The 50533-nt window shown below is 70.2% G+C and carries 46 protein-coding genes and 1 pseudogene; 16 read left to right on the top strand and 31 right to left on the bottom strand.

The window, feature by feature from the left end; translation table 11 throughout:
- Positions 1-47 precede the first annotated feature (47 nt).
- Positions 48-2189, bottom strand: a complete 2142-nt coding sequence (locus ACFOWZ_RS16205; protein WP_382373213.1) for a DEAD/DEAH box helicase — start codon at positions 2187-2189, stop codon at positions 48-50.
- Between the two features lie 48 nt (positions 2190-2237).
- A complete protein-coding gene (locus ACFOWZ_RS16210) occupies positions 2238-2837 on the bottom strand; it encodes a TetR/AcrR family transcriptional regulator (RefSeq protein WP_382373215.1) in 600 nt (199 codons plus the stop codon).
- A gap of 106 nt (positions 2838-2943) precedes the next feature.
- Between ACFOWZ_RS16210 and ACFOWZ_RS16215 the strand changes: the two genes are divergently transcribed.
- The 3 genes from ACFOWZ_RS16215 (at position 2944) to ACFOWZ_RS16225 (ending at position 6424) form a co-directional block, all read left to right on the top strand.
- Positions 2944-3786, top strand: a complete 843-nt coding sequence (locus tag ACFOWZ_RS16215) for an alpha/beta fold hydrolase (RefSeq protein ID WP_382373217.1) — start codon at positions 2944-2946, stop codon at positions 3784-3786.
- Positions 3787-3857: 71 nt separating this feature from the next.
- A complete protein-coding gene (locus ACFOWZ_RS16220) occupies positions 3858-4418 on the top strand; it encodes a TetR/AcrR family transcriptional regulator (RefSeq protein ID WP_382373462.1) in 561 nt (186 codons plus the stop codon).
- Between the two features lie 11 nt (positions 4419-4429).
- Complete coding sequence (locus ACFOWZ_RS16225; RefSeq protein ID WP_382373464.1) at positions 4430-6424, top strand: ABC transporter ATP-binding protein; 1995 nt, start codon at positions 4430-4432, stop codon at positions 6422-6424.
- Here the strand turns inward: ACFOWZ_RS16225 and ACFOWZ_RS16230 are convergent.
- From ACFOWZ_RS16230 to ACFOWZ_RS16260, 7 genes are all read right to left on the bottom strand, one after another.
- Complete coding sequence (locus tag ACFOWZ_RS16230) at positions 6388-7710, bottom strand: alpha/beta hydrolase domain-containing protein (protein WP_382373219.1); 1323 nt, start codon at positions 7708-7710, stop codon at positions 6388-6390. The genes ACFOWZ_RS16225 and ACFOWZ_RS16230 overlap by 37 nt on opposite strands.
- A gap of 23 nt (positions 7711-7733) precedes the next feature.
- A complete protein-coding gene (locus tag ACFOWZ_RS16235; protein ID WP_382373221.1) occupies positions 7734-8510 on the bottom strand; it encodes an ATP-binding cassette domain-containing protein in 777 nt (258 codons plus the stop codon).
- Positions 8507-9367: an ABC transporter ATP-binding protein gene (locus ACFOWZ_RS16240; RefSeq protein ID WP_382373223.1), complete on the bottom strand. Its 861-nt coding sequence runs from the start codon at positions 9365-9367 to the stop codon at positions 8507-8509. Before ACFOWZ_RS16240 ends, ACFOWZ_RS16235 begins: the two co-directional genes overlap by 4 nt.
- 9 nt (positions 9368-9376) lie before the next feature.
- Positions 9377-10318: an ABC transporter permease gene (locus tag ACFOWZ_RS16245; protein ID WP_382373224.1), complete on the bottom strand. Its 942-nt coding sequence runs from the start codon at positions 10316-10318 to the stop codon at positions 9377-9379.
- Positions 10319-10325: 7 nt separating this feature from the next.
- The gene (locus tag ACFOWZ_RS16250) at positions 10326-11156 is read right to left on the bottom strand and encodes an ABC transporter permease (protein ID WP_382373226.1); all 831 of its coding nucleotides are present in this window, start codon (positions 11154-11156) and stop codon (positions 10326-10328) included.
- 24 nt (positions 11157-11180) lie between these two features.
- Positions 11181-12728 (bottom strand): ABC transporter substrate-binding protein, encoded by a 1548-nt coding sequence (locus ACFOWZ_RS16255; protein WP_382373228.1) that lies wholly within the window; start codon positions 12726-12728, stop codon positions 11181-11183.
- Positions 12729-12822: 94 nt separating this feature from the next.
- On the bottom strand, positions 12823-13929 hold the full coding sequence (locus ACFOWZ_RS16260) for an ArsR/SmtB family transcription factor (RefSeq protein WP_382373230.1): 1107 nt from the start codon (positions 13927-13929) through the stop codon (positions 12823-12825).
- Positions 13930-13992: 63 nt separating this feature from the next.
- Here ACFOWZ_RS16260 and ACFOWZ_RS16265 point away from each other — a divergent pair, with 63 nt between their 5' ends.
- Positions 13993-14199, top strand: a complete 207-nt coding sequence (locus ACFOWZ_RS16265) for a hypothetical protein (protein WP_382373232.1) — start codon at positions 13993-13995, stop codon at positions 14197-14199.
- A 37-nt stretch (positions 14200-14236) separates the two neighbouring features.
- Entirely contained in the window at positions 14237-15076 is an 840-nt protein-coding gene (locus ACFOWZ_RS16270) for an SDR family oxidoreductase (protein ID WP_382373234.1), read from the top strand.
- On the opposite strand, the gene ACFOWZ_RS16275 is transcribed toward ACFOWZ_RS16270, so the two are convergent.
- Positions 15027-16379: an alpha/beta hydrolase gene (locus ACFOWZ_RS16275; RefSeq protein WP_382373236.1), complete on the bottom strand. Its 1353-nt coding sequence runs from the start codon at positions 16377-16379 to the stop codon at positions 15027-15029. The genes ACFOWZ_RS16270 and ACFOWZ_RS16275 overlap by 50 nt on opposite strands.
- Before the next feature lie 176 nt (positions 16380-16555).
- Here ACFOWZ_RS16275 and ACFOWZ_RS16280 point away from each other — a divergent pair, with 176 nt between their 5' ends.
- Positions 16556-18820 carry a PQQ-dependent sugar dehydrogenase gene (locus tag ACFOWZ_RS16280; protein WP_382373238.1) on the top strand — a complete coding sequence of 755 codons (2265 nt, stop codon included), beginning with the start codon at positions 16556-16558 and terminating at the stop codon, positions 18818-18820.
- A 4-nt stretch (positions 18821-18824) separates the two neighbouring features.
- Here ACFOWZ_RS16280 and ACFOWZ_RS16285 read toward each other — a convergent pair whose 3' ends face one another.
- The 9 genes and pseudogenes from ACFOWZ_RS16285 to ACFOWZ_RS16325 form a co-directional block, all read right to left on the bottom strand.
- A complete protein-coding gene (locus ACFOWZ_RS16285) occupies positions 18825-19685 on the bottom strand; it encodes an SDR family NAD(P)-dependent oxidoreductase (RefSeq protein WP_382373240.1) in 861 nt (286 codons plus the stop codon).
- 66 nt (positions 19686-19751) lie between these two features.
- On the bottom strand, positions 19752-20192 hold the full coding sequence (locus ACFOWZ_RS16290; RefSeq protein ID WP_382373242.1) for a MarR family winged helix-turn-helix transcriptional regulator: 441 nt from the start codon (positions 20190-20192) through the stop codon (positions 19752-19754).
- 21 nt (positions 20193-20213) lie between these two features.
- Positions 20214-20789, bottom strand: a complete 576-nt coding sequence (locus tag ACFOWZ_RS16295) for a cation:proton antiporter domain-containing protein (protein WP_382373244.1) — start codon at positions 20787-20789, stop codon at positions 20214-20216.
- 86 nt (positions 20790-20875) lie between these two features.
- Positions 20876-21400: pseudogene (locus ACFOWZ_RS16300) on the bottom strand (cation:proton antiporter domain-containing protein); the annotation flags it as partial.
- A gap of 31 nt (positions 21401-21431) precedes the next feature.
- Positions 21432-21662: an anti-sigma factor family protein gene (locus ACFOWZ_RS16305; protein ID WP_382373246.1), complete on the bottom strand. Its 231-nt coding sequence runs from the start codon at positions 21660-21662 to the stop codon at positions 21432-21434.
- Complete coding sequence (locus tag ACFOWZ_RS16310) at positions 21659-22261, bottom strand: RNA polymerase sigma factor (protein ID WP_382373248.1); 603 nt, start codon at positions 22259-22261, stop codon at positions 21659-21661. Before ACFOWZ_RS16310 ends, ACFOWZ_RS16305 begins: the two co-directional genes overlap by 4 nt.
- 10 nt (positions 22262-22271) lie before the next feature.
- A complete protein-coding gene (locus tag ACFOWZ_RS16315) occupies positions 22272-22976 on the bottom strand; it encodes a flavodoxin family protein (protein ID WP_382373250.1) in 705 nt (234 codons plus the stop codon).
- Entirely contained in the window at positions 22973-23401 is a 429-nt protein-coding gene (locus ACFOWZ_RS16320; RefSeq protein ID WP_382373252.1) for an SRPBCC family protein, read from the bottom strand. Before ACFOWZ_RS16320 ends, ACFOWZ_RS16315 begins: the two co-directional genes overlap by 4 nt.
- A 13-nt stretch (positions 23402-23414) precedes the next feature.
- Positions 23415-25337 carry a thiamine pyrophosphate-binding protein gene (locus tag ACFOWZ_RS16325; RefSeq protein WP_382373254.1) on the bottom strand — a complete coding sequence of 641 codons (1923 nt, stop codon included), beginning with the start codon at positions 25335-25337 and terminating at the stop codon, positions 23415-23417.
- 75 nt (positions 25338-25412) lie between these two features.
- On the opposite strand from ACFOWZ_RS16325, the gene ACFOWZ_RS16330 reads away from it, so the two are divergent.
- Positions 25413-26018, top strand: a complete 606-nt coding sequence (locus tag ACFOWZ_RS16330; protein ID WP_382373256.1) for a hypothetical protein — start codon at positions 25413-25415, stop codon at positions 26016-26018.
- Between the two features lie 4 nt (positions 26019-26022).
- Here the strand turns inward: ACFOWZ_RS16330 and ACFOWZ_RS16335 are convergent, their stop codons facing one another.
- From ACFOWZ_RS16335 to pdhA, 3 genes are read right to left on the bottom strand one after another with little or no spacing between them, the layout of a single operon-like run.
- Positions 26023-27297, bottom strand: coding sequence for a dihydrolipoamide acetyltransferase family protein (locus ACFOWZ_RS16335; protein WP_382373258.1), 1275 nt, complete (start codon positions 27295-27297; stop codon positions 26023-26025).
- A complete protein-coding gene (locus tag ACFOWZ_RS16340) occupies positions 27294-28283 on the bottom strand; it encodes an alpha-ketoacid dehydrogenase subunit beta (RefSeq protein ID WP_382373260.1) in 990 nt (329 codons plus the stop codon). The genes ACFOWZ_RS16335 and ACFOWZ_RS16340 overlap by 4 nt, the downstream gene beginning before the upstream one ends.
- On the bottom strand, positions 28283-29359 hold the full coding sequence (pdhA, locus tag ACFOWZ_RS16345; RefSeq protein WP_382373466.1) for a pyruvate dehydrogenase (acetyl-transferring) E1 component subunit alpha: 1077 nt from the start codon (positions 29357-29359) through the stop codon (positions 28283-28285). Before pdhA ends, ACFOWZ_RS16340 begins: the two co-directional genes overlap by 1 nt.
- A 160-nt stretch (positions 29360-29519) precedes the next feature.
- Here pdhA and ACFOWZ_RS16350 point away from each other — a divergent pair, with 160 nt between their 5' ends.
- Entirely contained in the window at positions 29520-29957 is a 438-nt protein-coding gene (locus tag ACFOWZ_RS16350) for an Lrp/AsnC family transcriptional regulator (RefSeq protein WP_382373262.1), read from the top strand.
- A 6-nt stretch (positions 29958-29963) separates the two neighbouring features.
- Here the strand turns inward: ACFOWZ_RS16350 and ACFOWZ_RS16355 are convergent, their stop codons facing one another.
- Both ACFOWZ_RS16355 and ACFOWZ_RS16360 read right to left on the bottom strand, forming a co-directional pair.
- Positions 29964-30578, bottom strand: coding sequence for a TetR/AcrR family transcriptional regulator (locus tag ACFOWZ_RS16355; RefSeq protein ID WP_382373264.1), 615 nt, complete (start codon positions 30576-30578; stop codon positions 29964-29966).
- Positions 30579-30624: 46 nt separating this feature from the next.
- Positions 30625-31446 carry a 3-hydroxyacyl-CoA dehydrogenase family protein gene (locus tag ACFOWZ_RS16360; protein WP_382373266.1) on the bottom strand — a complete coding sequence of 274 codons (822 nt, stop codon included), beginning with the start codon at positions 31444-31446 and terminating at the stop codon, positions 30625-30627.
- 84 nt (positions 31447-31530) lie between these two features.
- On the opposite strand from ACFOWZ_RS16360, the gene paaZ reads away from it, so the two are divergent.
- Positions 31531-33558 (top strand): phenylacetic acid degradation bifunctional protein PaaZ, encoded by a 2028-nt coding sequence (paaZ, locus tag ACFOWZ_RS16365; RefSeq protein ID WP_382373268.1) that lies wholly within the window; start codon positions 31531-31533, stop codon positions 33556-33558.
- A gap of 116 nt (positions 33559-33674) precedes the next feature.
- Here the strand turns inward: paaZ and paaK are convergent, their stop codons facing one another.
- Together paaK and ACFOWZ_RS16375 are read right to left on the bottom strand one after the other, a co-directional pair.
- Positions 33675-34973: a phenylacetate--CoA ligase PaaK gene (gene paaK, locus ACFOWZ_RS16370; protein WP_382373272.1), complete on the bottom strand. Its 1299-nt coding sequence runs from the start codon at positions 34971-34973 to the stop codon at positions 33675-33677.
- A gap of 72 nt (positions 34974-35045) precedes the next feature.
- Positions 35046-35309, bottom strand: coding sequence for a UBP-type zinc finger domain-containing protein (locus ACFOWZ_RS16375; protein ID WP_382373274.1), 264 nt, complete (start codon positions 35307-35309; stop codon positions 35046-35048).
- Positions 35310-35365: 56 nt separating this feature from the next.
- On the opposite strand from ACFOWZ_RS16375, the gene ACFOWZ_RS16380 reads away from it, so the two are divergent.
- Positions 35366-37033, top strand: a complete 1668-nt coding sequence (locus ACFOWZ_RS16380) for an FAD-dependent oxidoreductase (protein WP_382373276.1) — start codon at positions 35366-35368, stop codon at positions 37031-37033.
- On the top strand, positions 37033-38445 hold the full coding sequence (locus ACFOWZ_RS16385; RefSeq protein ID WP_382373278.1) for an ATP-binding protein: 1413 nt from the start codon (positions 37033-37035) through the stop codon (positions 38443-38445). Before ACFOWZ_RS16380 ends, ACFOWZ_RS16385 begins: the two co-directional genes overlap by 1 nt.
- Positions 38446-38781: 336 nt before the next feature.
- On the opposite strand, the gene ACFOWZ_RS16390 is transcribed toward ACFOWZ_RS16385, so the two are convergent.
- The 3 genes from ACFOWZ_RS16390 to ACFOWZ_RS16400 form a co-directional block, all read right to left on the bottom strand.
- The gene (locus tag ACFOWZ_RS16390; RefSeq protein ID WP_382373280.1) at positions 38782-40011 is read right to left on the bottom strand and encodes a cytochrome P450; all 1230 of its coding nucleotides are present in this window, start codon (positions 40009-40011) and stop codon (positions 38782-38784) included.
- A 168-nt stretch (positions 40012-40179) separates the two neighbouring features.
- Positions 40180-41289 (bottom strand): cytochrome P450, encoded by a 1110-nt coding sequence (locus tag ACFOWZ_RS16395; protein ID WP_382373282.1) that lies wholly within the window; start codon positions 41287-41289, stop codon positions 40180-40182.
- A 167-nt stretch (positions 41290-41456) separates the two neighbouring features.
- Positions 41457-42476 (bottom strand): Lrp/AsnC family transcriptional regulator, encoded by a 1020-nt coding sequence (locus ACFOWZ_RS16400; protein ID WP_382373284.1) that lies wholly within the window; start codon positions 42474-42476, stop codon positions 41457-41459.
- 110 nt (positions 42477-42586) lie between these two features.
- Between ACFOWZ_RS16400 and ACFOWZ_RS16405 the strand changes: the two genes are divergently transcribed.
- Together ACFOWZ_RS16405 and ACFOWZ_RS16410 are read left to right on the top strand one after the other, a co-directional pair.
- Positions 42587-44128: an AbgT family transporter gene (locus tag ACFOWZ_RS16405; protein WP_382373286.1), complete on the top strand. Its 1542-nt coding sequence runs from the start codon at positions 42587-42589 to the stop codon at positions 44126-44128.
- Entirely contained in the window at positions 44128-45282 is a 1155-nt protein-coding gene (locus ACFOWZ_RS16410) for a M20 family metallopeptidase (RefSeq protein WP_382373288.1), read from the top strand. Before ACFOWZ_RS16405 ends, ACFOWZ_RS16410 begins: the two co-directional genes overlap by 1 nt.
- On the opposite strand, the gene ACFOWZ_RS16415 is transcribed toward ACFOWZ_RS16410, so the two are convergent.
- Entirely contained in the window at positions 45275-46747 is a 1473-nt protein-coding gene (locus ACFOWZ_RS16415; protein ID WP_382373290.1) for an amidase, read from the bottom strand. The genes ACFOWZ_RS16410 and ACFOWZ_RS16415 overlap by 8 nt on opposite strands.
- Positions 46748-46767: 20 nt before the next feature.
- Positions 46768-47682 (bottom strand): patatin-like phospholipase family protein, encoded by a 915-nt coding sequence (locus ACFOWZ_RS16420; RefSeq protein ID WP_030465254.1) that lies wholly within the window; start codon positions 47680-47682, stop codon positions 46768-46770.
- Between the two features lie 225 nt (positions 47683-47907).
- Here ACFOWZ_RS16420 and ACFOWZ_RS16425 point away from each other — a divergent pair, with 225 nt between their 5' ends.
- From ACFOWZ_RS16425 to ACFOWZ_RS16435, 3 genes are all read left to right on the top strand, one after another.
- Complete coding sequence (locus tag ACFOWZ_RS16425; RefSeq protein ID WP_382373292.1) at positions 47908-49518, top strand: ABC-F family ATP-binding cassette domain-containing protein; 1611 nt, start codon at positions 47908-47910, stop codon at positions 49516-49518.
- Complete coding sequence (locus ACFOWZ_RS16430; RefSeq protein WP_382373294.1) at positions 49511-49678, top strand: hypothetical protein; 168 nt, start codon at positions 49511-49513, stop codon at positions 49676-49678. The genes ACFOWZ_RS16425 and ACFOWZ_RS16430 overlap by 8 nt, the downstream gene beginning before the upstream one ends.
- Before the next feature lie 77 nt (positions 49679-49755).
- A complete protein-coding gene (locus ACFOWZ_RS16435; protein WP_382373296.1) occupies positions 49756-50505 on the top strand; it encodes a DUF899 family protein in 750 nt (249 codons plus the stop codon).
- The last annotated feature ends 28 nt before the right edge of the window (positions 50506-50533 follow it).

A 50533-nucleotide genomic window follows, 5' to 3' on the forward strand; every position in this document is an offset into this window, starting at 1 on the left:
CCCCCGCCAAACAGGAGCAGTGGCGGACAGGACTCTTGGCGGCCCGCTTAGAGACCGAGGCGCTGCTGCTCCGCCTGCACCACTCGCTGCTCCACCGACACCGCCGAATCCAGCGCGCTCGCGTGTGAGTGCTTCGTGTCGCTTTCGCGCGCGTAGTGGTCGAACAGCAGGGTCTTGTGGTCACGGATCTCCTGCACCCGCGCGTCCACGCTGTCCTTGACCAGCAACCGGTGCACGTGGACCTTGCGGACCTGGCCCATCCGGTGGCAGCGGGCGATCGCCTGGTCCTCCGTGCTCGGTTTCCACTGCGGCTCAGCGATGATCACCACGGACGCGGCCTGGATGTTGAGGCCGACGCCGCCCGCCTCGATCTGGGCCACCAGCACCGCGTGGCCCTCGCGCGCCGTGAACGCGTCCACCATTTGCTGACGGCCCTGCGCCGGCGTCGCGCCGGTCAGTGGGCCGAAGACTTCGACGTGGTCCGCGACCGTGTCCAGCACGTCGTGGAAGTAGGAGAACACCACCACTTTCCAGCCGTTGTCCTTCGACTCCTCGATGATCTCCAGCAGGCGCTCGAGCTTCGCGGAGCCGCGGGGCGTGCCCGGTGTGTAGGCGGCGCGGCGCATCGCCATCAGGTTGCCGTCGCGCACCGCGTCGCGGTACGCGCGCCGGTCCTGCCTGCCGAACTCGACCCAGTCCTCCACCTCCAGCAGCTCGGGCAACTCCCCCAGCACGTCCTCCTGGTTGCGCCGCAGGTACACCGGTGCGACGACGCGTCGGAACGCCTTCGCTCCCACCACCGCGTCGATCGCGCCCGTGCGGGCCGCGACGCTCGGCTGGAGGTAGGCGACCAGGTTGCGGAACTCCTCGACGCGGTTCTCCATCGGCGTGCCGGTGAGGAGCACGGCCCGTTCCGCGCGTTGCACGATCGTGTTGACCGCCTGCGAGCGTTGCGTGTCCGGGTTCTTCACGTAGTGCGCCTCGTCGACCACGACCATCGTCGGGCGGAACCTCTTCGGCAGCACCAGTTTCGGCAACGTGCCGAAGGTCGTCACGCCGACGCCGCCCTGCGCCAGCCACTCGCTGACGGCGCCGTCGCGGCCCGTGCCGTGCATCCGGTGCGGCACGAGGTCGCTGTGCCTGGCGATCTCGTTGACCCAGTTGACGACGACGCTCGCCGGGCAGACCACCAGGAACCCGCGCCGGCCCTCTGCGGCGAGGCTCGCCATCACCGCGACGGCCTCGATCGTCTTGCCCAGTCCCATCTCGTCGCCGATGATCACGCGTTTGCGGGCGAGCGCGAACTTGGCCCCGAACACCTGGTAGCCGCGCAGCGACACCTTCAGCATGCTGGTGTCCAGCGGGGTCGCGTCGACCTCGTGCTCGATGTCGGCCGGGACGAACCCCTTGGCGGCACTGCGATCCGGCACCGCGTCCGCGCCGGCGACGTCGGCGAGGAGTGTGTTGTAGGCAGCCGCGTCGAGCTCGTAGTCACGCCACAACGCGCGGTGGTCCAGGTCCGGCACGCGCAGCTGCTTGCCCACCGCGCGCAATGCCGCCACGTCACGGCTGGCCAGCAGAGCGTCGAGCCGCTCGAGCGAGTCGACGGCGGCCTGGCGCTTCTTCCGCGACGAGAAGAACATCCACACCCGGCTCCGGGCACGGGACGCGGCACGCAGGTCGGCGTCGACCCGGCCCAGCACGTCGCCGAGAGGCTCGTGCAGCGGCCCGACGAGCTGGTTCGCCCTGCGCAGCTTGGACATCAGCTGCAGCAGCTCGGTCTGGACGCGGTCGGCGCGGTCGGGGTTCAGCCGGACCGTCGTCTCACGTGCGACGCCCTCGACGACCGCACGGGCGACCCGCACGATCTGCTCGGCCGACTGCCTGCCGACGCCGTGCACGCGGTCGAGCTCTTCCGGGCGCGCCTCGGCGACGTCGGCGACGGTCGTGTACCCGGCAGCCTTCACCTTGCTCAGCCGCAAGTTCGCCTTCGTGTCCCGCAGCTTGTCCACCGGCATGGCCCGGATCTGGTCGGCCACCAGCGAGTCCCGCACCGCCTGGTACTTCGCGGCGGCGAGCGCGAGCAGCCGATCCGGTTCCGCGCGCACCCCTGCCGCTTCGGCGCGGAACGTCTTCGCCGCGGCCAGCACCGCGCGAGCACGCCTACCGACCTTCGACGAGTCGTCCACCCGTGTCCTTTCGTCAGGCGGTCAGAGAGTACCTAAACGAGGTGACCGCTAACCGGGGAACAGGTGCCCGAGCCGGTAGTCGATGATCCGCGTCGCCTGTTCGATGTCGTAGGCGTCGACCAGGATCGCGCTGAGCAGGCCCGCGGTCATGGTCGCGAGCGCGTCGGCCTCCAGCCCGGCGTCGAGGTGCGCGGGAACCCTGCCGCGCTGCTGGCCCCGGCCGAGTTGGTCGGCGAGCAGGCGCACGAGGTGGGGCAGCATGGCCTGCTGGTCCGGAGCCTGGCCGCCACGGGTGACGTCGACGGCGAAGTAGGCGATCTGCACCGCGCACAGCATGCGGCTGCGTTCGTCCGTCGGGAGCACGGCGAACAGGCACGCGCGGATGACGGCGCGTTCGTCGCCGGTCCGCATCGCCTCGGCGATGTCTCGCCCTGCCCGCTCCGCGCCCAGTTCGGCGATGCGTTGCCAGGCGTACTGCAGCATCTGCTCCTTGGTCGGGAAGTAGTACTGCACCTGGAACATCGAGATGCCGGCCTCCGCCGCGACCGCCCGCAGCGTCACCGCCTGGAGGCCCTGCGTCGCCGCGATCCGGAAGAGCGCCTCCGTGATCTCCCGCCTTCTCTCGTCGTGGTCAACGCGTTTCGGCACGCGATCACTGTGCCACACCGGTTCCTGTCGGCCGGGCAGGCCGGCTGCTATAACATTGCATCTGCATTGGAAAAAGACCTTGGGGGTCGAGGTGCTCGGAAGGTTCGTGGATCAGAAGGCGCAGGAGAAGTACTTCGCCACGTACGACGCGATCCTGCGGAAGTGGCCGGTTCCGTCCGAGGAGCTGGACGTCGAGACGCGGTTCGGGCCGACCAGGGTCCGGCGCAGCGGAACCGGGCGGGGCACACCGGTCGTGCTGCTGCACGGTGTCATGGGCACGTCGTTGTCCTGGTACCCCTTTGTCGCCGAGCTGGCCGAGCGGCACACGGTGTACGCGGTGGACACGATCGGCGAACCGGGCCGCTCGGTCCAGACGCGTCCCGTGCAGAGCGGCCAGGACCAGGCGGACTGGCTCGCCGACGTGCTCGCGGGCCTGAGTCACGAGAAGTTCCACCTGGTCGGGATCTCCCGCGGCGCCTGGCTGGCGCTGGACCTCGCCACGCGTTCCGGCGACCGGATCTCGAGCGTGATCGCCATCGAACCCGGGGGCTTCGGGACCATCGGGCTGCGGTTCGTCCTCTGGAGCTTCGGCCAGATGTTCCGCTGGCTGCTACCGGCACCGATCCTGCGCCGGATCTTCTCCGGAGATCCCTACGCGCGCCGCACCCTGGCCCCGCTGGTGATCCGCGGGCTCAAGTACAAACCGCACTTCCCGCCGCAGTACGTGTTCACCGACGACGAACTGCGCGCGATCGACGTGCCCGTCCACTTCGTGCTCGCCGAACGCAACGGCGTCTTCGACGCGCGCGAGCTCGCTGCCCGCGTCGAGGCACTCAATCCCCGCCTCCGCGCGGAGATCGTGCCGAAGACCACCCACGCGCTGCCCCTGGAGGAACCGGAGCTGACGATCTCCCGGATCCTCACCCTCGTCGCGGACGATACTCGTTGACGGAGTGAGCGCTCACTCCGCAAGATGGGTGCATGACACCAGCAGCCGAGACCCGGCGAAGAGCGCCGAGCATGAGCGCGGAGGACCGGCGCGCCATGATCGTGCACGCCGTGCTGCCGCTCCTGATCGAGCACGGCGCGAACGTGACGAGCAGCCAGATCGCCCGCGCCGCCGGCATCGGCGAGGGCACCATCTTCCGCGCGTTCAAGGACAAGGACGAGCTGTTCGACGCCTGCACGGCCGAGGCCCTCAAGCCTGACCACGTGCTCGACGCGATCGCCGAGATCCCCCTGGACCAACCTCTGGAAGACCGGCTCGTCGAAGCCGCCGAAGCGCTCGGCGCGCATCTTGAACGGATGGGCGCGCTGATGGGAGCGCTGCACGCGTCCGGCCGGATCAAGCGCCGCGACCCCGAACGCAAGGGCGGCCGCCGCGAGTCGATGGCCGCCATCCGAGCGGCGGTGGTCGAGCTGTTCACGCCGGAGCAGGATCGGCTGCGGCTGCCGCCCGAGCAGCTCGCCGGTCTCTTCCTGACCCTGCTGTTCGGCGGCCGCCGAATGGCGTCGGACGACGCGCCCACGACGCGCCAGGTGGTCGACTTCTTCCTCCACGGCGCCGTGGAGGCCGGATGAACCCGGACGGCGTGGAGTTCGTGCTGGGCCGGCGCGGCCGACGGCGGCGCGCGGTCACGGTGCCGGACAGCGGGCTCACCGGACCGGTCGACATTCCCGAGGCGAAGCCGGAGGACGGACCGCGGGACCTGCGTTCCCGGCTGAAGCGCGCGAGGACGTCCGTGGCGGGGACCGTCCGCGGCCTGCCGAAGGTCGCGAAGCTGACGTGGCAGGCCAGCCCGGCCCTGACCGTCGTCCTGACGCTGATCACGCTCCTGTCGGGCCTCCTGCCGACCGTGACCGCGTACATCGCGAAGCTGCTGCTGGACTCCGTCGTCGCCGCGATCGGGCACACCGGCACCACCGGTGACATCGCGAGGATCGCGTTGCTCCAGTTCGGCGTGCTCGCCGCGATCGCGATCAGCAGCGCGCTGACGTCGATCGCGCAGTCGCTGCTGCAGGAACGCATGACGCTGACCATCCGCCACCAGGTGATGACGCACGCCAGCGAACTGCACCTCGCGTACTTCGAGGGCTCGGCGTCGTACGACGTGCTGCGCCAGGCCGCGCAGGAAGCGCCGACGCGGCCACTGTCGATGATGAACTCCGCCCTGGGCCTCCTGCGCACGCTGATCACGTTCGGCAGCATGGTCGCGCTGCTCGTGTCGATCAGTCCGGTGCTGGCCCTGGTCGCACTGCTGGCGCCGATCCCGGCGTTCATCTCGCAGTCGAAGTACGGCACGCGCGCGTTCTGGCTGACGTTCGTGATGTCGCCGATCAAGCGCCGGATGGACTACCTGTCCTCTTTGGTCACGACGGACACCTACGCCAAGGAGACGAAGCTGTTCGGGCTCGGCCCGTACTTCGTCGACCGGTTCCGCCGGCTCGGCACCGTCTCCTACGAGCGGCAGCGCAAGCTGACGATCAACCGCAACATCAGCTCGACCTCCTGGGGCCTGTTGAGCACGTTCGCGGGTTCGGCGATCACGTTGTACATCGCACTGGAAGCGGTCGGCGGACGACTCACGCTCGGAGACCTCGCGCTGTACACGGCCGCGGCGGCATCCGTGCAGACGTCCGTGTCCGGTCTCTTCACGGCCTTTTCGGGGATGTACGAGAACAACCTCTACCTCGACACGCTGTACCGGTTCCTCGGCACGAAGCCGGAGATCACGGCACCGGCGTCGCCACGCCCGATGCCGTCCACAGTGGAGGGACACATCGAGTTCGACTCGGTGACCTTCAGCTACCCCGGCGCCGGGGAACCCGCGCTCGACGACGTCAGCTTCGAGATCCGCCCCGGCGAGACGGTGGCGGTGGTGGGCCGCAACGGCGCGGGCAAGTCGACGTTGTTCAAGCTGCTCTGCCGCCTCTACGACCCGACCGGCGGCCGCATCCTGCTCGACGGCGTCGACATCCGCTCCTACGACCCCGTGGAGCTGCGCACGCGGATCAGCGCGATGTTCCAGGACTACGTGACGTACCAGGGCACCGCCGCGGAGAACATCGGCCTGGGCGACCTGACCCGACTCGAAGACCGGCCGCACATCGAGAACTCGGCCCGCCGCGCCGGCGCGGACGAGAGGATCGAGCGACTCCCCCAGGGCTACGACAGCCCGCTGGGCCGCTGGTTCGACCAGGGCGTCAGCCTGTCCGGCGGCGAGTGGCAGAAGATCGCGCTGGCCAGGGCGTTCCAGCGGGAGGCACCGATCCTGGTGCTCGACGAGCCGACGTCGGCACTGGACGCACAGGCGGAGCACGACCTGTTCTCGCGGCTGCGGGAACTGTCGGAGGGCCGCACGACGCTGTACATCTCGCACCGGTTCTCGACCGTGCGGCAGGCGGAGCGGATCCTGTTGCTGGAGCACGGGAAGGTCGCCGAGTACGGGACGCACGAGGAGCTGATGGCGGCCGGGGCGGGGTACGCCGAGCTGTTCACGTTGCAGGCGAAGGCGTACCTCGACGAGGTGCCCAGCGGCGGCGACGGGGATCAGCGCCGGAGCTCCTCGGCGTCGATCGGCAGGTAGGTCTGCTCCTGCAGGTAGTGCTCCAGCCGGTCGGCGACCTTGCGCTGCCACCGCTCGACGTTCCCGTACAGCTGCTCGAACCTGGCGGGGCCGAAGGGGATCTCGTTGCCGTGGTACCAGCTGGGACGCCCGAGCGGGGTCGCCGCGGTCAGCGTGGACGTCGGCACGTCGACGTGGGTGGTCCGCCAGCCACCGAGCGCATTGCCGTGCTCGTCGCGCAGGATCTCGTCGGTGTCCCCTTCGGTGGCGAGCACCATGCTCGGCGCGGGCGCTCGTCCGGTGTCCGACCAGTCCAGCAGTGCCTGCCACAACGCGTGGTAGACGTGGCTGTTCGGAAAGGTGCTCCACCGGGCACCCGCCGGGAGCGGGCACCTGGCGAGCCGCTCGCGGTCGGCGGCGGACATCTCGCGGGTCTCCCGGTGCGCCATGCCGGCCACCTCGTACAGGCGGAAGCTCGGGCTGTCGGCGCGGCGGTGGCTCAGGCCGCGCACCTGCCCGCCGACTCCGCAGCGGCGGCGGACGCTCTGGAACTCGGCCTCGCCGAGCACCTCGATGACGGGGACGTCGACGTCGGGCAGGGCGGGACCGCCGGACGCTCCCGGCAGGTACCCGTCGAAGGCAGGCGCACCGCCGGCGAGCCGCAGCCGGTCGTGGTGGTGGCGGATGAACTCGCGCACGACCCCGCCGGTCTGGGAGATGCCGCCGAGGAACACCTTGCGCGCCTTGATCCCGGTACCGGGCAGGCCTTCTCGCAGCGCGGCGGAGACCTGGGCGAGGATCTCCGGCGACTGCGGTGTCGCGTCCCACCACTGCCGCATGAACCTGTCGTACTCCGCCACCACCTCGGCGTAGTCCGCGTCGGGCGAGAACGGGATCGTGGCGGCGAACTGCTGGGAGAGCGGGCTTTCCGCGAACGTGAACGACCGGTAGCGGTCCGGGTCCGCCCCAGCGACCAGTCCCATCGCGGAGGGGGCCTGCGAGTCGATCTCGACCCAGACGTGGTTGCCCCGCATGACGAACCGGTTGATCGCGCGCCACACCGAGGTGCCGCCCCAGATGTGGCTGGCCTCGGCGATCGCAATGCCGCTGAAGCGCGCGAGGTCGGCAGGGCGGCGGATCAGGATCCTGGTGCCGTAGGGAGTTCCGGCGGCAGTGCCGGACACGAGGTACTCCTCCTGAACGTAGTCGTACCGCGCCATCCGGTCGGTGCCGTACGGCTCCAGCACGACCGCGCGGGAACCGGGGACGTCGGGGTGCGGGCCGGTGGTGGCCGCGATGACGGACATGCAGGTCCTTTCTTGAAGTGCCGTCACAGCGAAGGTGCGGCGTCGAGCAGGGTTCGGGTGTAGGGCTGCTGCGGGGAGTCGAAGACGTCGTCGCGGCTGCCGAACTCGACCAGCGCGCCGGCTCGCATCACGGCGACCTGGTCGCTGATGAACTCGACCACCGCCATGTCGTGCGAGACGAACAACATCGCGAACTTCCGCGCCTGCTGGATGTCCTTGAACAGGTTCAGGATCTGCGCCTGGACCGAGACGTCGAGGGCGGAGACGGGTTCGTCGGCGACGAGGAGGTCCGGTTCGAGCGCCAGCGCCCTGGCGATGGAGATGCGCTGGCGCTGGCCACCGGAGAACTCGTGCGGCAGCCGGACGAGACCTCCGCGGGCGAGCCCGACCTCGTCGGCGAGCGCGGCCGCGCGGTGCCGCCGTTCCGAGCGGGTGTGCAGGCCCTGCGCCCGGAACGGTTCGACGAGCAGGTCCTCCAGGGTCATCCGGGGGTTGAGCGAGTTGGACGAGTCCTGGAAGACCATCTGCATCGTCCGCCGGAACGTGCGCATCTTGCCGGGGGTCAACGAAGCGAGCGCCTGTCCTCGCACCGTCACCCGGCCGCGGTCGGGTGACAACAGGCCGATCGCCATGCGGCCGAGCGTCGACTTGCCACTGCCCGACTCCCCCACCAGGCCGACCGTCTCACCGGCGTGCACGCGCAGACTCACCGACGTGACGGCGGCCGTGCGACGGCGCGCGAAGAACGGGCCGGCGGAGAAGTCCTTGCCCACGCCGTCGAGGTCCAGCACCACGGTCATCGCGCACCTCCTGCCATCGCACGGGTCTGCTCGAGCACCGCGCCGTCGATCGTGGGAAGCCGGTCGGGACGACGGCCGAGCCGCGGCGCCGCGTCGATCAGCGCGCGGGTGTAGGGGTGCTCGGGCCGGTCGACGACCTGCGCGGTCGGGCCCTGTTCGACGACCCGTCCGTCGTACATCACCAGCACCTCGTCGCTGTGGCGGGCGACCAGCCCGAGGTCGTGGCTGATCAGCACGAGCGCGAGGTCGAGCTCCTCGCGCAGCCGCACGAGCAGTCCCAGGATCTGTTGCTGCACGGTGGGATCGAGTGCCGTCGTCGGTTCGTCGGCCAGCAGCAGCCGAGGCCGGCACGAGATCGCCATGGCGATCATGACGCGCTGGCGCATGCCGCCGGACAGCTCGTGCACGTAGGCGTCGAGCACCTTCCGTTCCCTGCCGAGGCCGACCTGTTCCAGCAGTTCGAGGGCCCTGTCGCGGGCTTCCCGGCGGCCCAGGCCGAGGTGGTGGCGCAACGGGCGGATCATCTGGGTACCGATGCGCAGCAACGGGTGCAGGGCGCTCATCGGTTCCTGGAACACGTAACCGATCTCCGCTCCCCCACGGGCACGTCGTCGTTTCGCCGGCTCGCCGAGCAGTTCCGTTCCGTCGAAGAACACCGAGCCTTCCGCGGTGATCTGCGGCGGCAGGATGCCCATGACCGCGGCGGCGGTGATGCTCTTGCCCGATCCGGACTCGCCGACGACCGCGAGCGTCCGGCCGCGGTGGACCTCGAAACCGACGTCCCGCACCAGCGGGAAATCCCCGATGCGCGCGGAGAGCCCCGAAACGCGCAGTAGTGGCTCTGTTGTGGTGTGCACGCCGACTCCTCAGTAGCGGATGCGCGGGTCGAGCAGCGAATAGAGCAGGTCGATCAGCAGGTTCAGCAGGACGTAGACCACGGCGATGAAGAAGATGCAGCCCTCGATGACGGGGTAGTCACGGCGTTGCACCGCGGTCAGCAGGAGCTGTCCCAGGCCGGGGACGGAGAAGACGGACTCGGTGACCACGGCCCCGCCCATCAACGAGCCGGTGGTCAGGCCGACGACGGTCACCATCGGCACCACGGCCGCGCGGAAGACGTACTTCCGGATCACCGTGCGTTCGGGCAGCCCCATCGACCGTGCGGTGGTCACGAACGGCTGGTGCAGCGAGTCGAGCACGCCCGCCCGGCTGTAGCGGAACAACGTGGCCGCCTCCACCAGTCCGAGCGAGATCGCGGGCAGCGCCAGGTGGTGCAGGAACAGCACCGGGTCCTCGGTGAACGGGACGTACCCGGCGACCGGGAAGACCTGCCAGACCACGCCGAACACCGCGATCAGCAGGACGGCGAGCCAGAAGCTGGGCACCGCGATGCCGATCGACGAGCCGAAGACCAGCACCCGGTCGAGAAGACCGTGCCTGCGGGTGCCCGCGGCGATGCCGAGGACCGGGCCGATCAGCACCGCCACGGTGAGCGCGAGCACGGTGAGCTGCACCGTCACCTGCGCGTGCTCGAACACCAGTCCGGACACCCTGAGCTCGGCGAACAGCGAGTCGCCGAAGTCGAGTCGCACGACCCTGCCGAGCCAGCCGAGGAACTGGTCCCACAGCGAGGCGTCCAGTCCGAGCCTGCTGCGGACCTCCGCGATCTCTTCCGTGGTCGCGGAATCACCGGCGATGGCCGCTGCCGGGTCGCCGGGCGCCAGCCGCAGCATCACGAACAGGAGCACCATCGGGACGGCGACGGTGGGCAGGAGCGCGCCGAGGCGCTTGAGGAGGTAGTTGGTCACGGGGTTCTCACTTCCTCGCCGACCGGGGGTCGAACACGTCGCGGAGGCCGTCGCCGAGCAGCACGAGCCCGAGCACTGTCGCCACGATGGCGAGGCCCGGGAACACCCCGATCCACCAGGCCGAGTAGAAGTACTGCTGGGCCGCCGACAGGCTCGTGCCCCAGCTCGGCACGTCCGGAGGCAGCCCGATGCCGAGGAAGCTCAGCGCCGCCACGGACAGCACCGTCACCGAGAACGCCAGCGCGGCCTGCACGATCGCCACCGACAGCGCCTCGGGTGCGACGTAGCGCAGCAGCACCCAGCTCGTGCGGGATCCGAGCGAGCGCGTCGACTCGACCATCGGCATCGCCTTCACCGCGAGCGCCGCACCCCGCACGACGCGGGTGACCATCGGGATCAGCACGACGGTGAGCCCGGTGATCATCGTGGCGACGCCGTCGCCGAGCACACCGACCAGGCTGATCACCAGCACGATCGACGGGAACGACATCAGGCCGTCCACCACCCGCATCACCACGGCGTCGACCCAGCGGAAGTACCCGCACGCGACACCGAGCACGTAGCCCGTCACGACGGCGAGCGCGGTCGTGACAGCGCCGATGGCCAGTGACGTGCGGGCGCCGTGGACCACCATCGTCCAGAGGTCCCTGCCCTTCTCGTCCGTGCCGAACCAGTGGCTCGCGCTGGGCGGGCGCAACGTGATGGTGGGATCGACGCGGTAGGGGTCGCCGCCGAGCAGCGGGGCCAGCACGGCGAGGGCGATCATCAGTCCGAGCAGCGCCGCCCCCGCCATCGCGGTCCGATCGCGCACCAGGTCCTGGAAACGTTGTCGCAGCATGGGATTTCCTTCGTACGAGGCGGGCTAGCGACCGAGCCAGACGTTGTAGAAGCCGCGGACCGTGCCGAGCGCCGGCGCGAACCCGCCGACCCGCGTGCTGGTGACGGCGAGGTTCCCCTCGAAGCCGAGCTTCACGAACGGCAGGTCGGTCCACACGAGCTGCTGCAGCTCGGTCCACGCGGCCTGCCGGGCGGGTGCGTCCGCGCCGGAGAGGATGCGGTTCATCAGCGCGTTCTTCGCCGGGGTGTTCCACCAGCCGGGGAAACCGGAGCTGAGGAACACCACCGTCAACGGGTCCGAGTAGCTGGTGCCGGTGGCGAGGAACAGGTCCCACTGCGCCGGGTCCGCGCGGCGGGAGGTGAAGCTGGTCTCGTCGGTGGCCTGCAGGGCGACGTTGATCCCCGCGGCGCCGAGCTGCTGGCGGACCAGTTCGGCGTGGGGATCACGGCTGGGCCGGTACAGGATCCGCAACGGCGTGCCGTCGTAACCAGCCTCTGCCAACGCTTTCCGCGCGCCCTCGACGTCCGGGGCCGCCCGGTAGACCTCGCTGCCCGCGGTCGAATGCCACGGCGAGGTCTCCAGGAACATGCTGGAGTCGTCGATGAAGCTCTCGGTCGAGCCGAGGCTCTGCAGGGCGATCTGCGCCGGGTCGAGTGCCCGCTGAACCGCTTGGCGCAACTCGAGGTTCGTCGCAGGCCCCTGCTTGAGGTTGAACTGCACGAGCCGGAACTGGCCGCCCGGCACGACGACCGGGTTCAGCAGTCCGTCACGCCGGTAGCTCGGCAGCTGGTCCATGAGCGGACCGGACAGGGCGATGTCCGCAGCGTCGGTCCTGAGCTGGTTGAGGACGTTGGACTCGTTGTAGGGGATGAACTTCACGCTGTCGGCGTAGGCGTTCTTCGCCCCGCTGGCCCCGTCCGGCGGTTCGGTGCGGGCCCGGTACCCGTCGAAGCGGTCGAGAACCACCCGCCGGTCCGGTACGAACTCGCGCAGCTTGTACGGTCCGGTGCAGATGATGCGCGGAAGGGGCTTCTTCGCCGGCACGCCGGCCACGAGTGACGCGGGCATGACGTAGGCGGCGGTGTCCGGAGTGGACAGCAGCGCGGGAACCGCGGAGCTGGGCTGCTTGAGCTTGATGACCACCGTCAGGTCATCGGCCGCGGACACCTTGTCGAGAATCTTGCCGAAGGTCGCGCCGGGACTGCTTTCCGCGTACCGGCGCAGTGATGCCGCGACGTCGTCCGCCCGCAGCGGCTGGCCGTCGTGGAAGGTGACTCCCCCGCGCAGCCGGACCGTGTAGGTGGTGGCGCCGTCGTACCGGTAGTCCTCGGCCAGCCCGTTGTGCACGCCCATGCGGGCGTCGTTCTCCCACAGTCCCTCGCACATGGTCGCGGCGGCAGACCAGTTGCTCCGCAGCGTCGAGTACACGGGATCCAGTGCGGTGGGCATGCCCGCGACCACCAGCTCCCCGCCGCGGCGAGGAGTCGCTGTGTCCACAGTGGCTCGTGCGGTGCATCCGGCCACTGTGGACACCACGAGTGCTGCGGCGAGCAGCTGGCGAGGCGTCTTCATCGGCACTCCTGGGGGACGTCGGGCGGCGAGTGGCGCCAAGTATGCGTCCGTCCCGGTGCGGGAGCGCCCGGAGTTACCGCGGGTGCGGTAATGGTCAGCCGACGATGCCGGCGACCAGGTCGTAGCCGATTCCGTAGAGCCTGCTGGTCTGGATGCGGTGCTGGACCGTGCGCCCGTGCCGTGCGGACACGACCAGGCCCGCCTCGCGCAGGCGCCGCAGGTGCCGGGACACCTGGGGCTGCGTCATCCCTGTCCGCCAGGCCAGCTCGGTGGTGGTGCACTGCTCGTTGATCAGGTGCCGGCAGATCTCCAGCCGCCCGGCGTCGGTGAGCACGAGCATCCGCTCCCGGATCTTGTCGAGGGTGTCGGCTCCCCTCGGCCCGTGCTGCTCCGCCGGGTACTGGACGACGACGGGCGGCTGTTGCTGCGACGGCCAGCCCTTCACCTTCTCGGCCTTGACCAGCAGGTGCGGGTGCGCGAAGTGGGACGGCACCAGCACCAGCCCGCGGCCGCGCACCGGCACCGCCGCCTGCTGGAGCTTGCTGAACTCGACCGTGTGCTCCGCGACGTCGATGACGGAGTTCGGCGCGAGCGACCCCACGACCAGAGGCAGCGGCTCCGTCCGCAACGACGCCTCGACCCGTTCGACCGACCGCTGGAGAGCAGGCTGGAGCCTGCGCCACAGCACTCCGAAGAACGTCTCCGACGCCACGTGCAGCAACCCGATCAACCGGACCCGCAACCGTTCCGGATCCGCCACCAGCTCGGCGGCCAGCACACCGCGCCGCGTGGACCGCTCCCCGCACGCCCGGACGAAGGCCTGTGCACCGGCGGCGTCGTCCAGCGGCCAGGCGAAGTTCTGCCGGAGGCCGAAGATCGCCATGCCTGCCATCTGGATGAACACGCCGATGTCGAGGCCGGAGATCTGAGCGAGCTCGGCGTCCAGGTCGCCGGAACCTCCCTGCGTCAGCGGCAGCATCAGCCGGGTGCGGAACCGGGCCCACAGCGGCGCGAACGCGACGAGGTCCGCCGCCGCCGGTTCGGGCAGGTCGGTGAGCACCCGTCGCACCCACGCACCTCGGTCGGGGTGGTGCTCCGGTTCCGCGAGCACGTGCAGGCACGCCATCAGCTCGGCGGCCGCCGAACAGCGAGCCGACACCTCGGCCGGCCGCACGCCGTGCAGTCGCAGGAGGACGGACATGGCGGACGAGTGTAGACGTCAGGCCGGAGAATCCGGGGTGACCGCACGGCGTGGCCGTTCCAGGTGTGGGCGGGGAACCTGGCGCCGTGGCTGTGGGCACCCGCGCGTGCGAGCGAGGCCTGGATCACCTTCGTGGCGCGGCGGCTTCGGTGGCACCTCGGGACCCCCGAAGCCGCGGCCGCCGTGCGGGCCGGGCTCGGTGGCGAGCGGTTCGGTGACCCCGCCCAACGCGGCGAGACCGAGTTGGTCCACCAGTTCGGGTCCGGCTGACAAACGGGCCGGACCGCACAGGCGCGATACTTCTGCCATGACAGCGAAAGCGGGCGCGGTCGTCACCGGAGCCGGTCGCGGCGTGGGCAAGCTGGTCGCGCGGATGCTCGTCGAGCGCGGCTACACGGTCCTGGTCACCGACGTCGACGAAGCAAGCGCCACCGCGACCGCCACGGAGATCGGTGCGATCGCGCGGGTCCTCGACGTGCGGAACGACGTGGCCGTGCAGGCCGCGCGCGACGACATCGTCACCCGTGCGGGCCGGCTCGACGTCTGGGTCAACAACGCCGGTGTTCTGGTGACCGGGCCCGCGTGGGAGCAGGACGCCGCCACCCGCAGGCTGATGATCGAGGTCAACGCCGTCGGGACCATCAACGGAACCGTCGCCGCGATCGAGGCCATGCGCGGACACGGCGGGCACGTCGTGAACATCGTGTCCCTCGCCGGCATCACGGCCGTCGCGGGCGAGGCGGTGTACGCCGCCTCCAAGCACGCGGCCATCGGCTTCAGCCTCAGCACCCTCGCCGATCTCCGGCTGGCGGGAGTCCGCAACATCGACATCTCGTGCGTCTGCCCGGACGGCATCTGGACGCCGATGCTCCACGACAAGCTCGACGATCCGGCGGCCGCCCTGTCGTTCTCCGGCACGTTGCTGCAGCCCGCCGACATCGTCACCGCCGTCGCCGCCGTGCTCGGCAAACCCAAACCGGTCACCACCATCCCGCGGTGGCGTGGAGCGTTGTCCCGGTTCGCGGACACGTTCCCCCGGTTCGGGTTGCGCGCGATTCCGTTCATGGTCGCGCAAGGCCGCCGGACCCAGCGCAAGCTCAGTGACGCGTCGAGCGGTCGCCGAGGAACTCCGCCGGACGGAAGCTGACGAACGCGGCCGGGCCCAGACCGAGCGAGGAGGCGCGGGCCTGCAACCGGCGCGGATCGGCGAGACCGTCCCACCGACCCGTCTCGATGCGCTCCTCGACGGTGAGCACCGCCGCGACCAGTTCGGCGGGCGTGAAGGCGCAGTGCCCCGCGTGGTCGGTGTACGCCTGCCGGTGCAGACCGGCGGAACCGCTGTGGCGAACGTCTTCGGCGTACTCCTCCTGGTGCTGCACCGGAACCAGGCCGTCGTCGGTCGTGTGCATGGTCAGGACCGGCATGGCCAACCGTCCGGTCAGCGTGGACGTCCTGGACATCCAGCCGTGCGCCGCGGGGTCGGCCGTGACGTTCGCCGTGCGGGTCAGCAGGTTCAGGTCGGCGTGCAGATCGGCGCCTGCCCGCCCGTACAGCTGCGCCACCTGGGCGAGGCGGCCCGACTCGGCGAGTTGCCGGCCGTAGTTCACGCCCTTGTTCCACGTCGGGTTGCCGCCCGCGCTGCGCTCCATGTCGGCTCGGCCGAGCACGATGAACGGCAGGATCGCGCGCAGGTTCTGGTACTGGCCCGTCACCTGGGCGTCGACGTCGACGGGCTTCGGCTGCCCCGCCACCCACGACGGCTCCTGGTACAGCGCGGTGATCAGGGCGATGCGAGCGCGGCCCGCCGGAGTGGTCCAGGCCTGGTCCAGGGCCGTGATCATGCGGTCCGACGTCGCCGCGGCCTCGGCCGTGCTGGTGAACCGGACGAGCTTGACCTGTTCGCCGGGCAGGAGCAGCTGGGCGAGCGCGTGCGAGCCGTCCAGCTGGTAGTTGTGCAGGTCGATTCCGCCGCCCATCAACCCGCAGGTCGCGACGGCGCCGTCGAGCCTCCGTCCGCCGCGTTCGGCGAGCTGTCCGGTGACCATGCCGCCGAACGACGTCCCGAGCGCGATGGCGCGACGAGGCTTGCCGATGATCCCGGTGACCGCCTGCAGCGTGTCGAGACCGTCCTGGGCCGCGGTGTCGGCGACCCATCCCGGGCGGGAGTACGACGAACCGGCCAGTGCGTAGCCGCGAGCCAGCAGGGCCTCCGCGGTGGCCGGGTCCGGGCTGTTGACCGGCGGGTTCACCGGAGTCGGGTTGTAGCCGTGGCTGTAGAGCAGCACCGTGCCGTTCCAGTTCGCCGGCACGTCGGCGATCCAGGTCGCACCGTTCGGCAGGACCCCGTCGTAGCGGGTCGCGGGCGCGGCCTGGGCAGTGGCGGGCACCAGTCCCAGCACCGCCATCGAGGCGATCACTGTGGAGATGAGCAGTCGTTGGCCAGTCTTCACGCAGCACGACGTTAGGCAGATTTCTGACGGCCGTCAATGAAATAGCGAACTCTGATATTTCAAGATCCCAAGTGGACACTCGTGACGAGGCGTCAACGACCGGGCACAAAACGTTGCCACGTAACGATTCCACCCTCTCCGCGATGTCAACGGCACCGGACCGGAAGGGGGCCGCAATGTCGCAGCGCCCTTGGCTGAGGACAGCCCTGCTCGCGTTGGTTCTGCTCGCGCCCTCGATCGTGGTGGTGTCACCCGCTGCCCAGGCGGCCACGCTGCCGCCGAACTTCCAGGACCGGGTGGTGTTCAGCGGGCTCAGCAACCCGATCGACGTCGAGTTCGCCGCGGACGGACGCGTGTTCGTGGCCCAGAAGAACGGTGTCATCAGGGTTTTCGACGGCCTGACGGACACCACGCCTACGACGTTCGCCGACCTTTCGGCGAACGTGCACGACTTCTGGGACCGCGGGATGCTCGGCCTCGCGTTGCACCCCGCCTTCCCGGCGAACCCGTCCGTGTACGTGCTGTACGCCCACGACCCGAGCGGGCGGTGGGGTGACGGCTGCCCGACCCCGCCGGGACCCACGACCGACGGCTGCCTGGTGTACGGGAGGCTGTCCCGGCTGACCGCGAACGGCAACACCACGACCGGGGCGGAGCAGGTCCTCATCCAGGACTGGTGCCAGCAGTACCCCAGCCACTCCGTCGGCACGCTGCTGTTCGGCCGTGACGGCGCTCTGTACGTCAGCGGCGGTGACGGCGCGAGCTTCAACAACGTCGACTACGGCCAGTACGGCGCCAACTATCCCGGCAACCAGGCCAACCCGTGCGGCGATCCGCCGGGTGCCGTCGGTACCGCGCTCACGCCGCCGGACGCACAGGGCGGCGCGCTCCGCAGCCAGAGCATGCGCCGCCCCAGCGGGCCGGTGACGCTGGACGGAGCGGTGCTGCGCATCGATCCCGCCACCGGCGCGGGCCTGCCGGACAACCCGTTCGCGTCCTCGGCCGACCCCAACGCGCGCCGCGTGATCGGCTACGGCCTGCGCAACCCGTTCCGGATGACCCAGCGGCCGGGCACCGACGAGCTGTGGATCGGCGACGTCGGCTGGAACGCCTGGGAGGAGATCAACCGACTCACCACCGGCCGCAACTTCGGCTGGCCGTGCTACGAGGGTTCCGTGCCGCAGAGCGGTTACCAGAGCGCCGGACTCACCTCGTGCTCGCAGCTGTACAACACACCCGGCTCGGTGACGGCGCCGTACTACGCCTACAGCCACAGCGCGTGCGTGGTCGCCTACACCGGTTGCCGCACGGGCAGCTCGTCGATCACCGGCATGACCTTCTACCGGGGCGGCAACTACCCGGCCGAGTACAACGGCGCGCTGTTCTTCGGCGACCACAGCCGCAACGAGATCTGGGCGATGATGCCGGGCACCAACGGGCTTCCCGACCCCGCGCAACGCCGGTGCTTCGTGTGCGCGGACTCCTCCGGCGCGGCCGCGGGCCACCCGGTCGACCTCAAGATCGGGCCGAACGGCGACCTCTTCTACGTCAACATGGACAACGGCACGATCCACCGGATCACCTACACGGCGGCGAACCAGGCGCCGACCGCACGCATCAACGCCAGCCCGACGAGCGGCAACGCACCGCTGACGGTGAACTACAGCGGCACGGCGTCGACCGATCCCGAAGGCTCCGCGCTCACCTACAGCTGGGACCTCAACGGCGACGGGCTGTTCGGCGACGCCACGACACCGACGGCGACCCACACGTTCACGTCGTCCGGCAACTACGTCACGTCGTTGCGCGTCACGGACCCGCAGGGCGCCACCAACACGGCGACGGTGACGATCACCGTGGGCAACACCCCGCCGACCCCGGTGATCGACACGCCGTCGAACGCACTGCGCTGGAAGGTCGGTGACACGATCGGCTTCTCCGGCCACGCGACCGACGTCCAGGACGGCACCGTTCCCGCGTCCGGGCTCAGCTGGTCGTTGGTGCTCAACCACTGCTACAGCGCGAGCGACTGCCACGAGCACATTGTCCAGACGCTCTCCGGTGTCGCGAGTGGACAGTTCGCGACTCCTGACCACCAGTACCCGTCGTACCTGCAACTGCGTTTGACCGCAACGGACTCCGGTGGGCTGTCCACCACGACGAGTGTGCGGCTCGATCCTCAGACGGTGGTGCTCACGTTCAAGACCAACCCCGGTGGCCTCAAGCTGTCCGGGTTCGGGTTCAACGAGGGCGCGACGACCACGCCGTTCACCACCACCGTGATCGTCGGATCGAGCAACTCCGTCAGCGCGCCCACGTCCCAGGTCGTCAACCGCTCCACGTACTTCTTCTCCTCGTGGTCGGACGGCGGCGCGAAGGACCACACGTTGATCGCGCCCGCGGTCAACACCACCTACACCGCCTACTACCGGAAGCGGTGACCGGTCATCGCGAATGAGCCGCGGAAATCGTTTCGTGGTAAGTCTTTCCGCGGCTCATGCGGAGCAACGAGGCGACGCGCCGCTTCGTCAGAGCGGTGGCGACCAGGTCGCCCAGGCGCGGCGAAAACGCCTCCGCCAGCAACAGCACGTTCGCCGTCCGCGGGAGAACCACCCGGCGCTTTCCGTGCCGGACCGCGGCCACCACGGCCTTCGCGACGTCGTCCGGCGTCAGGGGCGTCATGTGGCGAAACGGCGGCGGCATCTCGGCCACGTCCGCGTCCCGCAGCAGGTCGGTGGCGGTCAGCGCGGGGTGGATCACCGAGACGCGGATGCCGTCGGCGGCCACCTCCTGGCGAAGGGCGTCGGAGAACGCCGACACCGCGTGCATGACGATCGCGTACGAACCGAACCGGGCGAAGGCCTTGCGCCCCATGACGGACGACAGGTTGACGATCGCCCCCTCCCCCTGCCGCCGCAGGATCGGGAGCACCTGCTGCGTCACGCCGATCATCCCGAAGAGACTCGCGCGCTCGGTCAGCCGCAGGTCCTCGGCGAAGGTGCCGGCGGCGACCTCGCCGACCTTGCCGATGCCCGCGTTGTTGACCAGCACGTCGATGCGGCCGAACCGGCTCATGGCGGCGTCGGCCAGCGCGGCGACCTCCGCGGGAACGGACACGTCGGTCTGCACCGACAGGGCGTCGGCCCCGAGAGCCAGAACCTCTTCCTCCACTTCGGCCAGCCGGTCCGGCGAGCGGGCCGCGAGAACGAGTCGCGCACCCTCCGCGGCGAACGCCAGAGCGACCGCCCTGCCGATTCCCCGGGAAGCGCCGGTCACCAGCACCACCTTGTTCGCGAATGTGCTCATTGCTCCTCCTTCTGTTGTACCTACAACATGCGGTCGTCGAAAGAACGCGAGACCTGAACTCGCGTCTCAGACGCCGGGCGGATAGCCCATCTCGCGCGCGATCCCCTGGATCGCACCGGTTCCCGAGGCCCCGAGAAGGCGGGCTGCCTCGTTCTGACACTGCCGCCAGACAGGCATCACGGACTCGATCTTGGCGCGGCCGGCGTCGGTGAGCGCGACCTCCCGGATCCCCTTCGCGTCGGCGGAGACGGCCTCGACCCAGCCGTGGCCGAGCAGGAGGTTCAGGTTGCGACTGACCGTGGACCTCTCCAGCTGCAACACGTCACCGAGGACGGACGGCGCGCACGGACCGGCTTTGCCGACGGCCGCGAGCAGGTTGAGCTGCGCGATCGTCACGCCGTGACCGGCGAGCGCTCCGTCGTAGAGGCTCGTGAGGGCCCGGCTGATCAGCCGGGCGCGGACCGCCAGGCAGTCGCCCACGATCTCGTCGACGGCAGAGGTCTTCACCAGCCCAGTGTTGCATATACATCAATCGGTGGCAACGCGCTCACGGCTCGCGCCCCTGGACAGCAGGCCGACCGCGGCGGCCGGGAAGAGCAGCACCGACAGCAGTCCGGCGCAGGTGAGCGCGGCAGCCGTGACCGGCGACATCAGACCGACGGCCACGCCGATCTGGGTCGCGGTGACGATGAACGGCAGCGAGGTCGCCTGCAGCAGCGCCACCGCGTACACGTCGCGGCGCGGCAGTGCGCGCGCGTGCAGGAACGCGGGCAGGCCGCGAGCGAGCAGGAGCGCGGCGAGGAACAACGGGACCCGCGCGAGCGCCCCGGCGTCGGCGAACAGGCCGCCCAGGTCCAGCCGGAGTCCGCTGGTCACGAAGAAGACCGGGATGAGGAAGCCGTAGCCGATGGCCTCCAGCTTGATCCGGAACCGCGGGTGCGACGTCGTGTCCCTGTCGACCACACCGACCACGACACCGGCGAGGAACGCGCCGAGGATGCTCTCCAGGCCCAACCCCTCGGCGAGCGCGACGAACGCCACGAGCAGCAACACCGCCGCACGCACGCGGATCTCCGCCGTCGTGTCCTGCAACCGCGACAGCACGTCCCCAGCCGTCGCGACCGTCCGGCGAAGGCGATCACCACACCGGTGAGCACGACGAGTCCCGCGAACAGGCCGAGCAGCCCGAACCGTCCACCGAGGCCACCACCGGACATGGAGAAAGCCAGCGACAGCAGGATGATCGCCGCGAAGTCCGCCACCGACGCACCCGCGATGGCGACCTGTCCCGCGTCGCTGTCGACGCGGCCCGCGTCCTTGAGAACGGGGACGATCAGACCGAGCGAGGTCGCCGAGAGGGTGACCGCCAGCAGCAACGGGCTCTGCACCCAGCCGGCCGCGTGGAAGGCGAACCCGGCGGCGAGCCCCGCCGCGAGCGTGACGGCGTAGCCGAGCAGCGCCTGACCGCTCAGCCGCCGCACGTCGATCTCCAGACCGGCGAGGAACAGCAGGAACGCGAGACCGAGCAACGCGACGATCTGCACCGGGAGGTCGATCTCCACCCAGCCGAGCCCCGAGGGCCCGACGACGACTCCCGCGACGATCTCCAGGACGACGGCCGGCACGCGCAGTGCGGGTGCGAGACCGAGCAGCAACGGTGCCGTCAACGCGATGGCGGCCACGATCAGCAGGTTGACGAACTCCACATCCGGCATGGGAGTTCAGTGCCCCCGAGCAGGCCGGACGTTACGCCCTGGGGAAGTTCCGGAACGCGTCGAGCAGCCGCTCACGCGTGTCGCCGGACAACGTCTCCGGCGGCAGCTCGCCCAGTTCGGAGATGGTGGTGCGGAACTGGTCGAGGTAGCGCTCGCAGCCCCGGCACTCCGCGAGGTGGGCGACGAAGTCACGCTCGGTCGCCTCGTCCAGCGCGCCCTCCAGGAACGCGGTGACGAGCTCGACGAACTCCTCACACGTCATGTCGCTCCCCCGAGGTACTTCTCGACGTGTGCGCGGACCGCCGCCCGACCGCGGTGCAGCAGCACCCGCTGGTTGGCCGCCGAGATCTCCAGCATCGCACACACCTCCTCGGACGAGTGACCTTCGACGTCGCGCAACGTCACCACCACGCGCTGCCGTTCCGGCAGCTGGTCGAGTGCCCGCCCCACCACGTGCCGAAACTCGTCGCCGAGCACCCACGGCTCGGGAAACTCCCGCCAGTGCCCCGGATAGGCGTCGCCGGGCCCGCGGAACCGGTCCGGGTCGACGGTCGGCCCGCCGTCCGGCTCCAGGCTGGTCCACGGCACCGTCCGCTTCTCCTTGACGCCCCGCTTCTTCGCCGTGTTGACCAGGATCCGGTACACCCACGTGCGCAACGACGACGCGCCCTGAAATCCATCGACACCGCGGATCACGGCCAGCCAGGTGTCCTGGACGACCTCCTCCGCCGAGGCGTCGGTGGACACGAACGAGCGGGCCAGCCTCAGCATCGACGCCGACCAGCTGTCCAGCAGCCGCGCGAACGTCGCCTCGTCACCGGACCGGAGTCCGGCGACGAGCACGTCGTCCGCGGGCAGCATCCACGGGAATCTACCGGTACTCGGGGTTGTCGAAGTCGTAGCGACATCCCGCGTCCCACCCGGAGCGCTGGTTCCCGTGAGCCGGGATTCCGCCCGCGTCCTTGAGCATGCGGGCCAGGTGCAGCAGGTTCCACGTCATGAACGTGGTGTTGCGGTTGGTGAAGTCGTTCTCCGGACCGCCCGATCCGGGGTCCAGGTAGGACGGTCCGGGACCGGCCTCGCCGATCCAGCCGGCATCGGCCTGCGGCGGGATCGTGTAGCCCAGGTGCTGCAGGCTGTAGAGGACGTTCATGGCGCAGTGCTTGACGCCGTCCTCGTTGCCGGTGATCAGGCAGCCGCCGACGCGGCCGTAGTAGGCGTACTGCCCGGCGTCGTTGAGGAGGTGCGAGCACGCGTAGAGCCGCTCGATGACCTGCTTGGTCACGGAGCTGTTGTCGCCCAGCCAGATCGGGCCCGCGATGACGAGGATGTCCGAGGCCATCACCCGTTCGTAGATCTCCGGCCAGGCGTCGGTCGCCCAGCCGTGCTCTCTCATGTCGGGCCACACCCCGATGGCGATGTCGTGGTCGATCGCCCTCAGGACCTCGACCTGGACGCCCTGCTTCTCCATGATCGCCCGGCTGAGGTCCACCAGGCCCTCGGTGTTGCTGCGGTCGGGCGACCGCTTGAGCGTGCAGTTGATGAACAACGCCTTGAGGTCGCTGTAGTCGGTCATGCGAATCGCTCCTTCAACGCGGTCAGGCCCGGCAGGAAGATCCCGTCGCGGACCTGGGAGAGCACCTGGGGTTCGTCGGTCGCGTCGCAGTCGAAGTCGGCCGTCCACTCGACCAGCGACGTGGTGTCGGACGCGGGCGTCACCCGCAGGCCGGAGACGTAGCCGCGCACGGGCAGTCCGGCGGTGTCCTCGAACGCGTACCGGGTGCTGCGTTCGGCGTCGTCCAGTGCGACGAGGCGTTCGCGGTGCCCGCCCGCCGCCGGGAACACGCGGACGGCACCCACCCGGTCGGCGGGGTCACCGCCTTCGATCTTCGCCTCCGGCAGGAACGGGTGCCAGGAGCCGATCGCGGAGAAGTCCCTCAGCAGCTCCCACACCTCCTGCGCGGGGGCGTCGAGCACAGCGCTGGTCACGATCCTGGGCATGCGGAAACTCCTTCTACAGCAGTTCGGCGTCTTGTTCGACGCACAACAGGGCGGGTCCGTCGGTGGTGAAGAGCTCGGTCATGGCCTCGTCGAGCTGGTCGCGCCGGTCGACGCGGATGCCGGTCGCGCCGCAGATCCGGGCGTACGCGGCCCAGTCCGGGTTGTGCAGCGAGGTGTGCCAGACCGGGTAGTCCTCGGCGCGCTGCTCCTTGCTGATCTTGCCGAGGGCGTTGTTGTCGAGCAGCACGTGCTTGATCGGGATGCCGTACTTCACCGCGGTGGTCAGTTCGGTCGCGTACTGGCCGAACCCGCCGTCGCCCGTGACGGCGACGATCGGGCGGTCCGGTGCGGCGGCCCACGCGCCGATCGCGGCCGGGTACCCGAAGCCGATCGACCCGAGGTAGCCCGACATGAGCACCGGCTGGCCCTTGGACTCCAGGTAGCGGCCGAGCGAGTAGGCGTGGTTGCCGACGTCCACGGTGACGACGGCGTCCGCGCTCAGGTGCTGTGACAGGGCGGCGAACACCGCCGCCGCGGACACCCCGCGGCCACGGTCGTCCGCGGCGCGACGAGACTTCTCGTGCCGCCAGATGTCCCACCGCGCGGCGACGTCCGGTCGCTGGTCGGTGGACTTCACCTCGTCCAGCTCGTGCACCAGCGCGGCGAGGGTGAGGGCCGCGTCGCCGAGCACGTCGCAGGTGACGGCGTCGAACCGGCCGATCGCGGCGTGGTCGTCGTCGATCTGCACGATCGGCTTGTACGGCGCGATTCCCGTGTGGTTGGCGAACGAGGCGCCGACCACCACCAGCAGGTCGGACTCGTTCATCAGCCAGCTCGCGACGGGCGTGCCGCTGCGGCCGAGCACGCCACCGGCCAGCGGGTGCGAGTCCGGGACGAGACCCTTGGCCTTGAACGTGGTCAGCACCGGCGCGTTGAGGTGTTCCGCGAGCATCCGGACCTCGGTGCGGGCCGCCCACGCGCCGTGCCCGGCGATCAGCACGGGTCGCCGAGCGTCCCGGACGAGCGCCGCCGCCCTGGTCAACGCCGCGTCGTCGGGCCGGGTGCGGCGATCGGACAGCCTGCCGTCCGGCATCGCGGCCTTCGCCTCGGACGGCAGCACCTGCACCTCGTCCGGCAGCACGAGGTGCGCGACACCGCGTCCGTCGATCGCGTGCTTCACCGCCAGCGCGGCGAGCTCCGCGTGGTCGCTTCCACTGTGGACGGTGGTCGTGGACACCGACACGTCCTTGAACACCGCGGAGAGGTCGACGTCCTGGAACGCGCCGCGGCCGAGCACCTTCGACGGCACCTGCCCGGAGATGGCAACGACGGGCGCCTGGTCGAGCTTGGCGTCGTACAGCCCGGTCAACAGGTTGGTCGATCCGGGTCCGGCGATCGCGAAGCACGCCGCGGGCCGGCCGGTGAGCTTGCCGTACGCGCTGGCGGCGAACGCGGCGGCGCCCTCGTGGCGGATCCCGACGTAGGTCAGCTCACCGCGTTCTTCCGCGCGCCGCAACGCCTCGGCGAACCCGAGGTTCGAGTGGCCGACCATGCCGAACACGTGTGTCACCCCGTGCGCCACCAGCGTCTCGACCATGACGTCCGCGACGCTGCGGGGCCGCTGCTCCAGGTCCGGCAGCTCGACGTAGACGCCGTCGTCGCGTTCCTCGACCTCGAACGCCGGCACACCGTCGGAGAAACCCGCGGGTGGTTTGCCCGTCAGCGGGTGGTAGTCGTAGCCGTGCCACGGGCAGCGCAGCCAGCCCTTCTCGATCGCGCCCTCCCCCAGCGGACCGCCCTGGTGCGGGCACCGGTTCTCCAGCGCCCCCAGCCCGGCCCCGCACCGCGACAACGCCACGGTGCGCCCGTCCACGACGACACTGCGCACCCGCCCGTCCTGCGGGACGTCGGCGGGATCCACCCGATGCCACGACATGTAACGCCTCCTCGGTGAGCCGACACTGAGCACTCAGTGCCCGCACCCGTGACCGGCGTTACACGAGGAGACGAGATGACTTTCGAGACCACCCGCCGCGCCCTGCACGGCGCCGCGGAACTGCTCCTGGCCGGCCCCCAGTTCGACCGCAGCGGCACCATCCGGCTGCGCATCACCCCAGGCGGCTTCGGCACCGTCGCCGAACCGGACCTGCGGATCGACGGCGACCAGCTCGTCACCAACGAGGCGCGGCTACCGCTCAAAGGCACGTGCGACGATCTGGCGGCGGCCGCGGGACTGCGCGTCCGCACGCTGACCGACGTGTACCGCGACGGCTCCGGCGTGACCCCCGGCGAGGAGCTCGACGTCGATCCGCACGCCGCCCGGCTGATCGCCGACGCGTTCGCCGAGGGCGACCGGGAGCTGCGCGAGTTCGCCCCGGACCAGACGCCGGTCCTCTGGCCGGAGCACTTCGACCTCGGCATCTCCGTCGACGAGGTCAACTACGGCATCTCGCCCGGTGACGAGCACATCGCCGAGCCCTACGCGTACGTCGGGCCCTGGCGGCAGCGCACCGGGTCCTTCTGGAACACCGCGTTCGGCGCCGCCCGCCCGCTGGCAGAACTCGGCTCGATCGCCGGGTTCTTGGCCGACGGGCGTGCGGCAGCCGCGAAGGACTGACCGACTACAGGTCTGCCATCGCGGACTTCGGGGCCTCGATGCAGTCGGCGACGAACCGGAGGAAGCCGCCCGCGGTGCCTCCGTCGCAGACCCGGTGGTCGAACACCAACGACAGCTGCACGATCTGCCGGGCCACGACCTCGCCGCCGACCACCCACGGCCGGGGCAGGATCCGTCCCATGCCGAGGATCGCGACCTCCGGGTGGTTGATGATCGCGGCGCTGCCGTCGACCCCGAGCACGCCGTAGTTGTTCAAGGTGAACGAACCCGAGCTGAGTTCGGCCGCGGTCGCGGTTCCTTCGCGTGCGGCGGCGGTGAGCCTGCGGATCTCGGTGTCGAGGCCGCGCATGCTCAGGCGGTGCGCGTCCTTGATCGCCGGGACCACGAGGCCGCGGTCGGTCTGGGCGGCGAGGCCGAGGTTGACGCCGTCGAGGTGGGTGATCTCGCCGCGAACGGTGTCGACCCGGGAGTTCAGCTCCGGGAAGCGGGCGAGTCCTGCCACGACGAAACGGGCGACCATGGCCAGAATTCCTGGCGCCGCACCGGTTTCCTTCAGTTCGGCGCGGAGGTCCACCAGGGCGGTCGCGTCGACGTCCACCCACGTCGTCGCCTCGGGGATCTCCGTGCGGCTGCGGGTCAGGGTGGTGGCGACCGCCTTGCGCATGCCCGTCAGCGGCACTCGGGTGCGGATCGGCAAGCCCGTGCGCTGGTCCACGTCGCTCACGACCGCGGCAGGCTGCGGCACGGCGACGGGCTCCGGTGCGGCGGCTGCTTCGACGTCGCGCCGCATGATCAGGCCGTCGGGTCCGGTGCCGGTCAGCGCAGTCAGGTCCACACCCTTGTCACGGGCGAGCCTGCGCACGATCGGCGACTGCACAGCGGGCCGTTCCCCGTTCCGGGTCTGCCTCGTGGGCGCGGGACGGGGAACGGCCCTTCTCCGGCGGCGGCGAGACGAGGCCGCCCCCGAAGTTCCGTAGCCGATCAGGACGTTGCCCGAACCGGCGCGCTCTTCCTCCACATAGGACTCCGCGGCGGAAGGCCCCGCGTCGACCGAGATCAACGGTGAGCCGACCTGCAGCGTGGCGCCTTCCTCACCGTGCAGCCGTGCGATCACGCCGCCGAACGGCGAGGGCACCTCGACCATCGCCTTGGCCGTTTCCACCTCGGCGACGGGCTCGTCCACCGCGACGGGGTCCCCGGTCTTGACCAGCCACCGGATCAGCACGGCCTCGGTCAGTCCCTCGCCGAGGTCGGGCAGGTCGAACACCCGGGTGCTCACGCGGCGTCCTCCCACTGCAACGTGTCGACGGCGTCGAGGATCCGGTCCACGCCGGGCAGGAAGTGGTGCTCCAGCTTCGGCGGCGGATACGGCACGTCGAACCCGGTGACGCGGCGCACCGGCGCCTCGAGGTGGTGGAAGCAGCGCTCTCCCACGCGCGCTGCGATCTCGGAGGCGACCGAGGCGAAGCCTGGTGCCTCCGCGACCACCACGGCCCTGCCGGTCCTGCGCACCTCGGCGCACACGGTCTCGTCGTCGAACGGAACGATGGAGCGCAGGTCGACCACGCCCAGGTCCCGCCCTTCGGTCGCGGCCTGCTCGGCGGCGGCCAGCGCCACCGGCACGGACGGGCCGTAAGCGATCAACGTGGCGTCCCGTCCCTGACGCCGGACCACCGCGCGGCCGATCGGCGGCACCGGCACCGAGACGTCGACCTCTTCCTTGGAGAAGTAGTGCTTCTTGGGCTCCAGGAAGACCACCGGGTCGGGGCTGGCGATGGCCGCGCGCAACAGTCCGTAGGCGTCCGCATTGGTGGCCGGTGCGACGACGGTCAGGCCGGGGGTGTGCGCGTAGTAGGCCTCGGACGAGTCGCAGTGGTGCTCCACTCCGCCGATCCCACCGGCGTAAGGGATTCGGATGACGATCGGCAGCCGCACCTTGCCGCGCGTGCGGTTGCCCAGCTTCGCGACGTGGCTGACGATCTGCTCGAACGCGGGGTACGCGAAGGCGTCGAACTGCATCTCGACGACCGGGCGCATGCCGTTCATGGCCATTCCCACGGCCATGCCGACGATTCCGGACTCCGCGAGCGGGGTGTCGAAGACCCGGTTCTCACCGAACTCGGCGTGCAGCCCGTCGGTCACGCGGAACACTCCGCCGAGCTGGGCGACGTCCTCGCCGAACACGACCACCGAGTCGTCCTCGGCGATGGCGTCCCGCAACGCGGCGTTGATCGCCTGTGCCATGGTCATCTTCGGGGCGCTCATCACGCTTCCTCGAGGTCGAGCTCGGCCCGCAGCGTCGCGCGCTGTTCCGCCAGCTGTGGGGTGGGGGTGGAGTACACGTGGGCGAACAGGTCCCCGGGATCGACCGGTGTGTCGGCACCGACTCCGGCACGGACCGCGGCCGCCATCTCCTCGGCGGCGGCAGTGATCTTCTGTTCGAGGTCGTCGTCGAGCGCGCCGGCCTTCCTGAGGTAGGTCCGGACTCGCAGCAGCGGATCACGCGGCAGCCACTCGGTGACCTCGTCGTCGGTGCGGTAGCGGCTGGCGTCGTCGGCGTTGGTGTGGGACTCGATGCGGTAGGTGTCCGCCTCGACCAGCGTCGGCCCCTCGCCCCCACGAGCCCGTGCGACAGCCTCGCCGAGCACCTGTTCCAACGCCGGCAGGTCGTTGCCGTCGACCCGGAAACCCGGCATGCCGTAGCCGATCGCCTTGGCCGCGAGCGAAGGCGCGACCGACTGGCGGGCCAGCGGCACCGAGATCGCGTACTTGTTGTTCTGCACGAAGAACACCACCGGGGCGCGGAAGACGGCGGCGAAGTTGCAGGCCTCGTGGAAGTCGCCTTCGCTGGTGGCGCCGTCGCCGCACAGCGCCATGACCACCGTGTCCTCGCCCTTGAGACGAGCCGCGTGGGCGACGCCGACCGCGTGCAGCAACTGGGTCGCGAGCGGCGTGGCCTGAGGTGCGACCTTGTGCTCGTCCGGGTCGTACCCGCAGTGCCAGTCGCCGCGCAGCAGGGTGAGCACCTCGACCGGGTCCACTCCGCGTGCGGCGATCGCGGCCGTGTCGCGGTAGGTCGGGAACAACCAGTCGCCGTCCGCCAGGACCGACGCGCACGCGACCTGACAGGCCTCCTGTCCCCGCGAGGAGGGGTAGACGGCCAGGCGTCCCTGACGGACGAGCGCGCCGCACTGTTCGTTGAGCCTGCGGGCGAACACGAGTTTGCGGTAACCCTCGACCAGCGCCTCCGGGTCGGGCACCGACGCTCCCCTGACCAGCCGGCCGGTCTCGTCCAGCGACCGGGCCGGGGTGATCGCCGCCTTGAGCTGACCGGCACTCATCCGCACCTCCAGGAGCAGTTGCATCGAGTCCGGATTTTGCCCAGACACAGGGCCATTCGACTACATTGAAGCGACACTGCGAGACGATTGGCTCGACGAAGCGATTCAGCCGATCCAGCTGGCTTGTCAGGCGGCACTTTTGACCTAGGGAGCGAGACGCGTGGACACGGAGCTGGACGAGATCGACCGCAGGATTCTCAGCGAGCTCGAGTCGGACGGCCGGTTGTCCGGACGCGCGCTGGCCGAGCGCGTGACGATCTCGCGCGCGAACGCCTACGCCCGCTTCGAACGCCTCGTGGCGGACGGGGTGATCACCGGCTTCACCGCGCGGGTCGACCCGGTCAAGGTCGGCCTGACCACGTCGGCCTACGTGGCGATGACCGTGCGGCAGAGCAACTGGCGCGATCTGCAGGTGAAACTCCGCGCCATCTCCGAGGTGCGGCACATGGCGCTCATGGGCGGCGAGTTCGACGTGATGCTGCTCGTCCGTGCGGAGGACAACAACGCCCTGCGCCGTGTCGTCCTGGAGCAGCTGCAGACGATCCCCGGCGTGCTGTCGACCAAGACGTTCCTGATCTTCGAGGACGCCGAGAACTGACCCGGGTCAGGCGCCTCGCACGCGCAGTCCGTCGAACGCCACCATCGCCACCACGTCCGCGAGCTCGGCCGCGCCGAGTCCACCCTGCGGCCGGTACCACTCGATGAGCGAGTTGACCGTGCCGAACAGCAGGCGGGTCGTCATCGCGGGGTCGATGTCCGCGCGGAGGTCACCCTCGGCCGCGGCGTCGGCCACCAGACCGGTGACGAGGTCGTCGAACTCGCGGCGCCGGGCCATCGCCTCGCGTTCGGTCTCGCTGTTGCCGCGCACGCGCAGGAGCAGGGTGACGAACGGCAGTTGCTCGACCAGGACCGCGACACTGCCGCGGACGAGGTGCTCGAGCCGGTCGACGGCGCGCCCGCCGACCGCGTCCAGTTTGGTCACCTCGGCGAACAGGCCGTCGAGCGCCCGGTCGACGGCGAGGTGGAGCAGGGCTTCCTTGCTCGGCACGTGGTGGTAGATCGCGGACTTCGCGACGCCGAGGTGGGTGGCGAGGTCCTGGATGCTGGTGCCGTCGTAGCCGCGTTCGTAGAACAGCTCGGCGGCGGCTTTGAGCAACGTCTCCAGGTCGTAGCCCGGACGTCCGCGGCGCCTCGCCCTGCCGTTCTCCGTCGTGGTCATGCGGTGCAGTGTTCCAAACACCGCCGGATCACGTGCCGACGTGCCGTCACCACTCGTAGAACCCCTTCCCCGTCTTGCGGCCCAGCTCACCGGCGGCGACCTTGTCGCGCAACAGCCGCGGCGGGGCGTACCGCGGGCCGAGCTCGCGTTCGAGGTGTTCGGCGATCGCGAGGCGCACGTCGAGGCCGACCAGGTCCGTGGTGCGCAGCGGTCCGACGGGGTGCCGGTAGCCGAGGGTCATGGCGCTGTCGATGTCCTCGGCCGACGCGACGCCCTCCTCCACCATCCGCATCGCTTCCAGTGCGATGGCGACACCGAGGCGGCTGCTCGCGAACCCCGGCGAGTCCTGCACGGTGATCGCGTGCTTGTCCAGGCCGCGCACCCATTCCCGGGCCTGCTCGACCAGTGCGGGCGGAGTCCGCCTGCCGACGACCACCTCGACGAGATCGCTGGCGGGCACGGGGTTGAAGAAGTGCAGTCCGATGAGGACGGACGGGTCGGGCAGCGCCTGCGCCAGCACGTCGATCGACAACGAGCTGGTGTTCGTGCCGATCAACGCCTGCGGGGCCGATCGTGCGATGGTGGCGAGCACGGCCTGCTTCAGTTCGACCAGTTCGGGGACCGCCTCGACCACGAGCGACGCCGACGTCAGCAGCGCCGGATCCGTGACCACTTCGACGGTGCCGTGGATCGCGATGCCCTTCTCGGCGGCTTTCGCCAGGCTCTTCTCCACCCGTGCCCGTGCGGCGTCCGCGGCGGCCTCGGTCTCGACGATCGTGACGGTGCTTCCGGCGAGCGCGAACGCGTGGGCGATGCCGGCACCCATCCGTCCACCGCCGTACACGCCAACAGATGCAGGAACGACCATCACGACTCCCACGATTTACTGACCGAACGTTCTGTATTACCGTGGCACAGAGAAGCCGCGAGGGGCAAGGGAAGGGATCCGACAGTGACCGCACTGCTCGAGAGCTACGCAGCCGGCCGTTGGTTCCGCGCTCAGGCCGACGGAGAACCGCTGCTCGACGCGGTGACCGGCGAGGAGGTCGCGCGGCTGACGAGCGAGGGCCTCGACCTGCGCCAGATGACGGACCACGCCCGGCGCGTCGGCGGGCCGGCGATCCGCGAGCTCACGTTCCACCAGCGTGCCGTGCTCATCAAGGAACTGGCCAAGCACCTCAGCGCGGACAAGGACTCGCTCTACGAGCTGTCGTACCGCACCGGCGCGACGAAGCGCGACTCGCTCGTCGACATCGACGGCGGCTTCGGCACGTTGTTCAGCTTCGCGAGCAAGGGCGTGCGGGAACTGCCGAACGACACCGTCGTGCTCGACGGCGGCCTCGAACGGCTCGGACGTGAAGGCACGTTCCTGGGTCAGCACATCTACACGTCGCGGCCCGGTGTGGCCGTGCAGATCAACGCCTTCAACTTCCCCGTGTGGGGCATGCTCGAGAAGCTCGCGCCCGCGTTCCTCGCCGGCCTGCCGAGCATCGTGAAGCCGGCGAGCCAGACCGCCTACCTCACCGAGGCGGTCGTGCGGCGGATCATCTCCTCCGGCATCCTGCCCGAGGGATCGCTGCAGCTGCTGTCCGGCAGCCCGCGCGGGCTGCTCGACGTCCTGGACGAACAGGACTCCGTGGCGTTCACCGGATCCGCGCACACGGCCGGGATTCTGCGCAACCACCCGAACGTCCAGCACGGCGGCGTGCGCCTGCAGGTCGAGGCGGACTCGCTCAACTGCTCGATCCTCGGCCCCGACGTGCGGCCGGGCGACCCCGAGTTCGACCTCTTCGTCAAGGGCGTCGTCAGCGAGATGACGGTGAAGGCGGGCCAGAAGTGCACCGCGATCCGGCGTGCGATCGTGCCCGAGGCGATCGGTGACACCGTGGTCGAGGCGATCGCCGCCCGGCTCGCGAAGATCACCGTGGGCAACCCGGCCGACGAGAACGTGCGGATGGGCGCGCTGGCGTCACTCGGGCAGCGGGACGAGGTGCGCAAGGCGGTCGAGTCGCTGCGCAACTCCGCCGAGATCGTGTTCGGCGACCCCACCGAGGTGAAGCTCATCGACGCGGACGCCGAGCGCGGCGCGTTCCTCTCCCCCGTGCTGCTGCGAGCCGGCGCCGACGCGCCCGAGCCGCACGACGTCGAACCGTTCGGCCCGGTGAGCACGGTGATCACCTACCGCACCACCGCCCAGGCGATCGAACTCGCCGCCCGCGGCAAGGGCAGCCTGGTCGGCTCCCTCGTCACGCACGACCCCGCCGTGGCCCGGCAGGTTGTCCTGGGCGTGGCACCGTGGCACGGCAGGATCCTGGTGCTGGACCGCGACGACGCGGCCGAGTCGACCGGGCACGGCAGCCCGCTGCCGATGCTGGTGCACGGCGGCCCCGGCCGAGCGGGTGGCGGCGAGGAGCTGGGCGGTGTGCGCGGCGTGCTGCACCACATGCAGCGCACCGCAGTGCAGGCCTCGCCGGACATGCTCACGGCGATCACCGGCCGCTGGACCACCGGTTCCAAGCGAGTGGTCGACGAGGTGCACCCGTTCCGCAAGTCGCTGGCGGAGCTGAAGATCGGCGACGCGGTCGAGTCCGCGCCGAGGCAGGTCACGCTCGCCGACATCGACCACTTCGCCGAGTTCACCGGCGACACCTTCTACGCCCACACCGACCCGGAGGCCGCGGCGGCGAACCCGTTGTTCGGCGGCATCGTGGCGCACGGCTACCTCGTCGTGTCGCTGGCGGCCGGACTGTTCGTCGAGCCGAACCCCGGTCCGGTGCTCGCGAACTTCGGTGTGGACGGTCTGCGGTTCCTGACGCCGGTGAAGGCCGGTGACACCATCACGGTGACGCTGACGGTCAAGCAGATCACCCCGCGCACCAACGCCGAGTACGGCGAGGTGCGGTGGGACGCCGTGGTGACGAACCAGGACGGGGATCCGGTCGCGACCTACGACGTGCTGACGCTGGTCGCGAAGAACTGAGACGGGCGACGCGCGGCACCGGACATATTTTTTTGGCGCGAAAAGCACGTTCGGGCCATCTATCGGCCCGAACGTGCTTTTCGCGCCAAACGGCAGGCGCCCGGTGGATCCACTGCCTAACGCGCGGGCCGCCGGTCCACGATCCGCTTCATCTTGCCGACGAAACGCTCAATCCCTCCCGGCGCAACAACCTCCACCGCCACCGTGACCCCGATGGAGTTCTTGACGAGCTTCCTGAGCTCAGCCGCCGCCTCCCCGGCGACAACACCCTCGCGGTGCTCGACCACCACGGTCAGGTCGTCGAGGTTGCCCGTTCGGCTGAGCACGCACTGGAAGTGCGGTGACAGCGCGGGAACCCGGAGGATCAGCTCCTCGATCTGGGTAGGGAAGAGGTTCACGCCGCGCAGGATGATCATGTCGTCGGTGCGGCCGGTGATCTTCTCGATCCGGCGCATGGACCGCGCGGTGCCCGGCAGCAACCGGGTCAGGTCGCGGGTGCGGTAGCGGATGACCGGCATCGCCTGCTTGGTCAGCGAGGTGAAGACGAGCTCGCCCTCCTCGCCGTCGGGCAGCACCTCGCCGGTGATCGGGTCGATGATCTCCGGATAGAAGTGGTCCTCCCAGACGTGCAGGCCGTCCTTGGTCTCCACGCACTCGCTCGCCACGCCCGGCCCGATCACCTCGGACAGGCCGTAGATGTCCACGGCGTGCATGTCGAGGCGTTGCTCCATCTCGCGGCGCATGTCGTTCGTCCACGGCTCGGCGCCGAAGATGCCGACCTTCAACGACGTCGAACGCGGGTCGACGCCCTGGCGCTCCATCTCGTCGATGATCGAGAGCATGTACGACGGCGTGACCATGATGATGTCCGGCTCGAAGTCGCGGATCAGCTGGACCTGGCGCTCGGTCATGCCGCCGGACACCGGAACGACCGTGCAGCCCAGCACTTCCGCACCCGCGTGGGCGCCCAGCCCGCCGGTGAACAGGCCGTAGCCGTAGGCGTTGTGCAGGACGTGCCCGGCGCGGCCACCGGCGGCGCGGATGCTGCGCGCGACCACCGCCGCCCACATGTCCACGTCATCGCGCGTGTAGCCGACGACGGTCGGGCGTCCGGTGGTGCCCGAGGACGCGTGGATGCGCACGACCTCGTTGCGCGGCACGGCGAACATGCCGAACGGGTAGTTGTCGCGCAGGTCCGCCTTGCCGGTGAACGGCAGTTTCGCCAGATCTGCCAACGTCTTCACGTCGTCGGGGTGCACGCCCGCGACGTCGAACGACGCCCGGTAGTGCGGCACGTTCTCGTAGGCGTGCCGGACCGACCACCGCAGCCGGTCGAGCTGCACCGCCTGCAGCTCGTCCACCGACGCCGTCTCGATCGGCTCCAGATCGCCCGGCTGCGGGCTCAGGTCCAGCATCTTCCACCCCCTCGTCGGTGCGGCCGCGGATCAGGTCACGCCGGCACGCACGGGCCGTGCGACCGCCTGCGGTCACACGACCATGTCGTCCACGAAGCACCAGCGCCAGGTCTCCCCCGGCTCGAACGAGCGCATGATCGGGTGCCCCTCGTCGGCGAAGTGCTTCGAGGCGTGCTTGGCGGGCGACGAGTCGCAACAGGCGACCTTGCCGCAGCCGAGGCACAGGCGCAGGTGCACCCACCTGCCGCCCACGGCCAGGCAGTCCTCACATCCCTCCGGCGTGGACGGCGCGGGCTCAGGACCCAGCTCGGCGACGTGTTCGCAAGTAGTGGCCACGGCACGAAGGTACCTCCATTGCTGTCATGGGCGAGTTCTGGTGTTTGACTGGGCAGATGACGACAGCCGACCGCGTCGCGCGGCCCTCGATCCTCACGGTGGACGACGACCCGGCCGTGTCGCGGGCGGTGGCGCGCGACCTGCGCCGGATGTACGGCGAGCACTACCGCGTCGTGCGGGCGGAGTCCGGGTCCCAGGCGCTCGAGGCGCTGCACGAGATCAAACTGCGCGGCGAGGAGGTCGCGGCGCTGCTCGCCGACTACCGGATGCCGCAGATGAACGGCATCGAGTTCCTCGAACAGGCCATGGACGTGTTCCCCCAGGCACGCCGGGTGCTGCTCACCGCGTACGCCGACACCGACGCCGCGATCCAGGCGATCAACGTCGTGGACCTCGACCACTACCTGCTCAAGCCGTGGGACCCGCCGGAGCAGAACCTCTACCCGGTGCTCGACGAGCAGCTGCGCGCGTGGGCGGTGAGCGACCGGCAGCCGCCGCAACGGGTGCGGGTGGTCGGGCACCGCTGGTCGCCGCGTTCCTACGAGGTGCGCGACTTCCTGGCCCGCAACAACGTTCCGTTCCGCTGGCACGCCCTCGACGAGCCGGAAGCACGTTGCCTGCTGACCGCGGCTCACCAGGACGGGACGACCCTGCCCGTCGTGGTCACCGCGCAGGGCAAGGCCCTCGTCGACCCGTCCGACGCGGAGCTGGCCGCCGAGGTGGGCCTCAGCACGCAGCCGTCGGCCGAGTTCTACGACCTCATCGTCGTGGGCGGCGGGCCCGCCGGGCTCGGTGCCGCGGTGTACGGAGGATCGGAGGGACTGCGGACCGTCCTGGTCGAGCGGATCGCGACCGGCGGCCAGGCCGGCACCAGCAGCCGCATCGAGAACTACCTGGGCTTCCCCGACGGGGTGTCCGGCGGGCAGCTGACCGAACGGGCCCGCAGGCAGGCGGTCAAGTTCGGAGTCGAGCTGCTCACCACGCGCGACGTCGTCGCCCTCGAACGCCGGGGAGCCGCGCGCATCGTCCGGTTCGGCGACGGCACGGAGCTCGCCGCCCACACCGTCATCCTCGCCACCGGTGTGTCGTACCGGCTGCTCGACGCGCCCGGACTCGGCGAGCTGACCGGACGGGGCGTGTACTACGGCGCCTCGACGACCGAAGGCCCGAACTGCGCCGGCCAGGACGTCTACCTCGTCGGCGGCGCGAACTCCGCGGGCCAGGCGGCCGTCTACTTCTCCGGGCACGCCCGCAAGGTGGTGATCCTGGTGAGGGGCGACGGGCTGCAGCAGTCGATGTCGCGGTACCTGATCGACCAGCTCGCGGCGATCCCGAACGTGGAGGTCCGCCCGCACACCGAGGTCTGCGGCGGCACCGGTGAGGACCACCTCGAAACGCTGACGTTGCTGCACAACAAGACGGGCGAGACGACGACCGTCCAGGCGAGCTGGCTGTTCGCGTTCATCGGCGCCGCCCCGCGCACGGACTGGCTGGACGGCACGCTGGAGAGGGACGAACGCGGGTTCCTCCTCGCCGGACCCGACCTCGGCGGCTCACCGCCCGGCTGGGACCTCGAGCGGGCGCCGTACCACCTCGAGACGAACGTGCCCGGCGTGTTCGTCGCGGGCGACGTCCGAGCGGACTCGGTGAAGCGCGTCGCGTCCGCAGTCGGTGAGGGCGCCATGGCGGTCACCCTGGTCCACCGCTACCTGGAGAGGTCGTGATGGAGAGGTTCACCGCGGACGGCCTGCGCGAACTGTTCCTGTTCGAGAAGCTCGACGACGAACAGCTGGCCTGGCTGGCCGAACACGGCCACGTCGAGACCCGCGAGGCGGGCACGCCCGTGCTCACCGAAGGCGAACCCGCGACGTGCTTCTTCGTGCTGCTCGAAGGAACTGTCGCCCTGTGCCGCAACATCGGCGGCCAGCGGATCGAGGTGAGCCGCAGCAGCCTGCGCGGCTCGTACTTCGGTGCCACCCAGGCCTACCTGGAGCTCGACCAGCCGACCTACCAGATGACCGTCGAGTCGATCACCGCCACGTCGATGCTGCAGTTCGACGCCGACGAGTTCGGGCCGACCGTCCGCGCGTGGTTCCCGATGGCGATGCACCTGCTGGAGGGCCTGTTCTGGGGCATGCGCAACACCCAGGCGACGGTGGGCCAGCACGAACGGCTCACCGCACTCGGCGCACTGTCCGCGGGCCTCACCCACGAGCTCAACAACCCGGCCGCGGCCGCCGTGCGCGCGACCGCCGCCCTGCGCGAGCGGGTCGCGGGAATGCGGCACAAACTCGCTCTGCTCGCCCAGGGAGCGATCGACCCGTCCGTGCTGCCGGCCCTGGTGAAGCTCCAGGAGAAGGCGGTCGAGCGGGTCGCCAAGGCACCGAAGCTCAGCCCGTTGGAGACCAGCGACGCCGAGGACGAGGTCACCGACTGGCTGGACGACCACGGCATCACCGGCGGGTGGGACGTCGCACCCGTCCTGGTCGCGGCAGGCCTGGACGTCGAGTGGCTGGAAAGTGCGCTCACGCCGTGCCCGGCAGCGGTCACCGCACCCGCCGTGCACTGGCTCAGGTACACGGTCGAGACCGAGATGCTGATGAACGAGATCGAGGACGCCACCACTCGCGTGTCCACTCTGGTCGGTGCCGCCAAGCAGTACTCGCAGATGGACCGCGCCCCGTTCCAGGTGGTCGACGTGCACGAGTTGCTCGACTCCACGCTGGTGATGTTCGGCGGGAAGCTCGCGGACGTCCAGGTCGTCAAGGACTACGACCGGACGCTTCCCCGCATCTCCGCGTACGCCGGCGAGCTCAACCAGGTGTGGACGAACGTGATCGACAACGCCCTGGGCGCGATGAGCGGGTCAGGAACGCTGACCGTGCGGACCTTCAGGCAGGACAGGCACCTCGTCGTGGAGATCGGCGACACCGGCCCCGGCATCCCGGCCGAGGTGAAGAACCGGATCTTCGAACCGTTCTTCACCACCAAACCGGTCGGCCAGGGCACCGGACTGGGGCTGGAGATCTCGTGGCGGATCGTGGTCAACAAGCACCACGGCCACATCCGGGTGGAGTCGGTGCCGGGCGACACGCGGTTCCAGGTGCTTCTGCCCCTCGAAGCCACCGGGCAGTAACTCGCGGCTCGGCTTTGAGCGGCAGCCTGCAGGCGAAGGTACGCAACGGTGTTGTTTGAGTTTGGTCTTCACTGAAGTAATAGTCAGGGCCCGGACAAAGTCGGGCCACCGTGCCGGACCTGGACTCGTGGCGTTTGCAAGTACCACCAACTCAAGATCATCGGGCGTTCTGCTACTACCAACTGGCTTCGGTGGGCGAGCGGAACGCAGTTGGGTGTGGTTGGCGGCGGTTCGATCAAGACTTGGTGGTACTTGCAGACGCCAGTTAGTCAGGCCCTACCAGCAACAACAAGACTTTGCCGGGGCCTTGGAAGCAATAGTGGTGAGCGCCGCCACTCAGGACACGCCCGCCCCGCCCCGGACGGACACCCGCCCGTCGAAGCCGACCGGCACCGGAACCGGCCCTATCGCCATCGTCGGCGCGGCCTCCCCCGGCAGGTCGATCCGGTAGGTGGTGCACAGCAGGCGGCACAGCAGGACCAGTTGGCACAGACCGAGTCCGGCGCCCACGCACGCGGTCGGCGCCCAGCCGAACGGCACGTAGTGCTGGCCTCCCGCGGGGCCGTGGGGCGCGCCGGGCAGCCAGCGGTCGGGGTCGAACTCCTCCGGGTCCCGCCAGTACCGAGCGTCCTGGTGCACCATCGCGGGACTGAGCACGAAGTGCTGGCCGACCTCGAGGTCGTGGCCCGCCACCCGCAGCGGGGTGCGCACGCTGCGGGTCAGCATCGTCGGAGACGTCCAGCGGCGCAGCACCTCCTTCACGAACCGGTGCGTCACCGGCGCGGACCGGGTGCCGGAGCGGTACAGCTCGGCCGTGTCGGTCGCGGCGAACTCGGCGGCCAGGCGGTCCGCCCAGTCGGGGCGGGTGACCAGCTCGTACATCACGCAGGCGGCGGCCGCGCCGGGCGGACCGGCGATGGCGGTGAGCACGGCGGTGACGGCGTCGACGGCGCGGTCCATGCCGAGATCGGCGAGCAGGTCGGCGATCGGCTGCGTGAGGTCCTGCGCGGCGCCCGCGTCACGGACCCGGCGGCGCAGTGCGCGGCGGACCACCAGGCCCGCCTTGACCTGAACGGACAAGGGGCGCCACGACCGCCACCACGGCGGGTCCTCCTCGGCCTCGCCCATCAGCCTGGCCAGTTTCGCGATCGCGTCCTCGGTGATCTTCGCGCTGTCCGCCGGGGAGAGGCCGTCGAGCACGATCGGGAGCAGGGAGCGGAAACTGACCTCGTGCGCGAGCCACGGCAGGTTCAGCAACGGACCGGTCCGCGCGCGCAGCACGGAGTCCATCCGCGCATCGAGCGCCGCCAGGCCTTCTTCCCCTGAGAGAGTGCGCAGCTGTGCCCTCCAGGCCGACCGCACGCGCTTCCAGGAGACCGGGGTGCTCGGCCGGCGCAGCAGCAGGTCGAGGAGGCGGTCGGGCAGGGTGAGGTCGGCGTAGTTGTCGGTGTTGGCCTGGGCGGCGGCATCGGCGTCGAACACCATGAGCTGCCGTTCGGTCTGCCAGAAGACCCCGCCCGCGGCCGCGCTCGGCCCGCGCAGGTCGCGCAGCACATCCGTGTCCATCGCTGCTCCGGTCGCCGTGGGCGCGGGGAGCGGTCCCGGTGCGGTCGCGCTCCCCGCCGTCGGTCAGATGTGGTGGTACAGGTACCAGCGGTACTGGCGGTCGGACTTGCGGATGTTCAGCGCGGACAGAGCGGCGCGGAAGATCTTCGACACTTCGATCACCTCCCCTCAGGCGGAAACCGGTTCCAGCCGCAGGTGGAACCGCGGGGGCGCGAGTGCCGCCGAGACCTGGGGCCGGGCCGAAGGGGCGGTGACGCCGAGCCGGTAGGCCGAGGTGATCAGCCCGACGAGCGTCTCCGCGACCTGGGTCGCGACACCGGCGCCGGTGCACGCGTGCGGTCCCCAGCCGAACGGGATGAAGGCCTCCTGCCCGGCACCGGTCGCCCACCGGCCGGGGCGGAACTCGTCCGGCTCGCTCCAGTGCGCGGGATCGCGGTGCACGAGGTAGCTGCAGACGACGACCTCGTCGGTGGGTTTCGCGGTGACCGCGGCGAGCCGGTGCTCCCGGCTGGGGGTCCGGCCGAACTGCCACGCCACGGGCCACAGCCGCAGGGCTTCGCGCACCACCCACGAGGAGTGCGCGGGCTCCGTCGTGCCGACGAGGTAGATCGACCAGCCGAGCAGGAAGCCGATCGAACCGGCGACCGCGAAGAGGCAGGAGAGGAACACCTCGGCGAGGTCGGCTTCCGGCGTGCCCTCGGCCGCGGCACGGGCGACGACGTCCAGCAGGTCGGCAGGCTCAGCCGCGGGACGGGCGCGCCGGGCAGCGAGCTCCGCGCACAGGACCCTCGTCACTCGGCCGCGAAACCGGTGGCGGGCGAGCCAGGACCAGCGGTCACGCGCACCGGCCAGCACCGCCCGTTCCACGACCTGGTCCACCGTCTCGCGCAGGGCGGCCGAGGGCGCGTCACCGATCAGCGCCGGGCGGAAGTGCTCGTACACGAGACGGTTTCCCGCGTCCGGCCACTCGCTGCGGGGTGCGAGCTTCGCGACGAGCGCCGGGAGCTCGTCCGCGTGGTCCACGGCGTGCCGCCGCAGCAGCACCCGCGCGGTCCGTCCGATTTCGACCTGTGCGGACCTCGGCGCGAACATTCCCGTCCTGATCCGGAAGAAATCGGAATGCTCCCGGAAAAGGCCTTCACCGTTCGCGAGTATTTCCTTCGCGAGCACCGGATCGGAGACGTAGATCTCGCCCCGGCTCTTCGTGAAAACCGAGCCGCGGTCGCGGCGGAGTTCACTGAGTTCGGTGAGAGGATCGGAATCCGGACCGAGTGCCACGGGCGCTCCCCTCGCGAGAATCCAGCAGGGAACAGTGAGGTCAGCTAACCGTTGCCGCGCAAAGGCGTCAACACTTCATCGCGGCAGCAGCCGGATGGCCGCGCACCACTCGCCCGCGTTCGGTCGCCAATCTCGGCCGAATGGCGCCATAAACGAATTAGCAGGGGTCATAGAACTGCCGGTGGGTGGAACTCCCCCAGACCGGAGACGGTGTCGCGATCGAGCCAGTAACGGCGCGGCTCCGAGAGGTAGACGTCGACGCTGACAGCGCGAATTCCCGGAATTCCCGCCAGTTCCGAGTCGACGAACGCGGCCAGCGCGGCGCGATCGGCCACGAGACCCGTGCACAGGACGGAGATGTCGCTCGCGACGTGGACGCTGACACGGGTCTGGGGCAGTCCGTCGAGGCTGCGCATGACGGCGGGCGTCTCCCCGGGAGCCACCCGCAGGCGCAGCAGGAACGGGGTGTGGAACCCGAGCCACTCCGACACGGCCTCCAGTCGTGGGCGCACCCACTTCTCGTCGAGGACGCGGCGGACCAGGCGGTGTGCCGTCGAGGTGGACAGGCCGGCGACGCGCCCGATGCTCGCCGCGGAAGCTCTGGCGTCCCGCATCAGCAGTGCCACCACGGCACGTTCGGCGTCGGTGAGGGGTTTGCCGGTCGCGGTCGCGGTTCCCTCCGCCCGATCACCGGTCAGGCTGAGCAGCTCGGCCCGTTCGGCGTCGGTGAGGAAGCCGGGGTCCCAGGTGGCGCCGCGCCGCAGGGTGGTCAGGGCGGGCAGGGCGTTGACCCGGCGCACGCCCCGGAGGGAGAACAGGCGGTCGATCGCCTCGCTGGTGGCGGCTTCCGACGGGGCGTGCACCACCGCGTAGACCGGGTAGTCGCCGGAGATCTGCGCCAGGAGCTGCACGTGCGGCACGGCGCGCAGCCTGCCGAGGACGGCGAGCGGGGTGGCACCCGTGACGTCCAGGAACAGGTGGACCGGCATCGCGGTGGAGTGCACGCCCCAGTCGGCCTGACCGATCACGCGGATCATCCGCGCGTCGTGCAGCCGGTTGAACCGGCGTTTGAGGGTACTCGCGTCCGCGGACAGCACTTCGCCGATGTCGTCCCACGTGGCGCGCGGCGCCAGGTGCAGTGCGCCGACGAGGCGGCGGTCGAACTCGTCGAGCTTCGGAGGAGCCATTCACTCACCTCGTGTGCCAGTAATTCCCACTGAATCGGTCATAAACTAGCGAATCCTCCAACGAGTAGCCATCGTGTGCCGAAACATCCCCAGCGTCCGACGAGGTACCGATGACCACCACCGCCGCCGAACCGCAGTCGAGAGTTCTGCGCGCCGCGTTCCGCTGCGTCGCCGCCATCGAGAAGGCCGGCAACAAACTGCCCAACCCGTTCTGGCTCTTCTGGCTGTTCGCGGGCGGCGTGGCCGTGCTGAGCGCGGTGCTCGCGGCGATGCACGTCCGCGCGGTGAACCCGGCGACGAACAAGGTCGTCGAGGTGGCCAGCCTGCTCAGCAGGGACGGGCTCACGCTGGTCGTCGCGGACGCCGTCGAGAGCTTCGCGAGCTTCCCGCCGCTGGCCACGATCCTCACCGTGATGCTGGGGATCGGCGTCGCCGAGCGGAGCGGGCTGCTCTCGACGATGCTGCGGCGCATGGTCGCGCGGGTGCCGGCCAAGTACCTGACCTTCGCGCTGTCGATCACGGCCATGGTCAGCCACGTCGTCGGCGACGCCGCGTACATCACGCTGATCCCGTTGGGAGCACTCATCTTCCGCGCGGCGGGCCGCAGCCCGGTGCTCGGCTGCATCGTCGCCTACGTCTCGATCTCCGCGGGCTACGACGCGTCGCCGTCGCTGACCAAGACCGACGTGCTGCTGTCGTCGATCTCCACCGCCGCGGCCCGCACGATCGACGAGGACTACGTCGTCACGCCGGTCTCCAACTACTTCTTCGGCCTCGCGTCGTCGTTCCTCATCGCGACCGTGATCACGGTCGTCGTGGAGACGGTCCTCGCGCGACGCTCGGACCTGGAGGCGGACCAGCCGAGCACCGACCTCGACGCCACCGAACGCGACGCGATGACCGTGACGCCACAGCAACGCCGCGCGCTGCGGGTGACCGGTCTGGTCGCGCTGGGTTTCATCGCCCTCCTGGTGGGCTCGCTGATCCCCGCGTCCTCGCCGTTGCGCGGCGAGGGCGGCGGCATCGTCAACTCGCCGGTGATCGCCGGGATCGCGGTGGTCCTGGGCGTGTTCTTCGCCGTGGTCGGCGCCGTCTACGGCCGCCTGACCGGAACGCTGCCCGCCGCACGTGACGTCGTCACCGCCATGGCCGACGGAGTCCGGTCGATGGCGCCGATCCTCGTGCTCTTCTTCGCGATCTCCCAGTTCCTCGCCTATTTCAAGTGGACCAACATCGGCGAGGTCCTCGCGATCACCGGTGCCGAGGCGCTGCGGGACCTGAGGTTGCAGGGCTGGGTCGTGCTCGTCGGCATCGCCGTGCTGATCACCGTGATGAACCTCGTCATCACCAGCGGATCCGCGCTGTGGTCGCTGGCCGCGCCGGTGCTCGTGCCGATGCTCATGCTGGTCGGCATCGACCCCGAGACCACGCAGGCCGTCTACCGCGTCGCCGACTCCGTCACCAACTGCGTCACCCCGATGAGCCCGTACTTCGTGATGGCGCTCGGTTTCGTCCAGCAGTACCGCAAGTCGGCGGGCATCGGCACGCTCGCGTCGTTCACCATCCCCATCGCCGCCGTGGTCTGGATCGTCTGGGTCGCGTTCTTCGTCGCCTGGTACCTGCTGGGCATCCCGTTCGGAGTCAGCGCCTGATGACACACGACATCACGGCAGACGTCGTCGCCGACATCCTCTCCCTCGTGAACCACGAGACCTCGAGTCTCGACCTGGCAGGCCTCGCCGCGGGACTGGACCACCTGCGGGACCTCGCCACGGCCCGGCTCGGACCACCCGATGTGCTGCGGCGCCACTCCGGAAACGGGCACGGCGACACCGCCACGCTCACCTACACGGGCACCGGCCCCGGACACGTCGCGCTGATCGGCCATTACGACACCGTGTGGCCGACCGGCACGCTCGCCGACTGGGCACCACCCATCGCCGGCAGCAGGCCGAAGCTCGGCGGACCGGGCATCTTCGACATGAAAACCGGTCTGGCACAAGGCATCTGGGCGCTGAAACTGGCCAGGGACGCCGACAGCCCGGTGCCGACGGTGACGTTCGTCTTCAACGGCGACGAGGAAATCGGCTCCCCTGCGTCACGGCCGATCGTCGAACGCACCGCCTCCGAGGCGGACGCGACCCTGGTGCTGGAGCCCTCCGCCGACGGCGCGGTCAAGACGGCCCGCAAGGGCACCGGAACCTTCGCCGTGACCGCCACCGGCATCGAGTCGCACGCCGGACTGGCCCCCGAGGCGGGAGCCAGCGCCGTCCACGCCCTCGCCGAGTTCGTCACCGCCGCGTCGGCAATCGCCGCACCGGGCGCGGGCACCACCGTCAACGCCGGCCTGATCAACGGCGGCACCGGCGCCAACGTGGTCGCAGGCCGCGCCACCGCGACCATCGACGTCCGCGTCCGCACCCAGGAGGAGAAGGACCGGGTCGACGCCGCACTGAAGGCGATCACGACCAGCGACCCCCGCGTGCACATGGAGATCACGCGGGGGTGGAACCGGCCACCGATGGTCCTGAACCCCGCATCGGCACAGCTGCTGGACCTCGCCCGAGCCGTCGCGCAGGAGCAGGGCCACGACCTGCGCGACGCAGCAGTGGGTGGCGCGAGCGACGCGAACTTCGTCGCGGCGCTCGGCCTGCCGGTGCTGTGCGGGCTGGGCGCCGTCGGCGGCGGCGCCCACGCTCGCGAGGAGTTCATCTATCCGGACACCGTTGCGCAACAGGCGACACTCCTCGCCGGAATGCTGACGCGGTTGGCGACCTGGACCGGCCAGCCGCGCTCGCTCAGCTGAGCTCCGGCATCCGGTCGGCCCACGGCAGCGCTTCCTCGAGCTGGGCCGCGAGCTTGATCAGCAGCGACTCCCCCGCGAGCGGCGCGACGAACTGCACGCCGAGGGGCAGTCCGTCCGCGGTCCAGTGCAGCGGCAACGAGATCGCGGGCCGGCCGGTGATGTTCGCGAGCTGCGTGTACGGCACCCAGCCGAGGTTCTCGGAGATCATGTCGTCGACGAGCTTGGTGTGCTTGAGGAATCGCGCCGTGCGGGTCCTGAGCAACGCGTCCGTCGCGCGCTGCAACGACACCGGCAGCTCGAACGCGCCGACCTTCGGCGGTGGCGTCGCCAGGGTCGGGGTCAGCAACAGGTCGTACGACTCGAAGAACACGCTGAGGCGGCGGGTGTGCTCGTGCCGTCGTTGCACCGCATCCACGTAGTCGACGCTGCTCGTGGCCCGTCCCAGCGCGGCCATGAGCAGCGTGTCGCGTTCGAACGCGCTGTCCGGCGCACCGGTCAGCCTCTTGGAGTCCGCGACCTTCCACGCGAGGTTGACGAACCACGTGAGCAGGAAGTCCTTGGCCAGCGCGGCGTCGTCGAACGGCGCCTGCGGCAGTTCCTCGACGTGGTGGCCGAGATCGGCGAGCACGCGGACGGCCGCCTCCACCGCCGCGAACGCCTCGGGGTGCGGGTTCGGGTTGATCGCCGACGGCACCCGGACACCGATGCGCAGCTTCCCCGGCTCCAGGCCGACGCACGACGCGAACGACGACGACGGCATGGCAGGCGAATACGGTCCGGACGCCTCACCGCCGCAGATCACGTCGAGCATCGCCGCCGTGTCTCGCACCGTGCGAGAGACGACGCCCTGCACCGCCGCGCCGTGCATCATCTCGGCGGTCTCCGGCCCGAACGGCGTCAGCCCTCGCCCCGGCTTCAGCCCGACGAGCCCGCAGCACGCCGCCGGGATCCTGGTCGAGCCACCACCGTCGTTCGCTCCGGCGCACGGCACGATCCCGGCCGCCACCGCGGCCGCCGAGCCTCCGGAGGAACCGCCGGGAGTCCGTTCCAGGTCCCACGGGTTGCGCGCCGGGCCCCACACGAGCGACTCGCTGATCGCCTTGGCACCGAACTCCGGCAGGTTGGTCTTGCCGAAGATCACCAGACCGGCGTCGAGCCAGCGCTGGACCACCGTCGAGTGCTGCGTGACCCGGTGCGCCTTCAGCGAACGCGACCCGTTCGACGTCGGCAGGCCCGCGTAGTCCTGGCCGAGATCCTTGATCAGGAACGGCACGCCGGCGAACGGACCGGTGAGATCCTCCGACGGCTCGGCCGGGACGTCCCTGACGATCGCGTTGAGCTTCGGGTTCACCGCCGCGGCGCGTTCGGTTGCCACAGCGAGCAGTTCGGCCGCGGACACGTGCTTGTCCGCGACGAGCCGGGCCAGCCCGGTCGCGTCGTACTTCCGGTACTCGTCGAAGTCCACGCGATCAAGGTAACCCCGAGTCAGTCCAGTTCCAGCGCCTTCATCGCGGCGCGCACCCCGGTGTCGACGGCGGCGCGCAGCACGTGCGGGCGTCGTTCGGTGCGGCCGACCCTGGCGCTGCCCAGCGGTGGCCGGATCTGCAGGCACTCGGGATGCGAGGCGAGCAGGTCTTCTTCTTCCGTCCTGATCTCGACGTGACGCAGCCACGGCTCGATGGCTCCCGGTGCGTTCCGGGCCATCCAGCGCGTCAGCACCAGGCGTTCGGCACGGGTCGGCGGCATCGCGAACTCGTCCTCGCGGCGGGTCCGCAGGGCGATGACGTGCGTGGCCTTCTGTTCGAGGGCGGTCTTCACCGGGACGGTCGCGGTCAGGCCGGCGTCGATGTACGGGCGGCCGTCGATCACGACGGGTGCGCCGGTGAGCAGCGGCATCGCCGTCGACGCCCGCAGCGCGGCCTGCAGGCTCGGGGTGTCGCGGACGTGGTCGTGCAGGTCGGCGGCCTCACCGGAGAGTCCGTCCGTGGCCATCGGGTGGAACTCCACGGCGTTGTCGACGATCTCCTGGAAGCCCATCGGGACGACCTGGGTGTAGATGGTGTGGATGAGGTGGTGGGTGTCCACGACGGGCCGCCGGGTGAACGCGCGACGCGGGTTGATCGTCGTCCGCATGACGGCCGGGTCCCACCACGCGTGCTTGCTGCGGTCCGCGCGGCCGCACAGCAACCAGGCCGCGTTGAGCGAGCCCGCCGAGCTCCCGTAGACGGCGTCGAACAGCGGCAGCAGGCCGTGTTGTTCGATCGGGATGGTCATGCCGCTGGAGTAGGCACCGCGCGAGCTGCCGCCCTCGATCAGCAGCACGAGCCGCGCGTCGTCGTCCCGGTGCCCCGGCACGCTTTGCCGCTGCCTCCGTTCGTGCAGCAACTCGAGAACACTCATCACGCAGCCGAGTGAACCACGATCGGACTTTCCCGTTGCGAGGCCCTGCTAACGTGGAGGACGAGATCAACGCCCCTGACCGAGGAGCTCGACGTGCTGGTGGGTGAAGACGACATCTCCGGGTGAGCCCGGGATGTGACAGGCCATCGACAGCGGTGGCTGTTTCGTCGTCCCCTTTGTCCACTCGTGCGACTGTCGTTCGCGCGCAGCACTTTCTGAGGTCTCATGTCCGACGCTTTCATCGTCGTGTCCAGCCTGTCCTTCTCGTGGCCGGACAACACTCCTGTATTCGACGGCCTGTCCGTCACGGTGCCCGGCGGCCGCACCGGTCTCGTCGCCCCGAACGGCGCGGGCAAGTCCACGTTGCTCAAGCTCGTGGCGGGTGCGCTGACGCCCGCCGCGGGCAGCGTGTCCGTCGACGGCGTGCTCGGCTACCTGCCGCAGGACCTGCCGCTCACCGCCGAGCTGACCGTGGCCGAGGTGCTCGGCGTCGCGCCCGTCCTGGCCGCGATCAGGGCCGTCGAGTCCGGTGACGTCGACGAGGAGCACTTCACCACCATCGGCACCGACTGGGACGTCGAGGAACGCACCCGCGCCCAGCTCGACCGGCTCGGCCTCGGCGACCTGTCGTTCGACCGCCGGCTCGGCACGGTGAGCGGTGGTCAGGTCATCTCGCTCGGGCTCGCCGCGCAACTGCTCAAGCAACCGGACGTGCTGCTGCTCGACGAGCCGACCAACAACCTCGACGTCGACGCCCGCCACCGGCTCTACGACGTGCTGGACGACTGGCGCGGCTGCCTGCTCGTGGTGAGCCACGACCGTGCGCTGCTCGACCGGATGGACCGGATCGCGGAGCTCGACGGCGGCGAGATCCGGTTCTACGGCGGCAACTTCAGCGATTACGAGGAGGCGGTCGCTGCCGAGCGCGAAGTCGCCGAGAAGAACATCCGCAGTGCCGAGCAGGAGGTCAAGCGCGAGAAGCGGGAGATGCAGCAGGCCCGCGAACGCGCCGCTCGCCGCGCGTCCAACGCCCAGCGCAACCTGTCCAACGCCGGTCTGCCGAGGATCTTCGCCGGCAACATGAAGCGCAACGCCGAGGTGTCCGCCGCCAAGGCCGACGGCACGCACGCCGCCCGGCTCAGCGCCGCCAAGACCCGGCTCGACCAGGCCGAACGCGCGTTGAAGGACGAGCTGAAGATCAGCCTCGACCTGCCGCAGACCGCCGTGCCCGCCGGTCGCACGCTCTTCGACGGCTCCGGCATCCGGGTGCGGGAGCTGTTCGACGGTCTCGACCTCGCGATCCGCGGTCCGGAACGCATCGCGCTCGCCGCCCCGAACGGCGCGGGCAAGTCGACGCTGCTGCGGGTGATCCACGGATCGCTGACGCCGGACAGCGGTGAGGTGAAGCGCGCCGACGGACGCGTCGCGTACCTGTCGCAGCGCCTGGACCTGCTCGACGACTCCCGCACGGTCGCGGAGAACCTGGCCGCGTTCGCCCCGGCCATGCCACCCGCGGACCGGATGAACCTGTTGGCGCGCTTCCTCTTCCGCGGCGCGCGGGCACATCTGCCGGTCGGGGTGCTGTCCGGCGGCGAACGGCTGCGCGCCACGCTCGCGTGCGTCCTGTTCGCCGAACCCGCGCCGCAGTTGCTGCTGCTCGACGAGCCGACGAACAACCTCGACCTGGTCAGCGCGGGGCAGCTGGAGAGCGCGCTGAACGCGTACCGGGGCGCGTTCGTCGTGGTCAGCCACGACGAACGGTTCCTGAGCGAGGTGAGGATCGACCGCTGGTTGCGCCTGGACGGCGGCAAGCTGCTGGAGGCCGGACGTGGCTGAGGCGGCACTGGTCGCGCACGACCTGGTGCGCGGGTTCGGCGAGCAGCCGGTGCTGCCGAGAACCGGCGGCCAGTGGGCGGCCTACCTGGACGACGATCCGCTGCCGAGGAGGCAGAGGCGCGTGCGACCGGCGATCTGGGCAATTCGTTTCCCGTGGTGATGTCGAAATCGCGCCATCGGCTTCGACTCCGAGGTGAAAGGGAAAGAAAGAACCCGCACCTCACGGAGGACGAAACCATGACCGGACGCCCACCCGTCGTCGACCTGGACACCTGGCAGAAGGCCCGCGACGAGCTCCTCGTTCGCGAGAAGGCCCACACCCGCGAGGGCGACGCGATCGCCGCCGCGCGCCGGCGGCTGCCGATGGTGGAGTTCGACGGCAAGGTCGAGATCGTCGGCGCCGGCGGCCCCGTGCCGTTCATCGACCTGTTCCAGGGCCGCGAGGAGCTCGTGGTCTACAAGCACATGTGGTGGGACGGCGCGCCGTTCCAGGGCCAGTGCGAGGGCTGCACGCACATGCCGGTGCACTTCGACAACGCCGCGTACCTCAACACCCGCGGGGTGTCGTTCGCCTACCTGACCACCGGCGCGTGGGACGAGGTGGCCCCGTTCGTCGAGTTCATGGGCTACTCCGAACCCTGGTACTCGGTGCGCGGGGTGGACGGCCCCGCCGGTGGGGAGATGGGCTACATCACCAGCTACCTGCGCGACGGTGACCGCACGTTCCTCACCTACTCGACGACAGGCCGCGGCACCGAACGCCCCAACGGGTCGCTGGGGCTGCTCGACATGACCGTGCGCGGGCGGGGTGAGGCGTGGGAGGACCACCCGGAGGGCTGGCCGGAGGGGCGTCCCGCGTGCTGGTTCTGGCGGACGGACGCGGAGGGGAACTCGACCTGGGAAGGGACTAGCCGGCCCGTTCCGCAGTGGACTCGGCCGGGCGTGACGGCGGAGACGACGCTGGGGCGGCAGGGTCACTGCCACTGACGAGTGGTGGGGCGCGGCGTGGGCAACC

The organism is Lentzea rhizosphaerae, assembly GCF_042649515.1.
Lineage (GTDB): Bacteria > Actinomycetota > Actinomycetes > Mycobacteriales > Pseudonocardiaceae > Lentzea > Lentzea aerocolonigenes.

Bases quoted from the DNA above. Each gene is read 5' to 3' on its own strand.
- ACFOWZ_RS16220 (WP_382373462.1), top strand. From the start codon at position 3,858: ATGAGCGCGGAGGACCGGCGCGCCATGATCGTGCACGCCGTGCTGCCG.
- ACFOWZ_RS16230 (WP_382373219.1), bottom strand. From the start codon at position 7,710: ATGTCCGTCATCGCGGCCACCACCGGCCCGCACCCCGACGTCCCCGGT.
- ACFOWZ_RS16235 (WP_382373221.1), bottom strand. From the start codon at position 8,510: ATGACCGTGGTGCTGGACCTCGACGGCGTGGGCAAGGACTTCTCCGCC.
- ACFOWZ_RS16250 (WP_382373226.1), bottom strand. From the start codon at position 11,156: ATGCTGCGACAACGTTTCCAGGACCTGGTGCGCGATCGGACCGCGATG.
- ACFOWZ_RS16255 (WP_382373228.1), bottom strand. From the start codon at position 12,728: ATGAAGACGCCTCGCCAGCTGCTCGCCGCAGCACTCGTGGTGTCCACA.
- ACFOWZ_RS16260 (WP_382373230.1), bottom strand. From the start codon at position 13,929: ATGTCCGTCCTCCTGCGACTGCACGGCGTGCGGCCGGCCGAGGTGTCG.
- ACFOWZ_RS16270 (WP_382373234.1), top strand. From the start codon at position 14,237: ATGACAGCGAAAGCGGGCGCGGTCGTCACCGGAGCCGGTCGCGGCGTG.
- ACFOWZ_RS16280 (WP_382373238.1), top strand. From the start codon at position 16,556: ATGTCGCAGCGCCCTTGGCTGAGGACAGCCCTGCTCGCGTTGGTTCTG.
- ACFOWZ_RS16285 (WP_382373240.1), bottom strand. From the start codon at position 19,685: ATGAGCACATTCGCGAACAAGGTGGTGCTGGTGACCGGCGCTTCCCGG.
- ACFOWZ_RS16305 (WP_382373246.1), bottom strand. From the start codon at position 21,662: ATGACGTGTGAGGAGTTCGTCGAGCTCGTCACCGCGTTCCTGGAGGGC.
- ACFOWZ_RS16310 (WP_382373248.1), bottom strand. From the start codon at position 22,261: ATGCTGCCCGCGGACGACGTGCTCGTCGCCGGACTCCGGTCCGGTGAC.
- ACFOWZ_RS16315 (WP_382373250.1), bottom strand. From the start codon at position 22,976: ATGACCGACTACAGCGACCTCAAGGCGTTGTTCATCAACTGCACGCTC.
- ACFOWZ_RS16320 (WP_382373252.1), bottom strand. From the start codon at position 23,401: ATGCCCAGGATCGTGACCAGCGCTGTGCTCGACGCCCCCGCGCAGGAG.
- ACFOWZ_RS16325 (WP_382373254.1), bottom strand. From the start codon at position 25,337: ATGTCGTGGCATCGGGTGGATCCCGCCGACGTCCCGCAGGACGGGCGG.
- ACFOWZ_RS16330 (WP_382373256.1), top strand. From the start codon at position 25,413: ATGACTTTCGAGACCACCCGCCGCGCCCTGCACGGCGCCGCGGAACTG.
- ACFOWZ_RS16340 (WP_382373260.1), bottom strand. From the start codon at position 28,283: ATGAGCGCCCCGAAGATGACCATGGCACAGGCGATCAACGCCGCGTTG.
- pdhA (WP_382373466.1), bottom strand. From the start codon at position 29,359: ATGAGTGCCGGTCAGCTCAAGGCGGCGATCACCCCGGCCCGGTCGCTG.
- ACFOWZ_RS16355 (WP_382373264.1), bottom strand. From the start codon at position 30,578: ATGACCACGACGGAGAACGGCAGGGCGAGGCGCCGCGGACGTCCGGGC.
- ACFOWZ_RS16360 (WP_382373266.1), bottom strand. From the start codon at position 31,446: ATGGTCGTTCCTGCATCTGTTGGCGTGTACGGCGGTGGACGGATGGGT.
- paaK (WP_382373272.1), bottom strand. From the start codon at position 34,973: ATGCTGGACCTGAGCCCGCAGCCGGGCGATCTGGAGCCGATCGAGACG.
- ACFOWZ_RS16380 (WP_382373276.1), top strand. From the start codon at position 35,366: ATGACGACAGCCGACCGCGTCGCGCGGCCCTCGATCCTCACGGTGGAC.
- ACFOWZ_RS16385 (WP_382373278.1), top strand. From the start codon at position 37,033: ATGGAGAGGTTCACCGCGGACGGCCTGCGCGAACTGTTCCTGTTCGAG.
- ACFOWZ_RS16390 (WP_382373280.1), bottom strand. From the start codon at position 40,011: ATGGACACGGATGTGCTGCGCGACCTGCGCGGGCCGAGCGCGGCCGCG.
- ACFOWZ_RS16400 (WP_382373284.1), bottom strand. From the start codon at position 42,476: ATGGCTCCTCCGAAGCTCGACGAGTTCGACCGCCGCCTCGTCGGCGCA.
- ACFOWZ_RS16405 (WP_382373286.1), top strand. From the start codon at position 42,587: ATGACCACCACCGCCGCCGAACCGCAGTCGAGAGTTCTGCGCGCCGCG.
- ACFOWZ_RS16410 (WP_382373288.1), top strand. From the start codon at position 44,128: ATGACACACGACATCACGGCAGACGTCGTCGCCGACATCCTCTCCCTC.
- ACFOWZ_RS16420 (WP_030465254.1), bottom strand. From the start codon at position 47,682: ATGAGTGTTCTCGAGTTGCTGCACGAACGGAGGCAGCGGCAAAGCGTG.
- ACFOWZ_RS16425 (WP_382373292.1), top strand. From the start codon at position 47,908: ATGTCCGACGCTTTCATCGTCGTGTCCAGCCTGTCCTTCTCGTGGCCG.
- ACFOWZ_RS16435 (WP_382373296.1), top strand. From the start codon at position 49,756: ATGACCGGACGCCCACCCGTCGTCGACCTGGACACCTGGCAGAAGGCC.